Annotated in this window: 55 protein-coding genes and 2 riboswitches (1 of these 57 running past the window's edge); of the genes, 36 read left to right on the forward strand and 19 right to left on the reverse strand. The window is 73.9% G+C overall.

Translation table 11 applies throughout. From position 1 onward, the window contains the following. Window positions 1-14: 14 nt before the first annotated feature. Together ONA70_RS36840 and ONA70_RS03720 are read left to right on the forward strand one after the other, a co-directional pair. Window positions 15-137, forward strand: a complete 123-nt coding sequence (locus ONA70_RS36840) for a VOC family protein (RefSeq protein WP_406601140.1) — start codon at window positions 15-17, stop codon at window positions 135-137. Window positions 138-224: 87 nt separating this feature from the next. Continuing rightward, the gene (locus ONA70_RS03720; RefSeq protein ID WP_265004899.1) at window positions 225-836 is read left to right on the forward strand and encodes a histidine phosphatase family protein; all 612 of its coding nucleotides are present in this window, start codon (window positions 225-227) and stop codon (window positions 834-836) included. Between the two features lie 92 nt (window positions 837-928). On the opposite strand, the gene ONA70_RS03725 is transcribed toward ONA70_RS03720, so the two are convergent. Beyond that, window positions 929-1,405, reverse strand: coding sequence for a protealysin inhibitor emfourin (locus ONA70_RS03725; protein WP_265004900.1), 477 nt, complete (start codon window positions 1,403-1,405; stop codon window positions 929-931). Window positions 1,406-1,575: 170 nt separating this feature from the next. Between ONA70_RS03725 and ONA70_RS03730 the strand changes: the two genes are divergently transcribed. Both ONA70_RS03730 and ONA70_RS03735 read left to right on the forward strand, forming a co-directional pair. Beyond that, window positions 1,576-3,972 (forward strand): M4 family metallopeptidase, encoded by a 2,397-nt coding sequence (locus ONA70_RS03730; RefSeq protein ID WP_265004901.1) that lies wholly within the window; start codon window positions 1,576-1,578, stop codon window positions 3,970-3,972. Between the two features lie 98 nt (window positions 3,973-4,070). Further along, window positions 4,071-4,838 carry an enoyl-CoA hydratase/isomerase family protein gene (locus ONA70_RS03735; RefSeq protein ID WP_265004902.1) on the forward strand — a complete coding sequence of 256 codons (768 nt, stop codon included), beginning with the start codon at window positions 4,071-4,073 and terminating at the stop codon, window positions 4,836-4,838. Between the two features lie 92 nt (window positions 4,839-4,930). Here ONA70_RS03735 and ONA70_RS03740 read toward each other — a convergent pair whose 3' ends face one another. Both ONA70_RS03740 and ONA70_RS03745 read right to left on the reverse strand, forming a co-directional pair. Beyond that, window positions 4,931-5,374 carry an HNH endonuclease gene (locus tag ONA70_RS03740; RefSeq protein ID WP_265004903.1) on the reverse strand — a complete coding sequence of 148 codons (444 nt, stop codon included), beginning with the start codon at window positions 5,372-5,374 and terminating at the stop codon, window positions 4,931-4,933. A 272-nt stretch (window positions 5,375-5,646) separates the two neighbouring features. Continuing rightward, on the reverse strand, window positions 5,647-6,135 hold the full coding sequence (locus tag ONA70_RS03745; protein ID WP_265004904.1) for an MSMEG_6728 family protein: 489 nt from the start codon (window positions 6,133-6,135) through the stop codon (window positions 5,647-5,649). A gap of 86 nt (window positions 6,136-6,221) precedes the next feature. On the opposite strand from ONA70_RS03745, the gene ONA70_RS03750 reads away from it, so the two are divergent. Beyond that, window positions 6,222-8,003 (forward strand): NAD-binding protein, encoded by a 1,782-nt coding sequence (locus tag ONA70_RS03750; protein ID WP_265004905.1) that lies wholly within the window; start codon window positions 6,222-6,224, stop codon window positions 8,001-8,003. Window positions 8,004-8,009: 6 nt separating this feature from the next. Here the strand turns inward: ONA70_RS03750 and ONA70_RS03755 are convergent, their stop codons facing one another. Beyond that, on the reverse strand, window positions 8,010-9,257 hold the full coding sequence (locus ONA70_RS03755; protein ID WP_265004906.1) for an APC family permease: 1,248 nt from the start codon (window positions 9,255-9,257) through the stop codon (window positions 8,010-8,012). A gap of 9 nt (window positions 9,258-9,266) precedes the next feature. Beyond that, window positions 9,267-10,028, reverse strand: a complete 762-nt coding sequence (locus ONA70_RS03760; RefSeq protein WP_265004907.1) for a phosphatase PAP2 family protein — start codon at window positions 10,026-10,028, stop codon at window positions 9,267-9,269. Window positions 10,029-10,139: 111 nt separating this feature from the next. Here ONA70_RS03760 and ONA70_RS03765 point away from each other — a divergent pair, with 111 nt between their 5' ends. Further along, window positions 10,140-11,351 carry a DUF4032 domain-containing protein gene (locus ONA70_RS03765; protein ID WP_265004908.1) on the forward strand — a complete coding sequence of 404 codons (1,212 nt, stop codon included), beginning with the start codon at window positions 10,140-10,142 and terminating at the stop codon, window positions 11,349-11,351. 24 nt (window positions 11,352-11,375) lie between these two features. On the opposite strand, the gene nagA is transcribed toward ONA70_RS03765, so the two are convergent. The 3 genes from nagA to ONA70_RS03780 are packed head-to-tail and all read right to left on the reverse strand — an operon-like array spanning window position 11,376 to window position 14,340. Further along, on the reverse strand, window positions 11,376-12,485 hold the full coding sequence (gene nagA, locus ONA70_RS03770; RefSeq protein ID WP_265004909.1) for an N-acetylglucosamine-6-phosphate deacetylase: 1,110 nt from the start codon (window positions 12,483-12,485) through the stop codon (window positions 11,376-11,378). After that, complete coding sequence (locus tag ONA70_RS03775; RefSeq protein WP_265004910.1) at window positions 12,482-13,414, reverse strand: ROK family protein; 933 nt, start codon at window positions 13,412-13,414, stop codon at window positions 12,482-12,484. The genes nagA and ONA70_RS03775 overlap by 4 nt, the downstream gene beginning before the upstream one ends. Continuing rightward, a complete protein-coding gene (locus tag ONA70_RS03780; protein ID WP_265004911.1) occupies window positions 13,411-14,340 on the reverse strand; it encodes an SIS domain-containing protein in 930 nt (309 codons plus the stop codon). Before ONA70_RS03780 ends, ONA70_RS03775 begins: the two co-directional genes overlap by 4 nt. 201 nt (window positions 14,341-14,541) lie before the next feature. On the opposite strand from ONA70_RS03780, the gene ONA70_RS03785 reads away from it, so the two are divergent. The 16 genes from ONA70_RS03785 (at window position 14,542) to ONA70_RS03860 (ending at window position 25,236) form a co-directional block, all read left to right on the forward strand. Continuing rightward, window positions 14,542-15,327, forward strand: coding sequence for a DeoR/GlpR family DNA-binding transcription regulator (locus tag ONA70_RS03785; RefSeq protein WP_265004912.1), 786 nt, complete (start codon window positions 14,542-14,544; stop codon window positions 15,325-15,327). 101 nt (window positions 15,328-15,428) lie between these two features. After that, complete coding sequence (locus ONA70_RS03790; protein ID WP_265004913.1) at window positions 15,429-16,436, forward strand: ABC transporter ATP-binding protein; 1,008 nt, start codon at window positions 15,429-15,431, stop codon at window positions 16,434-16,436. Beyond that, window positions 16,433-17,446 carry an ABC transporter permease subunit gene (locus ONA70_RS03795; protein WP_265004914.1) on the forward strand — a complete coding sequence of 338 codons (1,014 nt, stop codon included), beginning with the start codon at window positions 16,433-16,435 and terminating at the stop codon, window positions 17,444-17,446. Before ONA70_RS03790 ends, ONA70_RS03795 begins: the two co-directional genes overlap by 4 nt. Window positions 17,447-17,568: 122 nt before the next feature. Next, the gene (locus tag ONA70_RS03800) at window positions 17,569-18,057 is read left to right on the forward strand and encodes a DUF3263 domain-containing protein (protein WP_265004915.1); all 489 of its coding nucleotides are present in this window, start codon (window positions 17,569-17,571) and stop codon (window positions 18,055-18,057) included. Window positions 18,058-18,153: 96 nt separating this feature from the next. Continuing rightward, complete coding sequence (locus ONA70_RS03805; RefSeq protein WP_265004916.1) at window positions 18,154-19,056, forward strand: hypothetical protein; 903 nt, start codon at window positions 18,154-18,156, stop codon at window positions 19,054-19,056. Between the two features lie 149 nt (window positions 19,057-19,205). Continuing rightward, window positions 19,206-19,715 carry a GNAT family N-acetyltransferase gene (locus ONA70_RS03810; protein WP_265004917.1) on the forward strand — a complete coding sequence of 170 codons (510 nt, stop codon included), beginning with the start codon at window positions 19,206-19,208 and terminating at the stop codon, window positions 19,713-19,715. Window positions 19,716-20,006: 291 nt separating this feature from the next. Then, entirely contained in the window at window positions 20,007-20,468 is a 462-nt protein-coding gene (locus ONA70_RS03815) for a hypothetical protein (RefSeq protein WP_265004918.1), read from the forward strand. 2 nt (window positions 20,469-20,470) lie between these two features. Continuing rightward, window positions 20,471-21,643, forward strand: a complete 1,173-nt coding sequence (locus ONA70_RS03820; protein WP_265004919.1) for an SRPBCC family protein — start codon at window positions 20,471-20,473, stop codon at window positions 21,641-21,643. After that, complete coding sequence (gene gvpJ / locus ONA70_RS37125) at window positions 21,640-22,062, forward strand: gas vesicle protein GvpJ (RefSeq protein ID WP_265004920.1); 423 nt, start codon at window positions 21,640-21,642, stop codon at window positions 22,060-22,062. The genes ONA70_RS03820 and gvpJ (ONA70_RS37125) overlap by 4 nt, the downstream gene beginning before the upstream one ends. Further along, window positions 22,062-22,817, forward strand: coding sequence for a GvpL/GvpF family gas vesicle protein (locus ONA70_RS03830; RefSeq protein ID WP_265004921.1), 756 nt, complete (start codon window positions 22,062-22,064; stop codon window positions 22,815-22,817). The genes gvpJ (ONA70_RS37125) and ONA70_RS03830 overlap by 1 nt, the downstream gene beginning before the upstream one ends. A 3-nt stretch (window positions 22,818-22,820) precedes the next feature. Then, on the forward strand, window positions 22,821-23,156 hold the full coding sequence (locus tag ONA70_RS03835; protein ID WP_265004922.1) for a gas vesicle protein GvpG: 336 nt from the start codon (window positions 22,821-22,823) through the stop codon (window positions 23,154-23,156). 1 nt (window position 23,157) lies between these two features. Further along, a complete protein-coding gene (locus ONA70_RS03840) occupies window positions 23,158-23,496 on the forward strand; it encodes a gas vesicle protein GvpO (RefSeq protein ID WP_265004923.1) in 339 nt (112 codons plus the stop codon). A 1-nt stretch (window position 23,497) separates the two neighbouring features. Further along, complete coding sequence (gene gvpJ, locus ONA70_RS37130; protein ID WP_265004924.1) at window positions 23,498-23,866, forward strand: gas vesicle protein GvpJ; 369 nt, start codon at window positions 23,498-23,500, stop codon at window positions 23,864-23,866. Then, complete coding sequence (locus ONA70_RS03850) at window positions 23,850-24,668, forward strand: GvpL/GvpF family gas vesicle protein (RefSeq protein WP_265004925.1); 819 nt, start codon at window positions 23,850-23,852, stop codon at window positions 24,666-24,668. The genes gvpJ (ONA70_RS37130) and ONA70_RS03850 overlap by 17 nt, the downstream gene beginning before the upstream one ends. After that, window positions 24,659-24,886: a gas vesicle protein gene (locus tag ONA70_RS03855; RefSeq protein ID WP_265004926.1), complete on the forward strand. Its 228-nt coding sequence runs from the start codon at window positions 24,659-24,661 to the stop codon at window positions 24,884-24,886. Before ONA70_RS03850 ends, ONA70_RS03855 begins: the two co-directional genes overlap by 10 nt. After that, entirely contained in the window at window positions 24,883-25,236 is a 354-nt protein-coding gene (locus ONA70_RS03860) for a gas vesicle protein K (protein ID WP_265004927.1), read from the forward strand. Before ONA70_RS03855 ends, ONA70_RS03860 begins: the two co-directional genes overlap by 4 nt. Window positions 25,237-25,249: 13 nt before the next feature. Here the strand turns inward: ONA70_RS03860 and ONA70_RS03865 are convergent, their stop codons facing one another. From ONA70_RS03865 to ONA70_RS03875, 3 genes are read right to left on the reverse strand one after another with little or no spacing between them, the layout of a single operon-like run. Continuing rightward, window positions 25,250-27,541 (reverse strand): AAA family ATPase, encoded by a 2,292-nt coding sequence (locus tag ONA70_RS03865; RefSeq protein ID WP_265004928.1) that lies wholly within the window; start codon window positions 27,539-27,541, stop codon window positions 25,250-25,252. Window positions 27,542-27,595: 54 nt separating this feature from the next. After that, window positions 27,596-27,925: a hypothetical protein gene (locus tag ONA70_RS03870; RefSeq protein WP_265004929.1), complete on the reverse strand. Its 330-nt coding sequence runs from the start codon at window positions 27,923-27,925 to the stop codon at window positions 27,596-27,598. After that, window positions 27,922-28,383, reverse strand: a complete 462-nt coding sequence (locus tag ONA70_RS03875; RefSeq protein ID WP_265004930.1) for a roadblock/LC7 domain-containing protein — start codon at window positions 28,381-28,383, stop codon at window positions 27,922-27,924. The genes ONA70_RS03870 and ONA70_RS03875 overlap by 4 nt, the downstream gene beginning before the upstream one ends. A 434-nt stretch (window positions 28,384-28,817) precedes the next feature. Here ONA70_RS03875 and ONA70_RS03880 point away from each other — a divergent pair, with 434 nt between their 5' ends. Then, the gene (locus ONA70_RS03880; RefSeq protein ID WP_265004931.1) at window positions 28,818-31,682 is read left to right on the forward strand and encodes an alpha/beta fold hydrolase; all 2,865 of its coding nucleotides are present in this window, start codon (window positions 28,818-28,820) and stop codon (window positions 31,680-31,682) included. Further along, window positions 31,682-32,569 (forward strand): ABC transporter permease, encoded by an 888-nt coding sequence (locus tag ONA70_RS03885; protein WP_265004932.1) that lies wholly within the window; start codon window positions 31,682-31,684, stop codon window positions 32,567-32,569. Before ONA70_RS03880 ends, ONA70_RS03885 begins: the two co-directional genes overlap by 1 nt. A 15-nt stretch (window positions 32,570-32,584) precedes the next feature. Here ONA70_RS03885 and ONA70_RS03890 read toward each other — a convergent pair whose 3' ends face one another. Then, window positions 32,585-32,890 (reverse strand): ArsR/SmtB family transcription factor, encoded by a 306-nt coding sequence (locus tag ONA70_RS03890; RefSeq protein ID WP_265004933.1) that lies wholly within the window; start codon window positions 32,888-32,890, stop codon window positions 32,585-32,587. 90 nt (window positions 32,891-32,980) lie between these two features. Here ONA70_RS03890 and ONA70_RS03895 point away from each other — a divergent pair, with 90 nt between their 5' ends. From ONA70_RS03895 to paaN, 4 genes are all read left to right on the forward strand, one after another. After that, on the forward strand, window positions 32,981-33,946 hold the full coding sequence (locus ONA70_RS03895) for a DMT family transporter (RefSeq protein ID WP_265004934.1): 966 nt from the start codon (window positions 32,981-32,983) through the stop codon (window positions 33,944-33,946). 93 nt (window positions 33,947-34,039) lie between these two features. Then, window positions 34,040-34,172, forward strand: a riboswitch (SAM riboswitch). 12 nt (window positions 34,173-34,184) lie between these two features. Then, window positions 34,185-35,474 (forward strand): threonine synthase, encoded by a 1,290-nt coding sequence (thrC, locus tag ONA70_RS03900; protein WP_265004935.1) that lies wholly within the window; start codon window positions 34,185-34,187, stop codon window positions 35,472-35,474. Window positions 35,475-35,770: 296 nt separating this feature from the next. Continuing rightward, entirely contained in the window at window positions 35,771-36,790 is a 1,020-nt protein-coding gene (locus ONA70_RS03905; protein ID WP_406601139.1) for a GNAT family N-acetyltransferase, read from the forward strand. 53 nt (window positions 36,791-36,843) lie between these two features. Continuing rightward, window positions 36,844-38,517 carry a phenylacetic acid degradation protein PaaN gene (gene paaN / locus ONA70_RS03910; protein WP_265004936.1) on the forward strand — a complete coding sequence of 558 codons (1,674 nt, stop codon included), beginning with the start codon at window positions 36,844-36,846 and terminating at the stop codon, window positions 38,515-38,517. A gap of 188 nt (window positions 38,518-38,705) precedes the next feature. Here the strand turns inward: paaN and ONA70_RS03915 are convergent, their stop codons facing one another. Next, complete coding sequence (locus tag ONA70_RS03915; RefSeq protein WP_265004937.1) at window positions 38,706-39,236, reverse strand: GNAT family N-acetyltransferase; 531 nt, start codon at window positions 39,234-39,236, stop codon at window positions 38,706-38,708. 222 nt (window positions 39,237-39,458) lie between these two features. On the opposite strand from ONA70_RS03915, the gene ONA70_RS03920 reads away from it, so the two are divergent. The 3 genes from ONA70_RS03920 (at window position 39,459) to groL (ending at window position 42,928) form a co-directional block, all read left to right on the forward strand. Next, window positions 39,459-39,662 carry a cold-shock protein gene (locus ONA70_RS03920; protein WP_013288855.1) on the forward strand — a complete coding sequence of 68 codons (204 nt, stop codon included), beginning with the start codon at window positions 39,459-39,461 and terminating at the stop codon, window positions 39,660-39,662. Between the two features lie 109 nt (window positions 39,663-39,771). Beyond that, window positions 39,772-41,031, forward strand: coding sequence for a hypothetical protein (locus ONA70_RS03925; protein ID WP_265004938.1), 1,260 nt, complete (start codon window positions 39,772-39,774; stop codon window positions 41,029-41,031). 274 nt (window positions 41,032-41,305) lie between these two features. Further along, window positions 41,306-42,928, forward strand: coding sequence for a chaperonin GroEL (groL, locus tag ONA70_RS03930; protein ID WP_265004939.1), 1,623 nt, complete (start codon window positions 41,306-41,308; stop codon window positions 42,926-42,928). Window positions 42,929-42,996: 68 nt separating this feature from the next. Here the strand turns inward: groL and ONA70_RS03935 are convergent, their stop codons facing one another. The 3 genes from ONA70_RS03935 to ONA70_RS03945 all read right to left on the reverse strand — a co-directional run bounded on the left by ONA70_RS03935 (window position 42,997) and on the right by ONA70_RS03945 (window position 46,734). Continuing rightward, window positions 42,997-43,239 carry a hypothetical protein gene (locus tag ONA70_RS03935; RefSeq protein ID WP_265004940.1) on the reverse strand — a complete coding sequence of 81 codons (243 nt, stop codon included), beginning with the start codon at window positions 43,237-43,239 and terminating at the stop codon, window positions 42,997-42,999. A gap of 65 nt (window positions 43,240-43,304) precedes the next feature. After that, window positions 43,305-44,234, reverse strand: a complete 930-nt coding sequence (locus tag ONA70_RS03940) for a GNAT family N-acetyltransferase (RefSeq protein WP_265004941.1) — start codon at window positions 44,232-44,234, stop codon at window positions 43,305-43,307. Window positions 44,235-44,280: 46 nt separating this feature from the next. Then, entirely contained in the window at window positions 44,281-46,734 is a 2,454-nt protein-coding gene (locus ONA70_RS03945) for a S8 family serine peptidase (RefSeq protein ID WP_265004942.1), read from the reverse strand. A gap of 80 nt (window positions 46,735-46,814) precedes the next feature. Between ONA70_RS03945 and ONA70_RS03950 the strand changes: the two genes are divergently transcribed. Both ONA70_RS03950 and ONA70_RS03955 read left to right on the forward strand, forming a co-directional pair. After that, window positions 46,815-48,629 carry a glycerol-3-phosphate dehydrogenase/oxidase gene (locus ONA70_RS03950; RefSeq protein ID WP_265004963.1) on the forward strand — a complete coding sequence of 605 codons (1,815 nt, stop codon included), beginning with the start codon at window positions 46,815-46,817 and terminating at the stop codon, window positions 48,627-48,629. Window positions 48,630-48,692: 63 nt separating this feature from the next. Beyond that, window positions 48,693-49,202 carry a hypothetical protein gene (locus ONA70_RS03955; RefSeq protein ID WP_265004943.1) on the forward strand — a complete coding sequence of 170 codons (510 nt, stop codon included), beginning with the start codon at window positions 48,693-48,695 and terminating at the stop codon, window positions 49,200-49,202. A 3-nt stretch (window positions 49,203-49,205) separates the two neighbouring features. On the opposite strand, the gene ONA70_RS03960 is transcribed toward ONA70_RS03955, so the two are convergent. Continuing rightward, on the reverse strand, window positions 49,206-50,606 hold the full coding sequence (locus ONA70_RS03960) for an FAD-binding oxidoreductase (RefSeq protein WP_265004944.1): 1,401 nt from the start codon (window positions 50,604-50,606) through the stop codon (window positions 49,206-49,208). A 57-nt stretch (window positions 50,607-50,663) separates the two neighbouring features. Here ONA70_RS03960 and ONA70_RS03965 point away from each other — a divergent pair, with 57 nt between their 5' ends. After that, window positions 50,664-50,981: a DUF4031 domain-containing protein gene (locus ONA70_RS03965; protein ID WP_265004945.1), complete on the forward strand. Its 318-nt coding sequence runs from the start codon at window positions 50,664-50,666 to the stop codon at window positions 50,979-50,981. Between the two features lie 51 nt (window positions 50,982-51,032). Here the strand turns inward: ONA70_RS03965 and ONA70_RS03970 are convergent, their stop codons facing one another. Beyond that, window positions 51,033-51,671: an HD domain-containing protein gene (locus tag ONA70_RS03970; RefSeq protein ID WP_265004946.1), complete on the reverse strand. Its 639-nt coding sequence runs from the start codon at window positions 51,669-51,671 to the stop codon at window positions 51,033-51,035. Window positions 51,672-51,801: 130 nt separating this feature from the next. Between ONA70_RS03970 and ONA70_RS03975 the strand changes: the two genes are divergently transcribed. Next, window positions 51,802-53,004, forward strand: coding sequence for an FUSC family protein (locus ONA70_RS03975; RefSeq protein WP_265004964.1), 1,203 nt, complete (start codon window positions 51,802-51,804; stop codon window positions 53,002-53,004). 28 nt (window positions 53,005-53,032) lie between these two features. Here ONA70_RS03975 and ONA70_RS03980 read toward each other — a convergent pair whose 3' ends face one another. Continuing rightward, window positions 53,033-54,295, reverse strand: coding sequence for an aminotransferase class V-fold PLP-dependent enzyme (locus tag ONA70_RS03980; RefSeq protein WP_265004947.1), 1,263 nt, complete (start codon window positions 54,293-54,295; stop codon window positions 53,033-53,035). Between the two features lie 49 nt (window positions 54,296-54,344). Continuing rightward, window positions 54,345-54,465: riboswitch (SAM riboswitch) on the reverse strand. A gap of 23 nt (window positions 54,466-54,488) precedes the next feature. On the opposite strand from ONA70_RS03980, the gene ONA70_RS03985 reads away from it, so the two are divergent. Continuing rightward, window positions 54,489-55,196, forward strand: partial view of a PrsW family intramembrane metalloprotease gene (locus tag ONA70_RS03985; protein ID WP_265004948.1) — the beginning only. Its footprint extends 780 nt past the window's final position; the window shows 708 of its 1,488 coding nt (coding positions 1-708); its start codon is at window positions 54,489-54,491; its stop codon lies off the right edge, out of view.

Consider the following 55,196-nt stretch of genomic DNA (forward strand, 5'->3'; position numbering starts at 1 on the left):
AGACGTACGAGGACCTGGTCGCCAAGGGCGTGGACATCACCGACGAGCCGACCGAGCGGCCGTACGGGATCGACTTCGGCATCCGCGACCCGTTCGGCAACCGGATCCGCATCGGCCAGATGCACCCGAAGGCCTGAGGGGGACGCGGCCGGCTGACCGACGGGCACCCACGGCCGGGAAGGCATGGCCTAGGCTCGCGGCTCAATGATCATGTGAGGTGACGGATGGCGAGTCGACTGCTCTACCTGGTCCGGCACGGCGAGCAGGACGGGGCGGAGGAGGGCGGGGACACCGGCCTGTCGGCGCGCGGCCGGCGGCAGGCGGAACTGCTCGCGGAACGGCTGCGGGGAACGCCCTTCGTGGCCGTCCACCACGGGCCGGCTCGCCGGGCCGGGGAGACCGCCACGCTGGTCGCCGCCGCCCTGCCCGGCGTCCCCGTACACGAGACGGAGAGCGTCGGGGACCACCTGCCACACGACACCGACCCGGCCGGCCTGCCCGAACGCTACGCGGCGTTCCTCGCCGGCTTCACCGAGCGGGAGCGGATCGACGGGCCGCGCCGGACGGCGGAGGCGGTGGCCCGCTTGGCGACGGCGCCGCCGGAGGGCGACGTCCGCGAGCTGGTGATCACCCACAACTTCCTGATCGGCTGGCTGGTACGCCATGCGCTGGACGCCCCGGAGCGCCGCTGGCTCGGCCTCAACCAGCACAACTGCGGCCTCACCGTCATCCGCTACAGCTCCGGCGGGCCGCCGAGTCTCATCGCCCACAACGACGTCGCCCATCTCCCGCCCGACCTCCGGGCGACCGGTCTGCCGCCGGACTATCACGTCTAGAGAACTCGGGCACGGAAAGAGTGGCCATCGGCGCGCCGATGGCCACTCTTTCCGCGTATCAGGGGCGTCGAGCCCCGACCTGCTGACAGCTGTCACTCGGTGGCGCGGGTGAGCAGCTCGACCACCGCGGCGGTGGCGGGCGGCGGCGTCGCCTCCGGCGGGCAGTCCACGTAGCCGGTGGTCGTCGGCCCCACGGTGAGCCGGTAGGTGAAGGCGTCGGCGCACGTCGTTGCCGGGCCGGTGGCGGTGGCCTCGGCGGTCAGCCGTGGGTCGGCGGTGAGCTGCCGCAGCCGGTCGAGGTCCGCGGCGGTGAGCTGGCCGGTACGGCGGTTGTCGGACCGGTCGACCTTCGTCCAGCGGCCGTCGGGCCGGACCGTCAGGGTGTCCATCAGCCCGACGAAGCCGCCGGACTTCGTCAGCACCACCTCGCGGCCCGTCGAGCCACTGGGCGCGGTCGCCGAGTCGCTGCCGGCGGCCGGCGCGGAGTTGTCGCCGCCGGCCTGTGCGCACCCGGCGACGGGGGTGAGAAGCGCGGCGACCAGAGCTGTCGCGACGGGGATCGTTCGCATGCCGATCGGACGCACGGCGGTGCCACGTGGTTCCGGCCACCTGCGCCGCCTCATCCGAACGGCCAATGTCTGCGGCAGGAAAGCGCTCCCCCTCTTCCACGTTCTTCGATGTATCGCTATATGTACATCAGTGACTATCGTCGTCACAACTTACCCCGTCAGGAGGGCACGTGAAACGACCTCTCGCCGCCGTCAGCGCGGCGCTGCTCACCAGCGGCGTGCTGACCTGCGTCGCCACCTCGGCGTACGCGGCCACCCCCAGCTCCCCCGCCTCGGAATCCGCCGCCGCAGCTCGGGCGGACAGCCTGCTCCAGGCCAACCCCGGTGCCGTCCAGGGCACCAGCGGGGAGGCGTACCAGGCCGTCCGCACCAAGGTGGACTCATCCGGGGCCACGCACACCCGGTACGAGCGGACCTACCACGGCCTGCGCGTCTACGGCGGTGACTTCGTCATACACGCTGCCCCGAACGGCACCCTGGCCGGCACCTCGTCCGGCCTGGCCGCCCCGCTCACCCTGAGCACCACCGCCAAGGTCGGCGCGGCCGCCGCCAAGGCGAGCGCGCAGCGGGCGTTCTCCGGCACGCTCACCTCGGTGGGCAGCCCCGAGCTCTTCGTCGACGCCAGCTCCGGCAAGGGCCGGCTGGCCTGGGAGACCGTCGCCTCCGGCTGGAAGGCGGACGGGCAGACGCCGTCGAAGCTGCACGTCGTCACCGACGCCACCACCGGCAAGGTGATCGGCGCGTACGACGAGATCGAATCGGTGGTCGGCAGCGGCCAGGGCATCTACACCGGCACGGTCAGCATCGACACGACGCTCTCCGGCAGCACCTACTCGATGGTGGACCCGTCGCACGGCAACGGCCGTACCTGCGACATGAACAACACCACCAGCGGCACCTGCACCACCTTCACCGACGCCGACAACGCCTGGGGCAACGGCACCAACTCGAACCGGCAGTCCGCCGGTGTCGACGCCCACTTCGGCGCGGCGAAGACCTTCGACTACTTCAAGAACGTGCACGGCCGCAACGGCATCTTCGGCAACGGCACCGGCGTGCCGAGCCGGGTGCACTACGGCAGCAACTACGTCAACGCCTTCTGGGACGGCTCCCAGATGACCTACGGCGACGGCTCCAGCAACGCCCGCCCGCTGGTCTCGCTCGACGTGGCGGGCCACGAGATGAGCCACGGCGTCACCGAGGCGCTCGCCGGCCTGGTCTACTCCGGTGAGTCGGGTGGTCTCAACGAGGCCACCAGCGACATCTTCGGCAACATGGTGGAGTTTTACGCCGCCGCGCCGGCCGACCCGGGCGACTACCAGGTCGGCGAGAAGATCAACATCAACGGCAACGGCACCCCGCTGCGTTACATGTACAACCCGTCGCTGGACGGCTCGTCCGACTCCTGCTGGACGACCAGCACCAAGAACAAGGACGTGCACTACTCGTCCGGCCCGGCGAACCACTTCTTCTTCAACCTCGCCGAGGGCACCGGCGCCACCTCGTACGGCACCTCGCCGGTCTGCGGTTCGGCCCCGGCCGTGGTCGGCATCGGCCGCGCCAAGGCGGAGAAGATCTGGTACCGGGCGCTCGACGTGTACTTCACCTCGAACACCTCGTACGTGAACACCACCACCCCGTCGAACACCGCCCGGGCCTACACCCTGAAGGCGGCCACCGACCTGTACGGCAACTGCTCCACCGAGTACAAGACCGTCCAGGCGGCGTGGACCGCGGTGGCCGTGTCGGGCAATGACGCGCCCTGCGGCTCGACCGGTAACGACTTCTCCGTCACGCTCTCGCCGACCTCCGGCTCGGTGACCGCGGGCAGTGCCGTCTCCACCACCGTCTCCACCGCGACCACCAGCGGGACCGCGCAGACCGTGACGTTCTCCGCGTCCGGCCTGCCGAGCGGCGCGACCGCGTCGTTCAACCCCGCCTCGGTGACCTCGGGCGGCTCGTCCACCCTCACCATCAGCACCACGGCGAGCACCCCGTCCGGCACGTACTCGGTCACCGTCACCGGCACCGGTACGTCGGTGAACCACTCGGCGACGTACAGCCTGACGGTCAACGGCACCGGCGGTGGCTGCACCGGAGCCGGGCAGAAGCTGGGTAACCCGGGCTTCGAGTCCGGCACCTCCCCCTGGACCGGGAACACCGGCAGCATCGGTTCGTACGCTGGCCAGGCCGCCCACTCGGGCACCCGGTTCTCGTGGCTGAACGGCTACGGCTACAGCAGCACCGAGTACATCGCCCAGTCCGTCGCCCTGCCGACCGGCTGCACCTCGTACAACTTCAGCTTCTGGCTGCACATCGACAGCTCCGAGACGACCACCAGCGTCGCGTATGACACGCTCAAGGTGCAGGTGCTCAACTCCGCCGGCACCGTGCTGGCGACCCTGGCGACCTACTCGAACCTGAACAAGGCCGCCGGCTACACCCAGCGCTCCTTCTCCCTGGCCGCCTACGCCGGGCAGACCGTCACCCTGAAGTTCCTCGGCACCGAGGACGTCTACCTGCAGACGTCCTTCGTCATCGACGACACCGCGGTGAACGTCTCCTGACGTAACCGCCCGACCCAGGGGCCCGGCGGCCACCCCACGCGGGTGGTCACCGGGCCCCGTCGTTATGGTCGGCCCGACCGGCGACGTGAGGGGGAGACATGGCGGACGCGGAGCTCACCGTCACGGTGGCGGGTCCGGTGGCGACCCTGCTGATCCACAACCCGGCCCGGCGCAACGCGCTGACTCCGGCCATGTGGCGTCAGCTCCCGATGCTGCTCGACGGCCTGGCGGCCGACCCCGCCGTACGCGCCGTGGTGCTCACCGGCGCCGACGGGACGTTCTGCGCTGGCGCCGACCTCGGCGACCTGGACGAGCTGCTGGAGGCCGGGGACGGCAGCATCGCGGTCATGGCCGAGGAGCGGTTGGCCGCGTTCGCCAAGCCCACCGTGGCCGCGATCCGGGGCGCCTGTGTCGGCGGGGGCTGCCAGCTCGCCGTCGCCTGCGACCTGCGGCTGGCGGCCGAGGACGCGCGGTTCGGCGTACCTCCGGCGAAGCTGGGGCTGGTCTACCCCGCGCCGACCACTCGCCGGCTGGCCCGGCTGGTCGGGCCGTCCGCCGCCAAGCACCTGCTGTTCACCAGCGAGCTGGTCGACGCCGGGCGGGCGCTGCGGATCGGTCTGGTCGACGAGGTGCTCCCCGCCGACGCGCTGGCCGCGCGGGTGGCGGCGGTCACCGCCGCCGTCGCCGAGCGCTCCCGGCTCACCGTCGCGGCAGCCAAGGAGATCATCGACGGCCGCGCCGACGACGAGCGGATCGCCTGGTGGCACGGGCAGGTCCGGGCCAGCGGCGAGGCCCGCGAGGGAGTGGCGGCAGTCAACGAGCGCCGCCCGCCGCGCTTCAGCTGGACCCCGCCCGCCGCCGGCTGACGGCCGTCGATCCGGGTACGCCCGCAGGGGCCGGCGGGCGCCGCGCCGGAGGCGTACCCCCGACACGGCCCCCTGTGCCCGCCGGCCGTCCGTCACCGCCCGGCCATCGCGGACCAGCTCGGCGTCACCGGCTCGCGGCGCAGCGGCATGGCCGCCTCGGCCGGCGTCCGGTCGCCCTTGCGCTGGTTGCAGTCGTAGCAGGCGGCGGTCGTGTTCTTCCAGGTGTTCCGGCCGCCACGGGAGCGGGGCAGGATGTGGTCGACGGTGCTGGCCGGGGCGTCGCAGTACGCGCAGCGCCGGCCGTCGCGGCGCAGCACCCCGCCCCGGGACCAGGCCGGTCCGGCGCTGAACCGCCAACGGGTGACCACGTACCGGACGAGACGGACCACGCGCGGCATCGGGAACACGCCGATGACCTGGTCCGGCTCGGCCTCGTGGATCTCGGCGACCCGCCGGCAGAGCATCCTGATCGCGTGCTGGACGGTGACCCGGTGCAGCGGGCCGTGGTCGGCGTTGATGACGAGGACGGCGTCCACCGGGCTCTCCCTTCACGGTCGGTGGTACGGCGACGAAAAACCGCCCGGTCCAGCGGGACCGGGCGGCGGCGGGACGGACGCGGGTACGCGTCAGCCCGGCCACCCGGTGCGGGGACCTTCGGCTCGGCAACCATCGACGGGCAGCATCGACGACACGCACGTGACGTGCGGCAACGACATGGCATGCTCCCGACGGGCCGGTTGACCTTGCGCGGATCACGGTAGGCGGGGTGCGGTGGGCGGGCAACGGATTTCGATGCCTGCCGGTCGGCTCAGCCTTCCGGCGGCAGACAGCGTCGCTCGCGATCGGAGGCGGGCCAGATGTACTCCAGGTCGGGCGGGACCGCGCCGAACCGGGGGCCGTAGTGCCCCGGGTTCTTGCGCAGCAGCGACGACTGGTGGCTGCGGTGCAGGTCCTCCCGGCCCAGCCAGGGCGGCAGCTCGCCGGCCTCGGCCAGCTCGGCCTGGGTGCGGACGGTCGTGACCCCGCAGGCGGTGGCGAGGTCGACGGTCATGGTCGCCGCACAGGTGTCGGCCCGGCCCGGCTCGGACCACACCGCGCACATGTCCAGCCCGTACCGGGTCAGCGCCTCCTCGTACCCGGCCCACATCCTCACCGCCGGGTGGTTGCGCCAGCCGTAGTCGGGCCGGGTCAGGCCGCGCAGCACCTGGATGGTCTCCACCCGCTGCTTGCCGAGCCGCTGCTGGTCCAGCACCCGGGCGCTGGCCAGAAAGTCCGGGTACGGGAGGAACGTCTGCATGCCGGTCCTCTACCCGTACCCGGGGACACCATGCGTTCATGATCACGGGGCTGCGCGTACCGCGATCACCTGACTACCATCCGGGCATGGCCGAGCCCCTGCGTGACCGCGCGCGCCGCGCGACCGGATGGCGGCTCCGGATGAACGGGGACTCCCGTCCGCACTACGTGGTCTGCGGCAACGACCCGCTCGCGTACTGGGTGGCCCGGTCCCTGCTGGCCACCGAGTCACCGGCCGGGCGGGTCCGGGTCACCCTGGTCGTGCCCGAGCGCCGCCGCTCCGAGGGACCGGACGGCCGGGACCTCGCCGGCGTCCAGGTGATCCTCGCCGACCGGCTCGACGAGGCCACCTTCCACCGCGCCGGGCTGGCCGGGGCGGACGGGCTGGCGTTGCTGCACCAGGACGACGTGGGCAACATGCACGCGGCGCTCTGCGCCCAGGAGGTCGAGCCCCGGCTGCGCCTGGTGGTACGCATGTTCAACACCAGCCTCGCCAACGGCCTCCGGGAGTTCTTCCCCGACTCGGCGGTGCTCTCCGACGCCTCGATGGCCGCCCCGGCCTTCGTCGCTGCGGCGCTGGGCGAGCTGGCCCCCACCCACTTCCGGCACGCCGGCCGCACCCTCCACGCGGCCCGCCGCACCGACGTACGCCCGCAGGACGTGCTCTGCGGCCTGGCGGTCACCACCGACCCGGAGCTGATCCGGGTGCTGCCCGCCGACGAGGGGTCGGCCGACGTGGTGCTGGCCGAGGCGACCGGGCAGCCGGCCGGCACCGAGCTGGCCGCCCGGCGGCTGGTCCGGGCCCGGCGCCGCCGGCAGCCGGTGGTGGTGCTGCTCCGGGCGGTCCGCAGCTTCGCCACCCGCAAGATCGGCATGGCGGTGCTGGCGCTGCTCGGGGTGATCGCTGTCCTCGGCTGGCTGAACTCCGGCGCGGCCCACGTGAGCTGGTCGGACGCGCTCTACCTCACTCTGGTCACCTCGTTGAGCGGGCAGGATCCCGACCTCGGCAAGCCGGTCGCCGCCCAGGTCATGCAGGTGGTGCTCACCCTCGCCGGGCTGGCGCTGATCCCGTTGATCACCGCCGCCGTGGTCGACGGCATCGTCAACGCCCAGCTCGCCCTGCACACCGGCCGGATCCAACCCGACCGCGCCGGGCACGTGGTGGTGGTCGGGCTGGGCAACATCGGCACCCGGGTGATGGCCCAGCTCTACGACTTCGGGGTCGAGGTGGTCGCCATCGACAAGAACCCCGACGCGCGGGGCGCCGCGCTCGCGCACCGGCTCGGCGTACCGCTGATCGTCGGGGACGCCGGGCTGGAGGAGACCCTGCGAGCCGCTTCGGTGGCCACCTGCCAGGCGCTGGTGGTGGTCTCCACCGACGACGGCGCCAATCTGCGCGCCGCGCTGAACGCCCGCAGCCTCGATCCCGACCTGCGGGTGGTGCTGCGCCTGTTCGACGGCGACTTCGCCGAACGGATCCAGCGTGCGTTCGGCATCGGCACCTCGCGTAGCGTGTCGTACCTGGCCGCGCCCGCCTTCGCGGCGGCGCTGCTGGATCGCGCGGTGATCGCCACCATCCCGGTCGGCCGGCACGCGCTGCTGGTCACCGAGGTGCCGGTGATGGCCGGCTCTCCGCTGGACGGCCGCCCGCTCGCCGCAGTGGCCCGTCCCGGCGAGGTACGCCTGCTCGCGTACACCCGGTCCGGGCAGAAGACCGACTGGTCGGCCGACCCGCGGATGGTGATCCAGGCGGGGGACCGGCTCACCGTGGTGGCCCGTCGGGCCGGGCTCAGCGCCCTGCTCCGGGAGACCACCCCGGTCTCGGCCGAGCCGGCCGGCACACCGGCACCCCGGCAGCCGGAGGAGTGACCCCGGTCAGCCGCGGGTCATGGCGTGGCGGAGGGCGTACCAGAGCGCGCCGAGGGCCAGGACGCCGAAGCCGGCGATCACGCTGGCCACCGGCAGGCTCACCGCCAGCACCAGGCAACCGACCAGCCCCAGCGCGGCGATGAGCTGTACCGGGACCTTCCGGGCCGGCTCCCGGCCCAGGGTGAGCGCGGAGGCGTTGGTGATCGCGTAGTAGACCAGCACCGTGCAGCTGGAGAACCCGATCGCGCCGCGGACGTCGCCAAGTGCCACCACCACGATCACCACGGCGGCCACGGCCAACTCGGCGCGGTGCGGCACCTGGTAACGGGGATGCACGGCGGCCAGCGCGCCCGGCAGGTCCCGGCGGCGCGCCATCGCCAGGGTGGTCCGGCCGACCCCGGCGAGCAGGGAGAGCAGCACCCCGGCCACCGCCACGGTCGCGCCGGCCCGGACCAGCCAGGCCAGGTCGGGCAGCCCGGCGGCGGTCACCACGTCCGCCAGCGGCGCGTCGGCGGCGGCGAGCCGGCCAGGCCCGAGCACGCCGAGTGCCACCACGGCCAGCACCAGGTAGATCGCCAGCACGAGGCCGAGGGCCAGCGGCATGGCGCGCGGGATGGTCCGCTCCGGGTCACGGACCTCCTCGCCGAGGGTGGCGATCCGGGCGTACCCGGCGAAGGCGAAGAAGAGCAGGCCGGCGGCGGTCAGCACGCCCCGGACGCCGGTGCCGCCCAGGTCGCCGATTCGGGCCGGAGTCAGGTGGCCGCCGGCGACGCCGGTGACCGCCACCAGGGTCAGCACGGCCAGCACGAGGCCGACCAGGATCCGGGTCGCGGTGGCGGTCTTGCCGATGCCGCGCAGGTTCACTGCGGTCACCGCCACCACCGCGAGGACCGCGAGGAGCCGCGCCCGCCCCGGCCAGAGGTAGGCCCCGATGGTCAGCGCCATGGCCGCGCAGCTGGCCGTCTTGCCGACCACGAACCCCCAGCCGGCGAGGAAGCCGGCGAACGGGTGCAGGCGTTCCCGGCCGTAGACGTACGTGCCGCCGGACTCGGGGTAGCGGGCCGCGAGCCGGGCCGAGCTGGTTGCGTTGCAGTAGGCGATGAAGCCGGCCAGAGCCAGCGCGGCCAGCAGCCCGACGCCGCCGGCCGCGGCCGCGGCGGGGGCGAAGACCACGAAGACGCCCGCGCCGAGCATCGACCCCAGGCCGATGACCACCGCATCGGGTACGGCCAGCCGTCGGGCCAGTTCCGCCATGCGCGCAGGTTACGGGGCCGAGATGAACGGACGGTCCCACCGCCGGAGCGCGGCGGGCAACGGCACGTCGTCCCAGGGCACCCGGTGCAGCAGTCGGTCCAGCAGCAGGCCGAGCAGCAGCCCGGCGAGACCGTCAGTGATCCAGTGGAAGTTCAGGTAGGTCGTGGTGACCAGCAGGATCGCCGGGGGTGCAACGCGGATCAGCCGGTACCAGCCGGCGGACAGGCGACCGTTCGTCAGCGCGACGAGCAGCAGCGCGATCAGCCCGTACCAGACGATGGCGTTGGCGACGTGCCCCGATGGATAGGACATCGAGTACGCGCCGGCCGGCAGGTGGTTGAAGATCCGCACCGCCTCCTCGGGCGGCAGGAACGGCTCCTTCACCGAGGCACTGGGGGCGGCTCGGTCCGTCCAGGCCTTCAGCGGGCCGATGGTGAAGTAGGCGACCACGAAGGTGCCCGCGAACAGCACCAGCGGCCGGACCGAGTGCCGGCGCCAGGCGACCGCCAGGGCGAGTGCCACGGAGACCGGCGTCAGCAGCATGCCGCCCTGGCCGAGCAGGTTGAACACCCGGGCCGTCCAGTAGAGCGGGGCGGGATCGTGGGCGAACGCCCACGCGCTCACCTCGAGGTCGAGGCCGAGCAGCCGTCCCTCGGCGAGCGCCACGGTCAGCCCGACCAGGGCGGCGAGCAGCAGCCCGTCCCACCACCAGCCGGCCGGCCGGACGGGCCGGAGCCGCGGCTTCTCGCGTGCCTCCCTGGTCTCCCGCACGCGACCACGCTACCGGCCGCCGCTGACGCCGGACCGGCGCGGGCGTCGGCGGCTGTGTGCCGGCCCACGAAGGGCAGCGCTGTGCCGGGGGAAGAGGTCACACTTGTGGCCGTGCGGATCACTTCGGCCCTCGTCGACCCAGCGCTGCTCGACCTTCCCTGGTCGACCCCGTTGGAGGAGTGGCCTGCCCAGCACCTGGTCGCGCTGCCGCAGGGCATCTCGCGGCACATCGTGCGCTTCGTCCGGCTCGGCGACTACGTGTACGCGGTCAAGGAGACCGGCGAGCGGGTCGCCGAGCGGGAGTACGATCTGCTCCGGGCCCTGGAGCGGATCGACTTCCCCTCGGTCGAGGCGGTCGCGATCGTGGCCGACCGGCAGACCGACGACGGCGAGCCGCTGGACCCGGTGCTGATCACCCGGCACCTCCAGTTCTCGCTGCCCTACCGGGCGCTCTTCTCCCGGACGCTGCGCCCGGAGACGATGAACCGGCTGCTCGACGCGCTGGCCGTGCTGCTGGTCCGGATGCACCTGACCGGCTTCTTCTGGGGCGACTGCTCGCTGTCCAACACGCTGTTCCGCCGCGACGCGGGCGCGTTCGCCGCCTACCTGGTGGACGCCGAGACCGGGGCGCTGCGCAACTCGCTCTCCAATGGCCAGCGCGGCGAGGACCTGGAGATCGCCCGGGTCAACATCTTCGGCGAGGCGCTGGACCTCCAGGCCGCCGGGCTGCTGCACGAGTCGATCGACCCGGAGGTGGTCTGCGAGGAGGTCGTGCAGCGGTACGAGCGGCTCTGGCACGAGATCACCTACGAGCAGCAGATCGAGCGGGAGGCCCGGCACCACATCGAGGGCCGCATCCGCCGCCTCAACGAGCTGGGCTTCGACGTCGCCGAGGTGGCCATGTCGACCGCGGACAACGGGCGGTACCTGGTGCGCCCGAAGGTGGTCGACGCCGGCTACCACACCCGCCGGCTGCTCCGGCTCACCGGCCTGGACGCCGAGGAGAACCAGGCCCGCAAGCTGCTCAACGATCTGGACGCGTACCGGGTGGAGAGCGACCTCACCGACGAGCAGCAGGCCGCGCACCGCTGGCTGACCGAGGTGTTCGAGCCGGTGGTCCGCGCGGTGCCGGCGCACTTGCGCCGGAAGCTGGAGCCGCAGGAGCTGTTCGCGCAGATCATCGAGCACAAGTGGCTGCTCTCCGAGCGAGCCGGCCGGGACGTCGGGATGCGCCACGCGGTGCAGTCGTACCTCTCGGACGTGCTCGTGCACCGCCCGGACGAGCAGGCCGTCCTCGGCATCGAGGTTCCCACCGCCGGCTGACTCCGCCCGCAGCCCGCAGCCGCGTCACTCCACCCAGGCGCCGCCCCGCATCACCCGGACCACATTCAGGTCGTCGTCGAGCACGAGCAGGTCGGCCCGGAGCCCGGCCTGGAGCGCCCCGACCTGATTGCCCAGGCCGATCGCCCGGGCCGGGGTGGTGGCGGCCATCCGGCAGGCGTCCGGCAGGGCGATGCCGGCCGCGACGGCGTGCCGCAGGGCGGCGTCCATGGTGAGGGTGCTACCGGCGATGGCGCCGTCCCGGCTGAGCCGGGCCACCCCGTCGGCCACGGTGACGGCCTGGCCGCCCAGCTCGTACTCGCCGTCGGGCATGCCGGCGGCGGCCATCGCGTCGGTGATCAGGGCGGCCCGCTCCGGGCCGGCCACCCAGGTGGCGAAGCCGAGCATCCCGTCGTGCAGGTGCACTCCGTCGGCGACCAGCTCGCACACCACGCTCGGGGCGTCCAACAGGGCCGCCACCGGGCCCGGCTCCCGGTGGTGCACCGGGCGCATCCCGTTGAACAGGTGGGTGCCGACGCTCGCCCCGGCCGCCACGGCGGCCCGGGTCTGCTCCCAGGTGGCGTCGGTGTGCCCCACGGCCGCGACCACGCCGCGCGAGACGAGCAGCTCGATCGCCTCCACCGCGCCGTCCCGCTCCGGGGCCAGGGTGACCATCCGGACCGCGCCGCCGCCCAGCTCGATCAGCTCGGCGAGTTCCTCGTTGGACGGGTCGCGGAGGAACTCCGGGTTCTGCGCGCCGCAGCGGTCCGCCGACAGGTACGGCCCCTCGAAGTGGATCCCGGCCAGCACCCCCGCCTCGACCAGCGGCCGGTACGCGGCGGTGGCGTCCCGCATCAGCGCGTACGGCGAGCTGACCAGACTGGCCAGCAGGGTGGTGGTGCCGTGCCGCAGGTGGAACGCGGCGGCGGCGCGGGCCGAGTCGGCGTCTCCGGTGGTGAAGGTGTGCCCACCGCCGCCATGGGTGTGCATGTCCACGAAGCCCGGCACGATCCAGTGCCCGTCGTGCACCGACGGGTACTCGGCGACGGCCCGGATCCGGTCGCCGGCGATCTCGACGCAGCCCTGCCGGATCACGCCGGTCGGGGTCACCACCTTGCCGGTCACGCGTACGGTCATCGGCTCTTCGCCTCCAGGGTGTCCAGGGCCAGCAGGGCGGCACCGAGGCAGCCGGCCTCGTCGCCGAGGGCCGCCGCGACCAGGCGCGGCTCCCGGTGGAAGGTCAGTCGTTCGCGGAGCGCCGCGCGCAGCGGGTCGAGCAGCCCGGAACCGGCCTGGGCGAGCCCGCCGCCGATCACCATGGCAGCCACGTCGAAGAGCGCCTGGCCGGTGGCGAGTCCGTCGGCGAGCGCCTCGACCGCCTCCCGCCAGACCCGGCCGGCCAGGTCCTCGCCGGCCGCCGCCCGCTCCGCCACCTCGGCAGCGGTGGCCGGGAAGCCGGCCAGCCCGGTGTAGCGGCGCCCGATCGCCGAGGCCGACGCCACGGCCTCCAGACAGCCCGGGCGGCCGCAGCCGCAGCGTGGGCCGTCGGGGCGTACCAGGATGTGGCCGATCTCCCCGGCGGCGCCGTGCGCCCCGGTGGCGGTCGACCCGTCGACCACATGGGCGGCGGCGATTCCGGTGCCGATCGCGACGAAGAGCACGTGGCCGGCGTCCCGCCCGGCGCCGAGCCGGGCCTCGGCCAGGCCGCCCACCCGCACGTCGTGGCCGAGCGCCGCCGGCAGGCCGAGCCGCGTCTGCGCCAGCTCCCGCAGCGGTACGTCCCGGAAGCCCACGTTCGCCGACCAGACCGCGACCCCGCGCGCCTCGTTGACCACCCCCGGTACGGCGATGCCGCAGGCCACCGGCGTCAGCCCGTCGGCGCGGGCCTTGCCGGCCAGCCCGTCGGCGACGTCGAGGATCGTCCCGACCACCGCCGCCGGGCCGCGCGCCGCCTCGGTGGCGTGCCGTTCGGCGTGCACCACGGTGCCGTCCGGGCGGACCAGGGCGCACTTCATCCCGGTGCCGCCGACGTCCAGCGCGACGACGACCGCGTCGTCTGAGGTCACGCGAGCACCACGGAGCGGGTCAGGTGCCGGGGCGCGTCCGGGTCGAGGCCGCGGCTGGTGGCCAGCGCGACGGCGAAGCGTTGGGCGAGGATCAGGTCGGCCATCGGGTCGACCGGGTTACGCCCGGCCGCCCAGCTGGTCAGCACGGTCCGGCAGCCGTGGGTGCGGCTGTGCGCGAAGGCGGCGCCGGTGGCGGCCACGTCCTCGGGCAGCCCCGCGGGGATGTCGCCGAACGCCCAGACCAGCCGGCCCGGGGCGGCGACCGAGATCGGGCCGTGCCGGTAGTCCATCGCCGGGTACGCCTCGGCCCAGAAGGTGGCCGCCTCCCGGCACTTCAGCGCGGCCTCCTGGGCCAGCCCGACCGTCCAACCGCGGCCGAGGAAGGTGACCTGTTCGATCCGGGCCGGGTCGATCGGCAGCGGGGCCCGGACGGCGACCTCCGCGTCGGCGGCCAGCCGGCCCAGGTCCTCGCCGAGGTGGGCGCGGAGCAGGGCGAGGGCGGTGGTGGCGAACCGGGTCTGCACGACCGAGCGCTCGTCGGCGAAGGGCAGGGTCACCGTGGCGTCGGCCAGCTCGACCGCCGGCGAACCGGGGTCGCCGACCAGCACCGTGGTGGCGACCCGGCCGCGCAGCGCGGCGAGCAGCTCGAGCACCTCGGTGGTGGTGCCGGAGCGGGTGATCGCGATGAGCCGGTCGTAGCGGCGGTCGGTGGGGAACTCGCTGGCCTGGAAGGCGTCGGTCTCGCCCTGGCCGGCGTGCTCGCGCAGTCCGGCGTACGCCGCCGCCATGAACCACGACGTGCCGCAGCCGACGACGGCGACCCGCTCGCCCGGACGCGGCAGCCGGTCGGCGACGGTCGGGGCGAGCTGCGCCGCCTCCCGCCAGCAGTCGGGCTGGCTCGCGATCTCCGCGTGCACGTACGCCATCACCACTCCTCGCCCCGAGGGGAGACCCTGCGCAATACGGCGCGATATGGCCGTCTTTCGCGCGTCATTCTGCGCGAACCCGGGTGGCTGTGGCAACCGCCTCTCAGATCGCGCAGCTCAGGGTTTTGCGCCTCGGTAGTTTCGCGCACTACTGTGCACGCAATCAATCACCGTTCGTGCAGAGTCAGTGGAGGCCCCGCGGTGGACCGCTACGCCCGATGGAACGCGCTGCTGGAGATGCTGACCGAGAACGGACGGGTCAGCGTCGAGGAGGCGGCCGAGCGCCTGGACGTCTCCCAGGCCACCATCCGGCGTGACTTCGACCAGCTCGCCCAGCAGCAGATGATCACGCGTACCCGGGGTGGGGCGGTCGCCAACGGCGTCTCGTACGACCTGCCGCTGCGCTACAAGACCGCGAAGCACTCGGCCGAGAAGCAGCGGATCGGCGCGGCCGCGGCCGCGCTGGTCTCCCCGGGCACCGTGGTCGGCCTCAACGGGGGCACCACCAGCACCGAGGTGGCCCGGGCCCTCGCGGTCCGGCCGGACCTCAACACCAACGCCGAGGGTGCCCAGCTCACCGTCGTCACCAACGCCCTGAACATCGCCAACGAGCTGCTGGTGCGCTCCCGGATGAAGGTCGTGGTCGCCGGCGGCGTGGTCCGGCCGAAGTCGTTCGAGCTGGTCGGCCCGCTGGGCGGGGCGCTGCTGCGCGAGGTGACCCTCGACGTCGCCCTGCTCGGCGTGGACGCGATCGACCCGCAGCTCGGCGCCGCCGCCCACCACGAGGGGGAGGCGGCGATGAACAGCCTGATGGTGGCGCGGGCCAAGCGGGTGGTGGTGATCGCCGACTCGTCCAAGCTGGGCGGGCACGCCTTCGCCCGGATCTGCCCGGTGGACCGGGTGGAGACGCTGGTGACCGACTCCGGCGCGTCCCCCCTCGTGGTGCAGGCGTTCCGCGACGCCGGTGTGCACGTCGTCTGCGCCTGAGCCCGCCCCCTTGACAGCGCGACACTTGCATACCCGGTATTGCGCCCCGCTGCATACCGCGTATGGTGTCCGCTGTCACCTACTCATCGGGGGAGGTCAGCTTGACGGCTGTCCTGGAGATCGAGGGTCTCCGCAAGACGTACCGGAGCCGGAAACGCGGGGTGCGCCACGCGCTGGACGGCTTCGACATGCGGGTCGAGGCCGGGCAGGTGCACGGCTTCCTCGGCCCGAACGGCTCGGGCAAGACCACCACGCTGCGCACCCTGCTCGGCCTGATCCGGCCGAACGGCGGCCGGATGGCCATCCTCGGCCACGAACTGCCGCAGGCGCTGCCGGCCGTCGCCGGCCAGGTCGGGGCCATCGTGGAGAGTCCGCAGTTCTTCCCGCACTTCTCCGCCCGGGACACGCTCGGCCTGCTGGCACAGGCCGGCGAGCTGCCCGGGCAGCGGGTCGACGAGGTGCTGGAGCTGGTCGGGCTGCGCGACCGGGCCGGCGAGCGGGTGAAGACCTATTCGCTCGGTATGAAGCAGCGGCTGGCGGTCGCCTCCGCGCTGCTGAAGAACCCGAAGCTGCTGATCCTGGACGAGCCCGCCAACGGCCTCGACCCGGGCGGCATCCGGGAGATGCGCAGCCTGATGCGGGACCTCGCCGCCGCCGGGATGACCGTGGTGCTGTCGAGCCACATCCTCGGCGAGATCCAGCTCATCTGTGACTCGGTCACGATCATCTCGCTGGGCCGGCGGGTTGCGTACGGCCCGGTCGACGAGGTGCTGGCCGCGCACTCCCAGGGCAGCGTGCGGGTATGCCTGGAGGCGGTCGCCGACCTGCCCCAGGCGGCCGACACGCTCAGCGGGGCCGGCATCCGGGTCACCACCGAGCCGGATCACCTGATGCTCGCCGGCGTCGACAAGCCGGCCACGGTCAGCCGCCTCCTCGCCGAGCGCGGCCTCTACGTCAGCGAGCTGACCCCGGTCGCGGTCGACCTGGAGAGCGTCTTCCTCGAACTGACCGCCACCGCGCCGGTCCCCGGCCAGCACCGGCAGGTCGACCAGTCCACGAAGGTCGGTGAGCCGGGCGTCGGCGGCACCACGGGAGGTTGGGGCGCATGAGCCTATACGTCACCGAGCTGCGCCGGCTGGCCAAGCGGCGGGTCACCCGACTGCTGCTGGTCCTGCTGGTGCTCGGCCTGGCCGGCGTGGCCACCGCCTTCAGCTTCTCCAGCCACAAACTCTCCAAGGAGGTGGTGGCGGAGGCGCAGGCGAAGGCCGACGCCGACTACCGCAAGGAGCTGGCGAACTGGCAGCGGGCGGTCGCCGACTGCGACACCGCCAAGGCCCGCGGCGAGAACACCGAGGAGCGGTTCGGGCCGAACTGCGGCCGGGACTGGCAGCCGCAGCCGGAGATGTTCGACCCGAAGTGGAACCTGCCCTACCAGTTCGACTTCCGGGCCGAGTTCCCCATGTTCATCGCGGTGTTCGCCGGGGCGGTGGCGCTCTTCGCGTTCATCGTCGGCGCCTCGTCCGTCGGGGCCGAATGGAGCACCGGCGGGATGATGAACCTGCTGCTCTGGCGGCCGAAACGGCTCGCCGTGCTGGGCACCAAGATGGCCGCGCTGCTGACCACCGTGCTCGGGGTCGGCGTGGTGCTCGGCGCGTTCTGGACGCTGGCCTTCTGGCTGATCGGCACATACCGGGGGACCACCGTCAAGATGACCGCCGGCGTGTGGCAGTCCATCGGGCTCGACGGGCTGCGGGCGGTCGGCCTGATCCTGGCCGTCGGGGCGGTGGCCTTCGCGCTCGCCTCGCTCGGCCGGCACACCGCGATGGCGCTCGGCGCGGCCGTGGCGCTGTTCGCGATCAGCGAGGTCGGCCTCCGGATCGCGGTCGGCGTGCTCTCGGTCCCGTTCGGCGAGCGGTACCTGCTGTCCACCTACGCCCAGGCGTGGTTCATGAAGCAGGTGAAGCTCTTCAACTACGACGCGTGCCGGTTCGCCAAGGGCCAGTGCGAGCCGGCCGAGCTGCTGGTCTCCTGGCAGGACTCGGCCCTGGTGTTCGGACTCGGTGCCGCGGTGGCGCTGGTCGCCGCGTTCTGGGCGATGCGCCGGCGAGACATCAGCTGACCGTCCGCGCCGCTGACCGGCTCGGACACCACGTCCGCTGCGGCCGGGGCGGGCCCTGGTTACGCTGGGGTCCCCCCGGCCGGCGGTCGCCGCGCCGGCCGTCCGCCCTCCCGAGGAGCGCCATGCCCGCCGACGCCTCCGCGGCCGCCACCGACCGGCCCGAGCCGTCCGGTCCGGCCCACGCCGCGCGCCGGGAGGCCGGCGTAACCGTCCCCCCGCCCCGCTCCGCGCCCGCCGTCGAGGCCCATCCTGGCACGCCGGCCGAGCGCCGCCCCGTGCCGACCCCCGAACCGGCCGACGAGCGTCCGGCGGTCGCCGCGGACGACGGACCGGGCGCGGACGACGAGACCCCGGCCGCCGACGCCCCGGCCGGCGGGTCGGGCGAGCTGACCGAGCGGGAGCGGGCGATCCTCGCCTTCGAGCAGCGGTGGTGGCGGCACGCCGGGGCCAAGGAACAGGCGATCCGGGACACCTTCGGGCTTTCCGCGACCCGCTACTACCAGTTGCTCAACGCGCTGCTCGACCACCCGGCGGCGCTGGCCGCCGAACCGGTGCTGATCGGCCGGCTGCGTCGGTTGCGCTCCTCCCGGGCCCGCAACCGGCGGCGCTGACCGGTCGTCTCTCGCGTTGACGCCACCACGGGCGAACCGGCCGGCATGGCCGCCGCCGGTCCGGGTAGGCGGAGCGGCGACGGAGGGAGGGCGTCGATGGGGGCACCAGATCGCCGGTACGTGACCGGCAGCCGGCCGGCACGGCCGGTCGGGACGGCGCCGCTGATGCGGATGAGGTCCGCCTCCGACCCCGCACCCGGCAGGCTGGAGAACGAGGACGTGGTCTTCCGGTTCGGCCCGCTGGTCGGGGTCCTCGACGGCGCCACCGTGCCGGAGGGCTTCGACACCGGCTGCGTGCACGGGCCCGCCTGGTACGTCCGGCACCTGGCGGCCCGGATCGGCCTGGCCGTCGCGGCCCGGCCGGCGGCGACCCTGATGAGCAGCCTGGCCTCGGCGATCCTGGCGGTCCGTGCCGACCACGGCGACGAGTGCGACCTCGACCATCCGGGCACCCCGTCGTCCACGGTCTGCCTGCTCCGGGAGGGCGGCGACCAGGTGGACTACCTGGTGCTCTGCGACAGCCCGCTGGTGCTCGACACCGGCGACGAGATCAGCGTGGTCTCCGACGACCGGCTGGCCAGCGCGATGGCGGACCTGCGCCGGGCGGCCGACGCCCTGGCGGGGACCGACGTCGACCCGGTGACCCGATTCCGCCGTTCGGTGACCGTGCAGCGGGCGCGGATGAACCGGACCCATGGCTACTGGGTGGCCGCCAGCGATCCGGACGCCGCGTACCACGCGGTGACCGGGACGCTGCCGTTGCGCGGTCCGGGGGCGCTGCGGCGCGCGGTGCTGCTCAGCGACGGCGCGTCCTGCGCGGTGGACCAGTTCGGCCTGTTCGACTGGGCCGGGCTGCTGGACGTGACGGTCGCGGAGGGGCCGGAGGGGCTGATCGGCCGGGTCCGGGCCGCCGAGCGGGACACTCCGGAGCGGCTGCGCCGGCACAAGCGGACCGACGACGCGTCGGCGATCCTCTGCGAGTTCGATCCGGCCGGGTGAGCACGCTCACCCAGAACGATCCGGTCGGCTGACAACGCAGCGTGAGGCGGAACACCCCGGGGGTACGACCGGCCCATACCCTCGTCCGGACCGGCAGAACGGGCCCAAAGCGGTGGACTCAGGCCGGTACGGCGGGCAGACTGCGGCTCGTGACGGGAGCGGTACGACTGGAGCCGGTCGACGAGGGCAACCTGGAGCCGTTGCTCTCCGTAGCGGCTGCCGAGGCGGAGCCGGAGGACGTCATGCCTCCGGTGGAGGCCCCGGCCGGCTGGTCGCTGGCCCGTCGCGACGCGTTCCGCGAGTTCCACCGGGCCAGCTTCGGCGGCCTGGACGGCCCGACCCGCACCCGGATGTACGCCATCGTCGCAAGCGGTGAGGTGGTCGGCATGGTGCGGATGACCCGCTGCGCGGAGCCAGGGACGGTGGAGACCGGGATGTGGCTCGGTCGCTCCGCGCGGGGCCAGGGGCTCGGCGCGGCCGCCCTGCGCGAGTTGCTGAACGCCGCCGCGGCGGCCGGCATGCACACCGTCGTGGCCGAGACCACTCCGGAAAATCGCGGCGCGGTGGCGGTCCTGAAGAAATGCGGCGCGAAATTGCGCGAGAATGACGGAAAGGTGCGCGCGGAAATGTGTCTTGATTCTGCGCTTCCGACTCGCTGAAATTACTTCCTTGCCTTAAGGCAATTACCTCCTTTGCCCTGCTCGGCGCGGCGTGTCTGACCGCTTTGTGAGGTATATGCCTCGCCGTGGCCAGCTATCCGGTTCCATTGTGACGAGCCAGTCGGTACCACTCAGGAAATGTTTCGCGGGTGGCGGTACGGGTACTGCCCGCCGGGTCCGCTGATTCGGGACGCCGGTCGCAGGCCCATTTCCGCTGATCCCCGGTAGCTGTTTTCCGGGCCTGCTCCACGCAACAGGTGTCCGCTTCCGCCGGGGAGCGAAGGAGAACTGATGAAGAGTGGAGCTCGGATCGCCCTGGCGGTCGGCTTCGGATACGTCCTCGGCCGACGGAGGAAGCTGCGTACCGCCCTTATCCTGGCGGCCGCGGTGGCCGCCGGGCGGGCCAGCCAGCAGCCCGGCGGGCTGAAGAAGGTCGCCTCCGACCTGTTGAACGTGAACCCCCAACTGGGCAACCTCACCAAGCTGGGCGCCCCGCTCGCCACCGCTGGCAAGGCCGCGGCCACCGCCGCCGCCGGCAGCGGCATCGACGCGCTCAGCGGCAAGCTGCGCGGCAGCGCCGACGCGCTGCGCCGCACGCCCGGCATGGGCCGGCCGGAGGAGGAGCCGGAGACCGAGGAGCACTCGGCCCCGGACGAGGAGCAGGAACTCGACGAGCAGCCCGAGGCGTTCGACGACGAGGACCCGGACGTGCAGCCGGTCCCCGCGCGCCGGCGGCGGGGACGGGGACGGTGAGCATGGCCAGCAACAGTCTCACCGACAAGGCACGCGATCAGCTCGGCGGCGAGGTGCGCAACCTCGCCTCGGCGATCGGGGAGCGGGCCGTGCGGGTGGTGACCGAGCGGGTCACCGGCGCGGCCGGCCGGCTCAGCGAGTACGCCAAGCAGGGCGGCGGGCCCGGTCTGATCGCCGCCGCCACCGGTGCTCAGAAGCTCGCCGAGGGCGACTCCCCGATCAAGGCCATGTTCCATGCCGGCCTGGCCGGCGGTAAGGAGAAGTTGATGTCGGCGTTCGGCGGCGGTGGCAAGGGCGGCCAGGGCGGCGGCAAGAAGCTCAAGGTCACCAACATCGTCGAGGCGATCGAGGTCGGCGTGCCGGTACGGCTCGCCTACAACCAGTGGACGACGTTCGGCGACTTCCCGAGCTTCATGAAGAAGGTGGAGCAGGCCGACTTCGAGTCGGACGAGAAGGTGACCTGGAAGGCGCAGGTCTTCTGGTCGCACCGGAGCTGGGAGTCAACCGTCGTCCGGCAGATCCCGGACCGGCTCATCCACTGGCGGTCGAAGGGCGAGAAGGGCTGGGTCGACGGCACGGTCAGCTTCCACGAGATCGGCCCCGAGCTGACGAAGATCCTCGTGGTGCTGGAGTACCACCCGCAGGGCCTGTTCGAGCGCACCGGCAACCTGTGGCGGGCTCAGGGCCGGCGGGTGCGGCTGGAGCTGAAGCACTTCGTCCGGCACGTCATGACGCACACGGTGCTCGACCCGGACTCCGTCGAGGGCTGGCGCGGCGAGATCGAGGACGCCCAGGTGGTCAAGGACCACGAGACCGCGCTCCGGGAGGAACAGGAAGCCCGCGAGCAGCCGGGCCCCACCGAGGAGCGTGAGGAGGAACCGGAGGAGGAGCGCCGGCCCGCCGAGCGCGGCCGCCGCCGTCCGCCGCAACGCCGTCGTCCCCCGGAGGAGCAGGAGTACGACGCGTACGACGAGGGCGACGACTTCGACGACGAGGAGTACGCCGAGGAGCCAGCGGAAGAGGAGCAGCCGCCGCGCCGCCGGCAGCCCGAGCGGGCCCGCCGCCCCCGGGAGGACCGTGAGCCCCGTGAGGAGCGGGCCCGCCCGGCCCGCCGTATCCCCGAGACCCCGCGACGGCCGGTGGTCCGCCGCCGGCGAGAGGAGCGTGACCAGTGAGTATCGCCACGACGACAGGGCAGCCCGGCGGCGCGCTGGAACGTACTGGTGGTGGCGGCGGGGGCACCCTCGCCGACGTCATCGAGACGGTGCTGGACAAGGGCGTCGTGATCGACGCGCAGGTGTCGGTCGCCGTGGTCGGCATCCAGCTCCTGGAGATCAACGCCCGGATCGTGATCGCCAGCGTCGAGACGTACCTCCGGTTCGCCGAGATCGTCGACCGGCTGAGCATCACCCCGAAGGGCACGAAGGGCCTGCCGGACATCGTGGGCGACGCCGCCGGCGGCGCCACCAAGGGCAAGGCGATTTCCGGCCTCGGCAGGGCGGCCAAGGAGATCACCGGCGTGGTGGTGGATTCGCTGAGCGACCACGACGTCGACCGCCCGCGGCAGCGGCGTAGCTGGGAGGAGGAGCGCTGATGGCCGCGGAACGAGGTTTGTTCATCTACGGCATCGTGCCGTCCGACGTGGAGCCGACCCCCGACGCGGAGGGGGTCGGCAACCCGCCCGGCGAGGTCACCGCGATCCGGCACGGCGAGGTCGCCGCGCTGGTCAGCGAGGTCGGGTTGGCGGAGCCGATGGGCCGGCCGGCCGACCTGACCGCGTACGAGCGGCTGCTGGACGGCACGGCGGAGGTCGCGCCGGTGCTGCCGGTCCGGTTCGGCACGGTGGTGACCGGCGAGGACGCGGTGGGCGAACTGCTGGCGGCGCACCAGGAGCGGTTCGCCGCCGACCTGGCGGAGCTGGAGAACCGCCGGCAGTACACCGTGCACGGGCGCTTCGACGAGCAGGAGTTCATCGGCGAATTCCTGACCGAGAACCGCGCCGCCGCCGAGCTCGCCGATCAGGTGCGCGGCCGGCCGGAGGTGGAGAGCCGGGAGCAGCGGATCCGGCTCGGCGAGATGATCAGCCAAGCGGTCGAGCTGCGCCGGGAGGCGCAGAACGCCGCCCTGATCGACGCCGTGGGCCGGCACACGGTGGCGAACGCGCCGCGCCAGCCCAGCCACGAGCTGGACGCGGTGAACGTCGCCTTCCTGGTCGGCGCGGATGACGAGGAGGAGTTCATCCGGGCGGTGGAGGAGTTCGCCGAGCAGCGCCGGGAGCTGATCCGGATGCGGCTGCTCGGCCCGCTCGCCCCGTACGACTTCGTCGGCGCGCACCAGCTGGTGGAGTGACCCGTGGACATCCTCTGGGGACTGTTGACCCTGCCGTACGTCCCGGTGCGAGGGGTGACCGCGGTGGTCAAGGTGATCGCCCGGGAGGCGGAGTCGCAGCAGTACAGCCCGGTGAACATCCGGCGGGAGCTGGAGGAACTGGACCGGGCGGCGGCGGCCGGCGAGATCACGCCGGAGGAGCGCGACCGGGGCCAGGAGCGGATCCTGGCCCGGCTCACCCCGCCGGCCGGTGCCGCCGGCCGTACCTCCTCCCGGGGTACGGCCGGCACCCGCCGGCGGCCCGCTCGGCGGCGGCGCGCCGACCGTCCAGGTGAGCAGCGCCGCGGGCGAGGGAGATGAGATGACAGCAGAACGCATCCGCGGCGACGGAGGCCGCGACCGGGACGATCAGGTCGCCGGCCGGTACGTCGACGAGGACGAGTACGAGGAGATCACCGCAGCCGAGGCGGCCCGCGAGGGGCTGCGCCAGATCGCCGGGCTGACCGGCAAGGACCCACTGGGGGTCACCTCGATCGAGGCCACGGACGACGGCTGGCTGATCGGGGTGGAGGTGGTCGAGGACCACCGGATCCCCGCGTCGACCGACCTGCTCGGCCTCTACGAGGTGGAGCTGGACCTGGCCGGCAGCCTGCTCGGTTACCGGCGGACGCGCCGCTATCAGCGGGGCAAGGGGGACTGAGATGACGGTTGGGCGGACGCCTTCGGTGGTGCAGAACTCCGGTCAGGTGCTGCCGGCCGGGCACGAGCCGGCGAACCTGGGCGACATCCTCGAACGGGTCCTCGACCGGGGCATCGTCATCGCCGGTGACATCCGGGTCAGCCTGCTCGACATCGAGCTGCTGACGCTGAAGCTGCGGCTGGTCATCGCCTCCGTGGACACCGCGCGGCAGATCGGCATCGACTGGTGGGAGCACGACCCGTGGCTGAGCTCGCGGGCCCGCCCACCGGTCGAGCCGGGTCCGCGCGACCCCGAGGAGGTCGAGGCTTCCCGGCGGCCACGGGCGGCCGCCCGGGCCGAGAGGGAGGAGCGGGATGAGTACGACGGCTGAGCCGACCCCGACGACGCCGGGCGCCGGGACCGGGGTCTGGCTGCACGGCGTGGTCGCCGGGGACACCCCGCCGGCGCCGGCCGGGATCACCGGCATCGCCGGCACGCCGGTCCGGACGGTGGCCGCCGCCGGCCTGGCCGCCGTGGTCAGCGACGCCCCGCTGACCGAGTACGGCGAGGAGGCGCTGCGCCGCAACCTGGAGGACCTGGCCTGGCTGGAGCGGGCCGCCCGGGCGCATCACGCCGTGGTGGACGTGCTGTCCCGGGCCGGCGCGGTGGTGCCGGCCCGGCTCGCCACCGTGCACCGGGACGACGGCCGGGTGGCCCGGGTGCTGGTCGAGCGGCACGACGAACTCGCCGGCACGCTGGCCCGGCTCACCGGCCGTGAGGAGTGGGGCGTCAAGGGGTACGCGGTCCCCGGTGCGACGCCGCGCGCCGACGAACCGGCCGGTGCGGGCGGCGGGGCCGGTGCGGCGTACCTGCGGCGGCGCAAGGCCCAGCTCACCGCCCGGGAGGAGGGGCAGCGGATCGCCGCCGACGCGGCGGCCGCCGTGCACACCGCCCTCGCCGGGTACGCGGTGACCGCCCGCCGGCACGCCCCGCAGGACCGGCGGCTCTCCGGCGCGCCCACCCCGATGGTGCTCAACGGCGCCTACCTGGTCGACCGGGACCGGCTGGACGGCTTCGCCGCGCTGGTACGCGAACTGGGCGACCGGCACCCGGAGATCCGGCTGGAGCCGACCGGCCCCTGGCCGCCGTACTCCTTCGTGGCGGAACCCTCGGCGGAGCCGGCATGGGCGTGACCACGCTGGCGCCGAACAGCGCCGACGATCCGCTGACCTACCGGCCGGTGGCCCTGGTCGACCTGCTCGACCGGGTGCTCGCCACCGGGGTGGTGATCACCGGGGACATCACCCTGGCCATCGCCGACGTCGACCTGGTCCGCATCTCGCTGCGCGCCCTGATCGCCTCGGTGGGCGCGCTCGCCCCCGAGCCCGCCGCCCGGGACGGTGCGCCGTGACCGGCCGGGACGAGGCGGCCGAGCTGGCCGCGGCGCTGGGCGAGTCGCAGTGGCAGGCACCCCGGGTCCGGCCGCTGGACCGCCGGCTCGCCGTCGACCAGGACTCCGTCGAGCGCGGACTGGCCAGCCTGGTGCTCACCGTCGTCGAGCTGCTCCGGCAGCTGATGGAACGGCAGGCGGTGCGCCGGGTCGACCTCGGCGACCTCAGCGAGGAGCAGGTGGAGCGGATCGGCAGCACGCTGATGGCGCTGGAGGAGCAGATGACCCAGCTTCGCGAGTACTTCGGCCTGGCCCCCGAGGACCTCAACCTCGACCTCGGCCCCCTGGGCCCGCTTCTCCCCACGGACTGACCCCGGTCACCTGTCAGCGGTGGGTGGCGGCGTAGGCCTCGAGGTGGGCCAGTTGGGCGGGGTCGAGGGAGGGGCGGACGCGGGTGCGGGCCGCCGCCACGTGGACGGCGGTGACCGTGGTGGCGGTCAGCGATTCGCGCATCGCGGCGAGCGCCGCCTCGCGGACCAGCGCCGCGCAGTCGGCGGCCGAGAAGCCGGCCAGCTCCTCGCCGAGCGCGGCCAGGTCCACGTCGGAGGCGAGCGGGACGTCGCGGGACGCGGCGCGGAGGATCTCCGCCCGGGCCGGACCGTCCGGCGGCGGCACGTACACCAGGCGTTCCAGCCGCCCGGGGCGGAGCAGCGCCGGGTCGACCAGGTCGGGTCGGTTCGTCGCCCCGACCACCACCACGTTCCGTAGCGCCTCCACCCCGTCCAGCTCGGTCAGCAGCGCGGCGACCACCCGGTCGGTCGTACCCCCGTCGGTGGCCTGGCCGCGCACCGGGGCGAGGGCGTCCACCTCGTCCAGGAAGACGAGGGTGGGCGCGGCCTCACGGGCCCGGCGGAACAGTTCGCGGACCGCGCGCTCGCTCTCGCCCACCCACTTGGAGAGCAACTCCGCGCCCTTCACCGACAGCACGTTCGCCCGGCCGGAGCCGGCCAGGGCGGTGACCAGGTAGGTCTTGCCGCAGCCGGGCGGTCCGTAGAGCAGCACCCCGCGCGGCGGGGTCACGCCCAGCCGGGCGAAGGTGTCCGGGTAGGTCAGTGGCCAGAGCACCGACTCGGTCAACGTCTCCTTGACCTCGTGCAGCCCGCCGACGTCGTCGAGGGTGACCGAGGCCAGCTCCAGCGTGGACGCCGCCATCGTGGTGGGCCGGACCACCTCCAGTGCCGCGGTGAAGTCGGCCATCGCCACCGTCGGCGTCTCGGCCGCCTTCTGCCGCAGCGCCGCCCGCACCCCGGCCTCGCGGACCAGCGCGGCCAGGTCGGCGGCGACGAACCCCGGCGTACGCCCCGCGACCTCGTCCAGCCGGACGTCCTCGGCCAGCGGCACCTGCCGGGTGAGCACGGTCAACTGCTCCCGACGTAGCGCGTGGTCGGGCAGCGGCACGGTGATCCGTAGCGAGAGCAGGTCCGGGGCGCGCAGCGCGGGGTCCACCGCCTCGGGCCGGCCGGTGGTGCAGACCACGGCCGTACCGGCTCGGACCGTCTCGGCGACGACCTGCCGGAACACGGTGGCCAGCGGGCCGGGCTCGTCGGCCGGGGCCAGCGCCTCCACGTCGGTCACCAGCAGCACGGCGGGGCGGTTGGCGCGGACCACCTGGGCGGCCTCCCGCAGCCGGCGGGCCGCCGCGTCGTTGCTCAGCGCGGCCAGCTCGGGCGCCCAGACCGGCAACACCCGGGCGCGTACCCGGGCGGCGACCGCGCGGACCAGCGCCGACTTGCCCGAGCCGGCCGGCCCGCTGAGCAGCACGCCGAGCGAGACCTCGGTAGCGAGCCGGCTCAGCACCTCCCGGTGGTGGAAGCCCAGGTCGAGCAGTTCGGTCAGCTGCTCGGCCTGGGACCGCAGCCCGGGCAGCTCGTCCACGTCCGGCGCGTCCTCGGGGCCGACCAGACCGACGGCCGCGGCGACCGGCCGGGCACCGTCCGGGCCGGCCGGCGCACCCGATCCGGTCGCCGGTGTCGGGCCCGCCCAGCCGGTGGGGGAGGCGGTGCCCGGGGTCGGGCCGGTCGACCGGGCCGCCCCGGTGGTGGCCGGCCCGTGCTCCCAGCCGACCACGGTGTCCATGGTGACCAGCGCACCCGTTTCCGGCTCGGCCGCGACCACGGTGAGCAGGGTGCTCGTCCAGGCGTACCCGACGGAGTTGGCGAGGCTGCGGCGCGCGGCCTCGACCAGCCCGCGGACCGAGGCGTCGGGGAGCACGTCCTGGGGCAGCAGCGACACGTCGTCCCCGGCGGTGACCACCTTGCCGAGCAGGGCGAGACGGAGCATCTCCGGGGAGACCGCGGCGACCACCCCGACCGGCCCGGCCAGGGTCACCCGGCGGGCCGGAGTGACCGGCAGGGGGCTCACCGTCACCTGGCCGCCGTCCCTGATGCCGAGGTTGCCGAGCAGCAGGTCGTCGGCGTAGAGCAGGGCGGTGCTCGCCGTCGGCTCGGCCGCCGCCACGACACCGGCGGTCACCCGGCGGGCGGCCAGCCGGACCGGGTCGCCGGGGCGCAGCGCCAGCGCGGTCAGCACCTCGGGGTGCAGGCGGACGACGCCCCGCCGGGCGTCCAGCGCCGCCGGCCGCAGGCTCGCGGTGAGGGTCAGGTCGGGTTCCGCCACCCGCCCGACAGTAGCCGCCGGCACCACCTGGTGGCCGCAGCGTGTCCCGCCGGCTCAGCGCCCGACCCGTACCTCCGCGCCTGACCAGGCGACCCGCAGCGGGTACGCCTGCCCGCCCTGCTCCACCCGCAGGGTCACCGCCAGCCCGGGGTGCTCGGCGACCACCTGGCGGACCGCCTCGGCGATCTCCCGGACCGGATCCCGCTGCTCGGGGCGGGTCCCCCCGCGCAGCCGGTACGCGCCGTACCCGTCCCGCCCGGTCGGTGCCGCCACGGCACCGTCCTCGCCGCGGCCGGGCTCGTCCCCGGGCGCCGCCCCTCGGCGGCGCAGCGCGTCCTCGCGGCGCGCCAGCCGGGCCAGTGTGTCGTCCAGGTCTCCCCTCATCGGTGGACGGCGTCCCTCAGCTCGGCGATCAGCTTGGGGCTCAGCGCCCCGCCCGCCCGGCCGGCGAAGAGCGTCATCTCGTACGCCACGGTGCCGAGGTTCGCCGAGCGGTCGGCGACCACCCCGAGCACCGAACCGCTGCTGATCGCGCTGATCAGCAGGTAGCCGTCGGTCATGTCCACGATCACCCGGTTGAGGCCGCCCAGCGAGTACCAGTTGGCGGCGCCGCCGGCGAGGCTGGTCATGCCGGAGACCACCGCGGCGAGCCGCTCCGCGTTGGACCGGTCCTTGCTGGCGGACATCGCCATCAGCAGCCCGTCCGCGGAGACCGCGATCGCCTCGATGACCCCGGCCGTGCTGGAGGTGAACGAGTCGAGCAGCCAGTTGAAGGTGCGCGCCTCCGGGCTGAGTTCGGTGCTGTTCCGGGCGACGTTGTCGTGCAGGAAGGGGCTGGTCACCGTGGGCGGTCCTCTTCGTAACGGCGGTCTGGACTGACGTCGCGCGGGGCGACGGTCATGGTCTGTCTCCTGCGGCGACGGCGGGTGACGCTCCGGTGGCCGGCAGTCGCCGTACGCGGTCCCGTTCACCGGACCGGAAATTAGCCGACCGCGTCCGGGTATGACCGCCGGCGTCGAGTCGGCTTCGCGTCAGTTCGGGCCGGGTCACCTGGCGCTGATCGTTCCGACACACAGCGTCCCGGGTGGTCGTCGGGATGCCCGGATCGGCGGTGATTCGCGAGCGTAGATGTGAATTCGCGGAATTCGAATTCATGCCACTGAGATACCTCTTTACCGTCGGCGGTCGACGGACGTCGCGCACCGAACGGTGCAACCGGACGGACGTACGGCGGATCTCAGGCGACGCTCAGGTTCCGGGCCGTACCGTGTGCCGCATGAGATCACCGCTGGACGCTGCCCGGCGTGCCCTGGGCACCCGCCGTCGCCGGGTCGTCGCCGCGACGGTGGTGGTGGTCCTGGCGGCCGCCGCCGTGGCCTGGGCGGCCCGGCCGCAGCGACCCGGCTTCCGGGCCGAGTCGGCCGTGGTGACCGTCCGGTCCGGACCGGACGGGAACCAGCCGGTCGACCTGGACACCACGCTCTACCTGCCCGAGGACGCCTCGTCCGGGCACCGGGTGCCGGCCGTCCTGCTGGCGCACGGCTTCGGCGGCACCAAGGAGTCGGTGCGCACCGACGCCGAGGACCTGGTCGCCCAGGGGTACGCGGTGCTCACCTGGACTGCCCGCGGGTTCGGCCGCAGCGGCGGCGAGATCCACCTGGACAGCCCGGACTACGAGGTACGGGACGCATCCCGGCTGCTCGACCGGCTCGCCGCCCGCCCGGACATCCGCCTCGACGCCGCCGGCGACCCCCGGGTGGGGGTGGTCGGCGGCTCGTACGGCGGCGGCCTGGCGCTGCTGCTGGCCGCCCAGGACCCCCGGGTCGACGCGATCGTCCCCATGATCACCTGGAACGACCTGTCCCGGGCGTTCCTGCCGGAGAGCACCGGCCGGGCGCCCACCGACGGTGTGTTCAAGAAGGGCTGGGCCGGCATCTTCTTCGGCGGCGGCGGGAACGCGGGCTCCGGTCCGTCCGGCGTCTCCGGCAGCACCGCCGGCCAGCCCGAGGGCGCACCCGCCTCGGCCGGCGCGCCCAGCCCACAGCCCGGCGCCGGGCCCGGCACCGGCCCCGGCCGGGCCCCCGGCGGCGCGGCCGACCCGGCCTGCGGCCGGTTCGCCGCCGAGGTCTGCGCCGCGTACCTGCGGATCGCCACCACCGGCCGGGCCGACCAGGCGGCGGTGGACCTGCTCCGGCGGTCCTCCCCGGCCGGCGTGCTGGACCGGATCAAGGCCCCCACCCTGCTGGTGCAGGGGGAGGCGGACACCCTCTTCCCGCTCACCGAGGCGGACGCCAACGCGCGCGGCATCGCCGCCGCCGGCACCCCGGTCCGGGTCGCCTGGTTCACCGGCGGCCACGACGGCGGCGCGGGACCCACGTCCGATTCGGACCGGGTGAAGTTCCTGACCGCGCAGTGGCTCGACCACTACGTCAAGGGCGAGGGCGCGGCACCCGGCCAGGGCTTCACCTTCTCCCGGATCGCCGGGTTCGACGCGCTCGACCGAGGCCTGGTGGCCACCGGCTACAAGATCACCGACTATCCGGGGGTGACCGGGCAGTCCCGCCGGGACGTCGCGCTGAGCGGCCCGGCCCAGATGGTCGCCAACCCGCCCAACGGGAACCCGGGGGCGATCTCCTCGGTGCCGTTCGCCGGGGCGCTCGGCTCCCTGGTGAGCGGGGTTGCCGGCGACATCCCCGGCCAGCACGCCCGGTTCGAGTCCGCCCCGCTGGACGAGCCGGTCGACGTGGTCGGCGCGCCGACCGTGCGGATCCGGGCGGCCTCACCCACCGGCGAGGCGGTGCTGTTCGTCAAGCTCTACGACGTCGACCCGAAGGGCGCGGCCACCCTGCCCGACGGCCTGGTCGCCCCGGTCCGGCTCACCGGCCTGCCGCGTACCGTCGAGGCCGCCCAGCCGGTCGCCGTGACCCTGCCGGCCATCGTCCGGCGGATCGAGGCCGGGCACCGGCTGCGGCTCGTGGTCGCCACCTCCGACCAGGCGTACGCCACCCCGGCCGAGCCGGCCGTCTACCAGGTGGCCCTGGGCGACGGGCCGTTGGCGGTGCCCACCGTCGACGCCCAGCCGATCCCCACCTCGGCCGCGATCTGGCGCTGGGTGCTGGCCGGGTTGCTCGCCGCCATCGCGGTCGGGCTCCTGGTGGTCGTCCTGGTCGTCCGCCGCCGGCACCGCCGCCAGGACAGCTCCGTCCACCCGGAGTACGCGGACGTCCCGCTCGCCGTCCGGGAACTGCGCAAGGAGTACGCGGACGGCTTCGTCGCCGTCTCCCACGTCGACTTCGAGGTGCACCCCGGTCAGGTCGTCGGCCTGCTCGGCCCGAACGGTGCCGGCAAGACCACCACCCTGCGGGTGCTGATGGGGCTGACCCAGCCCACCGCCGGTGAGATCTACGTGTTCGGGCACCGGCTGGTGCCCGGCTCGCCGGTGCTCTCCCGGATCGGCGCGCTGGTGGAGGGGCCCGGCTTCCTGCCGCACCTGTCCGGCCTGGACAACCTGAAGGCGTACTGGCGGGCGACCGGGCGGCCGTGGGCGGACGCGCACTTCGACGAGGCGCTGGAGATCGCCGGGCTGGGCTCGTCGGTCAACCGGAGGACGAAGAACTACAGCCACGGCATGCGCCAGCGGCTGGCCATCGCGCAGGCCATGCTCGGCCTGCCCGAGCTGCTGGTGCTCGACGAGCCGACGGACGGCCTGGACCCGCCGCAGATCGCCGAGATGCGCCGGGTGCTCCGGCGGTACGCCACCGATGGCCGGGCGGTGCTCGTCTCCAGCCACCTGCTGGCCGAGGTGGAGCAGACCTGCACCCACGCGGTGGTGGTGAACAAGGGCCGGATCGTCGCCTCGGGCCCGGTCGAGGAGATCGTCGGCGAGTCGCCGAGCGTGCTGTTCGACGTGAGCGACCCGGACGCCGCCCGGACCGTGCTCGACCGGCTGACCGGCGTACGGGTGCTGCCCGACGGCGACGGCGGGCTGGTGGTGGACACCAACGGCACCGCCCGCAGCGAGGTGGTGGCCGAGCTGGTCCGGGCCGGCATCGGAGTGGACCGGGTGGTGCCCCGGCGCCGCCTGGAGGACGCGTTCCTCGCCCTGGTCGGCGAGAACTCTCGGGGAAGCGGGGACCGGTGATGGGACAGTCGACCTCGGTGGGCGCGGTGGCCCGGGCCGGCGCGGCGGCGGGCTACCGGCCCGCCGCGACGCTGCCCTTCCTGGCCGAGTTCCGCCGGCAGGCGTCCCGGCGGCGGACCCAGCTCACGCTGGGGTTCATGGTGCTGCTGCCGTTGATCATCCTGGTCGCGTTCGAGTTCAACTCCGGCAACGCGGACCGGAACCGGAACAACGAGTTCGGCAGCCTGGTGGACCTGGCCACCGGGGGCGGGTTGAACTTCACCCTCTTCGCGCTCTTCGTCTCCTCGTCCTTCCTGCTGGTCGTGGTGGTGGCGCTGTTCTGCGGGGACACGGTGGCGAGCGAGGCGAGCTGGGGCAGCCTGCGCTACCTGCTGGCGATCCCGGTGCCCCGGGCCCGGCTGCTGGCGGTGAAGCTGCTGGTGGCGCTCGCGTACTCGGCGCTGGCCCTGCTGCTGCTCTTCGGCACCGCGCTGCTCGCCGGCACCCTCCGGTACGGCTGGTCCCCGCTGCGCAGCCAGGTCGCCGCCGAACTGTCCCCGGCCGACGGGCTGGTCCGCCTGTTCGCCGTGCTCGGCTATCTGGCCGTCGTCCTGCTGGTGGTGGCCGGCCTGGCGTTCCTGCTCTCGGTGACCACGGACGCGGCGCTCGGCGCGGTCGGCGGGGCGGTGCTGCTCTGGATCCTCTCCAGCATCCTGGACCAGATCACCGCGCTGGGCGGGCTGCGCGCGCTGCTGCCCACCCACTACAGCAGCGCCTGGCTGGGGCTGCTGTCCACCCCGGTGCAGACCGACGACGTGGTACGCGGCGCCGTCTCGGCGATCGTCTACGCCACCCTGTTCTGGAGCCTCGCCTTCTGGCGCTTCACCCGCAAGGACGTCACCAGCTGAACCCGGAGCGGTTGTTCAGGCGCCTGCGGGCGCGGTGAGGACCGCGTCGAGCAGCCCCGGGTAGAGGCGGTCCAGCTCGTCGCGGCGCAGCCGGACGTACCGGCTGGTGCCGGCGACCCGGGTGCGGGTCAGGCCGGCCTCGCGCAGCACCTTGAGGTGGTGGCTGCGGGTCGCCTTGGAGACCCCGAACTCGAAGGTGCCACAGGCGTACTCGCCGCCCTCGGCGAGCGCCCGGACGATCTGCAGCCGGACGTCATCGGCCAGGGCCGCCAGCACGGTCGTGACCGGTACGTCCCGCAGCTCGGGCTCGTGCAGCTCCATGTGACCAGGGTAACCCATGTTCGACATCCGTCGAACAACCTCCTATGGTCGGTGTCGTTGGTTCGACGACACTCGAACATTGGAGCTGTGATGCGTCCTCGTCACGCCGCCTTCCCGCTCTTCGCCGTGTTGAGCTGGGGCGTCATGTTCCCCGTCCTGGCCAGCGCGCTCGCCCGGGTGGACGCGCTCAACCTGACCACCGCCCGGTACGTGCTCGCCACCGCGGTGCTGCTCGCCCTGCTGCTGGCCCGGGAGGGGCTGGCCGCCCTCCGCGCCCTCGGGCGCGGGGTCGAGGTGGTGCTGCTCGGGGTGATCGGGTTCGCCGGTTTCAACGTGCTGACCAACCTCGCCCTCGGCCACGCCGCGCCGCAGCAGATCGCCCTCTTCGCCGCCACCACCCCGCTGGCCACCCAGCTCGTCCGCTGGGCGCGCGACGGCGTCCGCCCCCGGCCGGTGCTGCTCGGCCTGTCGCTGGCCGCCCTGGTCGGGGTCGGCCTGGTGATCACCCGCGGCCGGCTCGACGGGCTGGGCCAGTTCGGCGTCGGCGGGCTGCTCATGATCGGCGCGGTGCTCGGCTGGGCTATCTACACCCACGGCGCGAGCCGCTTCCCCGAGTACTCCCCGCTGCGCTACACCACGCTGACCGCCATCGCCGGCACGCTCGCCATGGTCGCCGCCAGCGCCGTCGCCGACCTCACCGGGCTCCAGCACGCGCCGGCCGCCGCCGACCTCGTCGCGATCGCCCCGCAGCTGGCGTACGCGGTGGTCGTCGCCGCGGTGCTCGCGGTCCTGGCCTGGAACACCGGGGTACGCCGGCTCGGCGCGGCCGACGCCGCGCTGTTCATGAACCTGGTCCCGGTGACCACGTTCCTGGTGCAGATCCTGCGCGGCTACCGGCCCGGCGCGGTGGAGTTGATCGGCGCGGCGCTGACCATCGCCGCCCTGGTCGCCGCCAACCTCGCCACCCGTACCCGCAAGGCCCCCGCCACCCCCGCCCCGGCCGCGGTGGTCGACCGCCCGGCGGTCGTCGATCCCGTCGCCGCCATCGCCCGCTGAGCCAGGCGGGCGGGTGGGCTCGCCGGCTCACACCGTGGGAACCCCGGGTGGCGGGCGCGGTGACTGGGCATAGACTCGGCGGCACAACTGCATACCTCATCCAGAGGGGCTGAGGGATACGGCCCGACGACGCCCCGGCAACCACCCGCGCGCTCGACGACGAGCGACGCCGGGCAGGTGCCAATTCCGTCCCCGCCGCACGAGGCGATGCGGGGAAAGATGAGAGGAACTCCTCGACATGACGTCGATCCTTCCCGCCCCGTCCGGCATCGACACCACCCTCAGCCCGGCCCGCGCCCTGGTCTGTCGCGCCTGTTCCGCGCGCTACCCGCTCGCCGCGCAGCACGCCTGCTACGAGTGCTTCGGCCCGCTGGAGGTCGACTACGACGCCGCGGCCCTGGCCGCCGTCACCCGGGAACAGATCGAGGCCGGCCCGAAGAACCTCTGGCGGTACGCCGCCCTGCTCCCCGCCGGCCAGGACCCGGCCACCCGGGTGGCCCTCGACCCGGGGCTGACCCCGCTGGTCGCGGCCCCGCACCTCGGCGCCGAGCTGGGCTTCACCGCGCCGCTCTGGGTCAAGGACGACAGCGGCAACCCGACCCACTCGTTCAAGGACCGGGTGGTGTCGGTGGCGCTGACCGCCGCCCGCGCGCTCGGCTTCACCCGGTACGCCTGCGCCTCCACCGGCAACCTGGCCAACTCGGTGGCCGCCCACGCGGCCCGGGCCGGGGTGCCGTCGGTGGTCTTCATCCCCAGCGACCTGGAGCAGGGCAAGGTGGTGACCACCGCCGTCTACGGCGGCGACCTGGTCGCCATCGACGGCTCGTACGACGACGTGAACCGGCTCTGCGGCGAGCTGGTGGAGACCGACGAGTTCGAGGACACCGCCTTCGTCAACGTCAACGTCCGGCCCTACTACGCCGAGGGCTCCAAGACCCTCGGGTACGAGGTGGCCGAGCAGCTCGGCTGGCGGATCCCGGCTCAGGTGGTCATCCCGATGGCCAGCGGCGAGCTGCTCACGAAGATCGACAAGGCGTTCTCCGAGCTGGTCGAGATCGGCCTGGTCGAGGCGCCGGCCGGCGGCTGGAAAGTGTTCGGCGCCCAGTCCGCCGGCTGCAACCCGATCGCCACCGCGCTGCACGCGGACAGCGACACCATCACCCCGGTCAAGCCGACCGGCATCGCCAAGTCGCTGAACATCGGCGACCCGGCCGCCGGCCTCTACGCCCTTGAGGCGGTACGCCGCACCGGTGGCTGGATGGAGTACGCCGACGACGACGAGATCCGGGCCGGCATCCGGCTGCTGGCCCGGACCACCGGCGTCTTCGCCGAGACCGCCGGCGGGGTCACCGTGGCCGTGCTCCGCAAGCTGGTGGCGTCCGGAAAGCTCGACCCGGCCGCGGAGACCGTCGTCTTCAACACCGGTGAGGGCCTGAAGACCCTCGACGCGGTGGCCGCCCAGGTCGGCCCCACCCACCGCATCAAGCCGTCGCTGCGCGCCGCCCGCGACGCCGGCCTCCTCGGCTGAGCTCCTGGTCAACTCATCCGCGCGGGGGAGGCGCGGATCGCCCGGGCGGGGGATCGGGGAGATCCGGTGGGTAACTGGCGATTTGCTGTGAGTGTGGAAAACCCGCCGACAAGGACTTGACGGCAGGAACCGGACGGCGCAAGATGCTCGGTGCGGGAGGGCATCCGCCGAAGACTTTTTAAGTTCTTGCGACCCAACGCCGGAGGCGTTGTGCGGACGTCCCTCCCGACCAACGTCCGAAGGGGCCGGCGGAAAACCGCTGGCCCCTTCGCCGTGCGTGCCGCAGGCTCACCCGTATGGCCATCTCCGTCACGCCGCTCGACCCGAACGATCAGCCGACTCTCGACGCGGTGTACCGGATCGCGGTGGCGGCCCAGAGCGCGGACGAACCCGACCTTCCTCCGCCGTGCCGGCGCCGCTTCGAGGCGCCGCTGTGGCACCCGATGCCCGGCATCGACACCCGCTGGTCGGTGGCCCGCCTCGACGGGGTGCCCGTCGGCTGGCTCCGGCTGTACCTGCACACCCTCGACAACACCGAGAACGCCAGCGTCGAGCTGGTGGTGGACCCGGCGTACCGGCGGCGCGGGGTGGGGCGCGCGCTGCACGAGCACGGCCGGACGGTGCTGCGGGAGCACGGCGGCAAGCGAATGGTCGGCTCGACCGTCACCCCGCTGCCCGGTGCGGAGAACCGGGAGTTGCCCGGTGCGGCCTTCGCCGCCGCCGTCGGCGCGCGGCCGGCACTCGCCGACGTCCGCCGCCGGCTCGACGTCACCACGCTCGACCGGCCCCGGCTGGCGTCCCTGCTGGCGGATGCCCGCGCGGCCGCGGCCGGCTACCGCACGGTCCGCTGGGGCGATCATGTCCCCGAGGAGCACGTCGCCGACGTCGCCCACCTGGAGGGCCGGCTGCTGCTCGACGCCCCGCTCGGGGAGTTGGCGTGGGAGCAGGAGAAGATGGACGCGGAGCGCATCCGGGGCGTGGAGCGGGCGCTGGACGCCCGGGGCGTCCGCCGGTACAACGCCGGCGCGGTGCACGAGGCGTCCGGCCGGCTGGTCGCCTGGAGCCAGCTCAGCCTCGAGGCGAGCAGCGTCCAGCACGCCTGGCAGCAGATCACCATCGTCGACCCGGCGCATCGCGGCCACCGGCTCGGCCTGCTCTGCAAGGCCGAGAACCTGGAGCACACGCTGTCCCACGAGCCGGGGCTGCGCGTGATCGACACCTACAACGCGGCGGAGAACACGCACATGATCGCGATCAACGAGCAACTCGGCTTCCGGCCGGCGGCCGGCTCGACGGACTGGCAGTTGACGATCTGAGTTTGTGACAGGCCCCTACTGATCTGGTGGCTTCCTGTTGCATGATGGCGGGCATGACGGAGACCCCGCACCCCCTGTACGACAGGCACGCCGACACCCTCAACCGGGCGCTGACCGCGATCACGGAGCGCGGGTACTGGTCCGCCTATCCCGAGTCGCCGAGCCCCCGGGTCTACGGCGAGACCGCCGCCGCCGACGGCAAGGCCGCCTTCGAGGCGTACCTGAACGCCGACTTCCCGCTCGACCAGACGGGTGACGGCGGGACCGTCGCCACCGAGGTCAGCCCGTTCGGCGTGGACCTGAACGCGCGCTACCCGCACGCCGGCGCCGACCAGTTGGTGGGCGCCGCCACCGCCGCCCTGCCCGGCTGGCGCGACGCCGGTCCGCAGGCCCGGGTGGGCGTCTGCCTGGAGATCCTCGACCGGCTGCACAAGAACGTGTTCGAGCTGGCCAACGCGGTGCAGTTCACCAGCGGCCAGGCGTTCGTGATGGCCTTCCAGGCCGGCGGCGCGCACGCGCTGGACCGGGCGCTGGAGGCGATCGCCTACGCGTACGCCGAGATGACCCGCCACCCGGGGACGGCCGGCTGGGAGAAGGCCGCCGGCAAGGGCGACCCGCTGCGGATGAGCAAGACGTTCCACGTGGTGCCGCGCGGCGTGGCGCTGGTGATCGGCTGCAACACCTTCCCGACCTGGAACTCGTACCCGGGGCTCTTCGCCTCGCTGGTCACCGGCAACCCGGTGGTCGTCAAGCCGCACCCGCGCGCCGTGCTGCCCCTGGCCATCACCGTGAAGTACGCCCGCCAGGTGCTCGCCGAGGCCGGCTTCGACCCGAACCTGGTGCAGCTCGCGCCCGAGGCGGCGGACGAGAAGCTCGCCTCCTCCCTGGCCCTGCACCCGGCCGTGAAGATCGTCGACTTCACCGGCTCCACCGAGTACGGCGACTGGCTGGAGGCCAACGCCCGGCAGGCCGCCGTCTACACCGAGAAGGCCGGCCTGAACACGGTGGTGATCGACTCCACCGACGACTTCGTCGGCCTCTGCCGCAACCTGGGCTTCACGCTCACCCTGTACAGCGGGCAGATGTGCACCACCTCGCAGAACCTGCTCATCCCCCGGGGCGGCATCGAGACCGACCAGGGGCACAAGAGCTTCGACGAGGTGGCCGCCGGCATCGCGGCGGCGGTCGGCAAGCTCACCGCCGACCCGGCCCGAGGCGTCGAGCTGACCGGCGCGATCGTCAACGACGGCGTGCTGGAGCGGCTGGAGGAGGTGACCAAGGTCGGCGAACCGGTGCTGGAGTCGCGGACCGTGGAGCACCCGTCCTTCCCGGGCGCGGTGGTGCGTACCCCGACCATCGTGAAGCTGGACGCGGCGGACACCGCGACCTACTCGCGGGAGTGGTTCGGGCCGATCTCGTTCGCCATCGCCACCGACTCCACGGCGCACAGCCTGGACATCCTGCGCTCGACGGTGGGGGAGAAGGGTGCGCTCACCGCAGGTGTCTACTCCACGGACGAGGCGGTGCTCGACGCGGCCGAGGCGGCGGCGATCGACGCCGGGGTGCACCTGTCCTGCAACCTGACCGGCGGGGTGTTCGTGAACCAGTCGGCGGCATTCTCGGACTTCCATGGTTCGGGGGCGAACCCGGCGGCGAATTCGGCGTTGACCGATGGGGCTTACGTGGCCAATCGTTTCCGGATCGTGCAGTCGCGGCGGCACGTCTGAGGTTGCTGTTGGGGTTTCCGGGGGGAGCCCACCCGCTCCAGGCGGTCAGGCTTGATCCTTCCGCGGGCGGGCTCCCCCCGGAAACCTTCCCGTGTCGCTCTGGTCGGGTGGCTTCGGCCGGCGGTCGGGGGTGGGTGATCTCAGGGGTGACCGCCCTGGGAAGGGTCCACGTTCAGCGGGGTGGGGTTTTACGCGGGGCGGCGCATCTGGAGTTCTCTGAGGGTGGGGATCTTGGGGTGGGGGACGCGGTTGCCGGTGTCCTCGAAGCCGAGCCTCTGGTAGGCCCGGTAGGCGCGCTCGTTGCCGACCACCACCTCCATCATCAGCTCCGGCCGGCCGCAGGCCCGGGACCAGGCCGCCACCTCGTCGACGAGCGCGTCGAGCAGCCCGTTGCCCCGCCAGGCCGGGTTGAGGTAGACGGCGTAGACGATGGTCAGCCCCGGTTCGTCCGGGGCGGCGATGCCGCCGGCGTGCCCGACGAAGCGGCCGCCCGGATCGGCGACGAACTGGGCGGAGGCGCCGCCCTGGGAGACCGCGGCGATCCGGGCCGCGTACTCGGCGTGCGGGCGGGCGGCCGCCTCCGCCACGGTCTCCAGGAACGCCAGCGGCGAGTCGGCGAGCATCTCCAGCCGCAGCGCCCGCATCCGGGCAGCGTCCTGCGGGCGGACCCGGCGAACGGCCGCGGTACCCGCCGCGGTCATGGTGGGCGCGCTGGTCATGCCGCAATGCATACCTGAGGGCCGCCGGGGGGCGCCCACCCGGGGCGGATGCCGGCCGGAATATGCCCGATTTGTGGTCGTGCGCCGTCGTCACGCCTCGTGTAGCGTGCGATTTCGGTCACCGATTCAGCGGCCATCGCCGATCGCCGAACCGGTGGTCCACCGGTGCCGGTCTGCCGGCCTCCGGATTGTGGAACGCCGCGCAGAGTGAGGAAGTGCACCGTGGCACAGGGCACCGTCAAGTGGTTCAACGCCGAAAAGGGCTACGGCTTCATCGCCGTCGACGGCGGGCAGGACGTCTTCGTCCACTTCTCCGCGATCGAGATGGACGGCTACAAGGCGCTGGACGACGGCCAGCGGGTCGAGTTCGAGATCGCCCAGGGCCAGAAGGGCCCGCAGGCAGAGCGGGTCCGCGTCATCGCCTGACCGGTCCGCCGCCCTCCGGCGGATTTTCACCCCGATCAGGGGGCTGCGGTGCGGGCGCGCACCAGGGAAGATCGTGAGCCGTTCCAGCCATCGTCGCTGAGGAGGGTTCATGTCCGACCAGCCCTCGTCGGGCTCCACCGAGCCGGTGCTCCCGGCGTCGTCCGGTACGCCGGCCGACCCGAGCCCGTCGACACCGCCGGTCTCCGGGCCGGTGTCGACGCCGGGGCGCACGGACCACCCCGCCACGTCCGGACAACCCACCCCGACGGATCCGACGTTGCCAGGTCAGCCCGCGCCGGGGTTCACCGCGCCCGGCCAGCCGGGGTATCCGGCCGCGCCGGACGAGCAGCCCTGGGGAGCGTACCCGGGCGGTCCGCTGAGCCAGCCACCTGGCTGGGCCTGGCCGACGGCGGCCGGCCCGGTGCCGGGCGGGGCCTACCCCGATCCGGCGAACCAGCCGCACAACTGGGGCTGGCCGGCTCCCGTGCCGGGCGGCGTGTACCCCGGCCAGCCCTACGGCTGGTACCCGGGGGTCGACCCGGAAGACCCGCTGGTCCCGCCCCCGTACGCGGGGTTCGGCGGCTGGTTCGCCCGGTGCACCGGCGCGCTGCGCCGGGGCTGGCGACAGTTGCTGCCGATCATGCTGCTCACCCAGGCGGTGCCGGCGGCGGTGATCGGGATCCTCTCCATCGGCGCCGCCCCGTCCGCGGAGGTCACGTCCGGGCCGGACAGCGCCCCGGTGCTGCCCGATCTCGGGAGCGTGTTCGCCTTCTACGGCCTGGTGCTGCTCGCCGCCCTGCTCTTCGGCCCGCTCCAGGCGGCGGGCTGGGCCGCCGGCACCTGGCTGGTCACCCGGCAGGCGGCCGGCGAGCGGGTCACCGTCGGGTCCGCCTTCCGGTACGGCTGGCGCCGGGCGATCGGGCTGTGGGGCTGGACGGTCCTCGCCTCGCTGCTGATCATGGTGGGCGTCTGCGCCTGTCTTCTCCCGGGGATCTACGTGATCTTCGCGATCGCCCTGTTCGGTCCGGTCTACCTCTTCGAGCGGCAGGACCCGATCGGCCGCTCGTTCGGGATGCTGCACCGGCGGCTCGGCATGGTGCTGGGCCGGGTCGCCCTGGTCGTGGCCGTGCTCATCGTCGCGGCCCTGGTCAACGGCGTGCTGGAGGCGGTCAGCCAGCTGGCTTTCGGGGTGGACCCGATGGACGCTCCGGGCACCGCGGTGGGCGCCGTCCTGGTGGCCGTGCTGAGCGCCGTGGTGGTCACCCCGGCCTATCTGGCCCAGCTCGTCGGGCTGGTCGTCACGTACGCCGAGCAGCGGGCCCAGGAAGGACCGGTGAACGTCGCCCGACTCGCCGCGGAACTCGGCTGAGCGGGGCCATCGTGCTTGCACTCGGCTAGGGAGAGTGCTAAACAGGTCATTGGCACTCGCGTATGGTGAGTGCCAATGGTCGGGGCGGTAGGGCCACGGCCGCGCCGGCGTCTCGATGGCGTCGGAGCGGCACGAGGCCGGTCGTCGCGGGCTGTCCGGCCCGACCGAGGAGACGTCGTCGTCGCCAGGTGGCGACGTCCCCAAGGTGCGTACACCAGGCGGCCCATCCGGGGATCTCCGGGTGGCCCGTGAGTGTCCAGGAGGACAACGCCGTATGGCCAAGATGATCGCGTTCGACGAAGAGGCGCGCCGCGGCCTCGAGCGGGGCATGAACCAGCTCGCTGACGCCGTCAAGGTGACCCTCGGCCCCAAGGGCCGCAACGTCGTGCTCGAGAAGAAGTGGGGTGCCCCCACCATCACCAACGATGGTGTGAGCATCGCCAAGGAGATCGAGCTCGAGGACCCGTACGAGAAGATCGGCGCCGAGCTGGTCAAGGAGGTCGCCAAGAAGACCGACGACGTGGCCGGTGACGGCACGACGACGGCGACCGTCCTGGCCCAGGCCCTGGTTCGCGAGGGCCTGCGCAACGTCGCCGCCGGCGCCAACCCGATGGCCCTGAAGCGGGGCATCGAGGCCGCCGTGGCCAGCGTCTCGGAGGAGCTGCTCAAGCTCGCCAAGGACGTGGAGACCAAGGAGCAGATCGCCTCCACCGCGTCCATCTCCGCCGGTGACAACACCGTCGGTGAGATCATCGCCGAGGCGATGGACAAGGTCGGCAAGGAAGGCGTCATCACCGTCGAGGAGAGCAACACCTTCGGCCTGGAGCTCGAGCTCACCGAGGGTATGCGCTTCGACAAGGGCTACATCTCCGCCTACTTCATGACCGACCCGGAGCGTATGGAGGCCGTCTTCGACGACCCGTACCTCCTGATCGTCAACAGCAAGATCTCCTCGGTGAAGGACCTGCTCCCGATCCTGGAGAAGGTCATGCAGTCGGGCAAGCCGCTGCTGATCATCGCCGAGGACATCGAGGGCGAGGCCCTGGCGACCCTGGTGGTCAACAAGGTCCGCGGCACCTTCAAGTCGGTCGCCGTCAAGGCGCCGGGCTTCGGTGACCGCCGCAAGGCCATGCTGGCCGACATCGCCATCCTCACCGGTGGCCAGGTCATCAGCGAGGAGGTCGGCCTCAAGCTGGACGCCGTCGGCCTCGACATGCTGGGCCGCGCCCGCAAGGTCGTGGTGACCAAGGACGAGACCACCATCGTCGACGGTGCCGGCGACGCCGAGCAGATCCAGGGCCGGGTCAACCAGATCCGGGCCGAGATCGAGAAGAGCGACTCCGACTACGACCGCGAGAAGCTGCAGGAGCGCCTGGCCAAGCTGGCCGGCGGTGTTGCGGTGATCAAGGTCGGCGCGGCCACCGAGGTCGAGCTCAAGGAGCGCAAGCACCGCATCGAGGACGCCGTCCGCAACGCGAAGGCCGCCGTCGAGGAGGGCATCGTCCCGGGTGGTGGCGTCGCGCTGGTGCAGGCCGGCAAGACCGCCTTCGACAAGCTGGACCTGACCGGCGACGAGGCGACCGGCGCCCAGATCGTCAAGATCGCGCTGGACGCCCCGCTGCGGCAGATCGCCGTCAACGCCGGCCTCGAGGGTGGCGTCGTCGTCGAGCACGTCCGCAACATCGAGCCGGGTCACGGCCTCAACGCCGCGACCGGCGAGTACGTCGACCTGCTCGCGTCGGGCATCATCGACCCGGCCAAGGTGACCCGTTCCGCGCTGCAGAACGCGTCGTCGATCGCCGCGCTGTTCCTCACCACCGAGGCCGTCGTGGCGGACAAGCCGGAGAAGACCCCGGCCGCCCCGGCTGGCCCGGGTGGCGGGGACATGGACTTCTGAGTCCAGCTTCACCAGCACGCCGAAAGGGGGGCGGGCCGCGTCAGCGGTCCGCCCCCCTTCCGTCGTGCTCAGGTCGGCAGCCGCCGCTGGTTGCGGCGCTTGTGCCCCCGGTCGTACGGTGGCGCGATGCGGATCGGCTCGTCCACCGGTTGCCGCGCTTCCTCGGGGTACGGCTCCCCGCCACCGGTCATCTCCGCGAGCTGTTCGGCGTCCCCGTAGTCGAGCCGGTCGAACGGCAGTTGCCCGGGGAGTTCGTCGACCGGACGCCAGCTCACCGGCTGGTCGTCGGTGCGTTCGTCTTCCGTGGTCATGGCTGCCTCCTCTACGCCCGACGGTAGGCGGCGGTCGATGACCTATGCGGCAGAATTGCGTTACGTTACTTATGTCCGTTAAGTGCCTTGCGGTACAGGAAGAACACCCGCTCGATCCGGGCGCCCGCCGCGCCCGAGTAGAACGGCACCGGGCCCACCCAGCCGATCTGCGCCGCACCGATCCCGGCCGCCGCCTGATCGCGCAGGCAGCGGCGCAGCAGCACGCCGCCGATGCCCGAGCCCTCGGCCGCCGGGGCCGTCCCCATCGGACCGAACCAACTGGGCCGCGACGAGCCGTACGCGGCGAAGCCGAGGATCGCACCGTCCCGTTCGGCCAGATGCGCGCCCGCGTCCGGCCGGCCCAGCGATCCGGCCAGTTCGCCGTCCCACGCCCCGCCGAAGGTGTCCCGGGCGAACGCGGCCAGCGCCGGCAGGTCCGCCGGCTCGGCCCGGCGTACCGTGACGCCGCCCTCGGCCAGCCGGCGCTCGGCGGCCTCCGTCGAGCGCAGCGCCGGGGACCCCGCCGCCAGGTCGGCGGTCATGTTCCAGGCGGTACGGTCCTGCCGATAGCCGAGGCGCAGCGCGGCGCAGACCGCCGGGGTGTACCGCACGTCGATGCCCGGCCAGGCGTAGTACGGCGGGTTCCCGGCCAGCAGCAACTCCTCCGCGCCGAGGCCGGCGAGCCGCCGTTCCGCCTCGGTCAGCAGCGCCCGCCCGACGCCGCGCCGCCGCTCCGCCGGGGCCACCGCCAGCAGGTCGACGTGCCCGAGCCGGGGATCGCGCGCCGACACCGAGCCGACCAGCACCCCGATCAGCTCCCCGGCGCGTACCGCACCGAGCCGCAGCACCGGCCGGTCGGCGGCCGCGCGGGCGGCCAGGGTGTCCACCACGGCCGGTGCCTCGGCGGCGTCCTCCGGCAGGTCGAGGGCCCGCCGGCAGAGGTCGACGACCGCGGGCAGGCGGTCGAGGTCCAGCTCGATGATCTCCGCGTCCATGGTCGCCGACCCTAGGCCATCGGGCAGGGTTCCTAACAGAGGGCGGTCAGCGTTCCGCCCGCGCGGCCCGCACCGCCGCATACGCGTCGACCAGCCCCGCGCCGACCAGATCCCGGTCGCCACCGCAGCGGTCCGTGCCCGCCGGTACGCCGGCCGGAGCGGCGGTGTCCAGCAGGATCCGGCGGGTCCGGGCCAGGTCGCCGACGAGCGCCGGGTTCGCCGACCACATCAGCGCCACCACCCCGGCCACCTGCGGCGTGGCCATCGAGGTGCCGTCCAGGGTGGCGTAACCGCCGCCGGGGAACGCGGACGTCACCCCCGCCCCGGGTGCCACCAGGTCCGGCTTGGCGAGGCCCCCGGCCGCCGGGCCCCGGCCGGAGAAGCGGGTGAGCTGCCGGGCCCGGTCCACCGCGCCCACCGTCAGCACATCGGAATACGGGGCCGGCGGGTCGGCCACCGAGGCGCAGGACGGGCCGGTGTTGCCGGCGGCGGCCACCACCAGGATCCCGGCCGCCGTGAGCGCGGCGGTCGCCGGCCGCAGCGCCCCCGGGTCGCAGCCCTCGATCGGCGGGCAGCCCCACGAGTTGGTCAGCACGTCCGGGGCGCGTTGCGGCCGGCCGTCGGTGAACGGGTCACCACCGGCCGAAAACGGGGCCAGCATGAACTGCAGGCAGTCCAGGTAGTGCGCCGGACTGCCGAGGTTGCGGTCCAGGTTGACGCAGCCGACCCACTGCGCCCCGGGTGCCACCCCGATGCCGTCCCGGCCCACCGCGCTGCCCACCGTGTGGGTGCCGTGCCCACCCCGGTCGTGGGGTGTGCGGGTGTGCTCGCGCGGGTCGTACCAGGAGTCGTCGCCACCCCGGAAGCCGGCGGCCAACGCCGGGTGCCGACCGTCCACCCCGGAGTCCGAACTGCCGACCACCACGCCCGTGCCGGTGACACCCAGCTGCGACCAGACCCGGTCCGCGCCGATCAGCGAGACGTTCCAGGCCGGACCGGTCGGCGCCGGCTGGTTGCCCCGGGCCGGGGGCGGCGCCGCCGGCAGCGGGCGCAGCCGCTGGCTGACCAGCACCCGGGCCACCTCCGGCCGGCCCGAGAGCCAGGCCCGCACCGCCGGCCCGCCGTCCGTCTCGATGGCGTTGACCAGGTAGTACGGGGTGGGGTGCAGGCGGAGCCGGGTCAGCTCGCGGCGCAGGTCGCCCTGGGTCCGGTCGGCGGTGGCCACCAGCCGGCGGTAGACCTCGGCCGCGCGGGCGTCCCGCCCGGCCCGGCCCGGCGCCCCGGCCGGGATCCCGGTCAGGTCGGCCTGCTCGCGCAGCACCACCAGCAGCCGTTCCCCGTACAGGCCGGGCTGGCCGGGGACCACGTACACCACGGCCACGGCGGCGAGCAGACCCGCCGCGACCAGCCCGGCCACCCCGCGCCGGGGGGCGCGGGCACGGGGCCGGGCCAACAGCACGCCGTACCCGACGGCGAGCAGGACCGCGACGGCGAACGCGACGCCGGTCCCGACCGCGGCCCAGAACGGCACGTCGCGGCTGGTCGCCAGCAGGAGGGTGATCTCCTCCGGGTCGGCGAAGGCCAGCGGCCCGAGCAGCGCGAGGCCGACCAGGCGGCGGACCGGGGCGCGCCCGGCCGGTCCGTCGGCGCGGCGGGCGGCGGCGTCCAGCACGAAGCCGAGCGGCGGCAGCAGGAACAAGCCGGGCAACTGTGCCCCGGACTGCCCGGCCCCGGCCGCGACCAGCACCAGGGCCACCCCGGCGACCAGACCGCCGACCAGCACCAGGCGGGCCGGCCGGGGTGGCACGCCGACCGCGAACCGGCCCCAGAACGCGGCGTCGAGCAGCGCCCCGGCGAGCGCCCCGAGCGCGGCGGCGGCGAGCACCGCCAGCAGCGTCTCCAGGAAGCCCCCGAGCGCGCCCACCCAGGCCCAGGGCAGGAGCATCGCCAGCCCGGCGGCGACCGCCAGCAGCCGGACGGGAGTGGACCACCGGCCGCGGGCCGCCCCGCCGCCGGCACCGCCCGCGCCCGTCGGGCCGGCGGCATCGGTCGGGACCGTGCCGGCCGCGCGCCGCGACCAGCTGGCCAACAGCAGGGCGAGCAGGGCGGCGACGGCGGCCAGCGCGGCGAGGTACGCCTCCCGGTGCACCGGCGGCAGCGCCCGGAGCAGGGTCATCGCGCCGAACGCGAGGGTGCCGAACAGCCAGACCCGGCCGGTGGCCCGGACCACCGGGGCGCGGGGAAGCAGGGCGAGCGCGAGCGTCGGCCCGCCCACCAGCAGCACGGTGACCAGCGCGATCACCGGCCAGAGCAGCACCGCCCGGGGCTGACCACTGGCCAGCACCGCCTGGTCGATCACCCAACCGATCACCTGGCCGACCACGGTGACCAGCACCGCCCAGCCGCCGGTGAACACCGCGGCGACCACCGGCCACGGCCCACCCGCCCGGGGCCCGGGAACCGGCGGTGGTGGCGGGGCTGCGGGCGGTCCGACCGTCATGACCTTCACGGTACGGCCTGGGCCGGCAGATGCCGCCGGAGCGCCCGGACGGTTACCGTGGACGGGTGCGCGACCCCAACGTGTCCCGATCCGTGGCCGGTCAGCTCTCCGCCGAACGCCGCGCCGACGACCTGCGCCGACTCCGCGCCGAGCGGTTCGACGTGCTGGTCATCGGCGGCGGGGTGACCGGTGCCGGCGCAGCGCTCGACGCCGCGTCCCGTGGGCTCAAGGTGGCCCTGGTGGAGGCGCGGGACCACGCCGCCGGCACCTCCAGTCGGTCCAGCAAGCTCATTCACGGCGGCCTGCGCTACCTGGAGCAGTTGGAGTTCCACCTGGTCCACGAGGCACTCACCGAGCGCGGGCTGCTCGCCACCCGGCTCGCCCCGCACCTGGTGCGCCCGGTGCCGTTCCTGGTGCCGCTGCCCGCCGAGGGCGGCCTGCGCGACCTGCCCCGGCGATTCTTCCGCCGGTCCTACTACGGCGCCGGGGTGGCCACCTACGACGCGTTCGCCGGGGTCTTCGGCGGTGGGCGCGGCATGCCGCTGCACCGGCACCTGACCCGGGAGCACACCCGCCGGATCTTCCCGAGCCTGCGGACCGACAAGCTGGCTGGCGCGATCCGCTACTACGACGGGCAGGTCGACGACGCCCGCCTGGTGGTGACCCTGGCCCGCACCGCGGCCAGCCTCGGCGCGACCGTGGTGACCAGTGCCCGGGCCGTCGGGCTGATCCGGCAGGCCCGCGAGGTGACCGGGGTCCGGGTCCGCGACCTGGAGGCGCCCGCCGGCTCGCCGGACGCCGAGTTCGAGGTCCGCGCCCGCACCGTGATCGCCGCGACCGGGGTGTGGAGCGACGACATGTCCCGGATGCTCAACGACGTCGGGCTGCGCCCGGGCGTACGGGTCCGGGCCTCGAAGGGCGTGCACCTGGTGGTGCCCCGCTCGGCGATCACCGGCGAGACCGGGCTGATCCTGCGGACGGCCACCAGCGTGCTCTTCGTGATCCCGTGGGGCGGCCACTGGATCATCGGCACCACCGACACCGACTGGCGGCTCGACCGGTCGCATCCGGCGGCCACCGCCAAGGACATCGACTACCTGCTGGAGCAGGTCAACACGGTGCTGGACCGGCCGCTGACCACCGCCGACATCGAGGGCGTATACGCCGGGCTGCGCCCGCTGCTGGCCGGCGAGGCGGACTCCACCTCCAAGCTCTCCCGTGAGCACGCGGTGGTCGAGCCGATGCTCGGGCTGCTGCTGGTGGCCGGCGGCAAGTACACGACGTACCGGGTGATGGCCTCGGACGTGGTCGACCGGGCGGCGCACCGGCTCGGCTGGACCCGGCCGTCGCGTACCGCCGACCTGCCGTTGCTCGGCGCCGACGGGTACGCGGCGATGTGGCGGGACCGGGCCGACCTGGCCCGCCGGCACGGCCTGCCGGTCGGCGTGGTCGAGCACCTGCTGGAGCGGTACGGCACCCTCACCCGCGACCTGCTCGCCCTGGTCGAGGCCGATCCACTGCTCGGTTCCCCGCTGGCCGGCGCCCCCGAATACCTGGCCGCCGAGGTGACGTATGCGGCCCGCGCCGAGGGGGCGCTGCACCTGGAGGACGTGCTGACCCGGCGTACCCGGATCTCCTTCGAGACCAGCCACCGCGGCCTGGAGTCGGCGGAGCACGCCGCGGAGTTGATGGGCGCGGTGCTCGGCTGGGACGAGGCGACCCGCGCCCGCGAGGTCGCCCACTACCGGGCCCGGGTCGAGGCCGAGCGGCTGTCCCAGGAGATGCCGGACGACGTGGCCGCCGACGCGGCCCGGCTGGGTGCGCCGGACGTCCGCGGCTTCGCGGCCGACCGGGGTGCCGACGGCGACAGCGCCGAGCTGCCGTCCGCCCGGTGACCGGCGGGTAACGTCGTCCCGGAGGGTACCGGGCGCTACCTACGGAAGTGTAGGTTCCCGTGCGTGTTGCGCCCATCGTGGTCGCGCGTCCGCGCGCTGTCCGCCGGCGTTCTGCTGGCGATCGCCCTGACCGGCTGTTCGGTGTTCGGCCGAGCCGAGGGTGCCACCACACCCCGGCAGCCGGGGGACGGCTCGACAGCGGCGGCCGGGCTTCGGGTCTCGCTGGTGCAGAAGCTCGGGATTGACGGTCCGGTCCGGACGCTCGACGTGGACCCGAGCGGGCGGTGGCAGTGCAAGGACTGCGCGGGCGACGGGGTCGACTCGAACGGCCAGCTCAACCCCGAGCAGGCCCAACGGTTGCAGCGGATGCTCGCCGATCCGGCCCTGGCGAAGGAGACCGACGAAGCCCGGCAGTACAAGCAGGGCTGCATCGACGCGTTGACCTCCAGCCTGCTGATCACGCCGGGGCTGACCATCACCATCCAGGACTGCCCCGGGGAGCCGAAGCCGCCGGCGGCCTACCAGATCCTGCTGCTGCTCACCCAGACCACGCCGGCCGAGGACAAGGGCTGACCGTCAGAACACCTTGCCGGGGTTGAACAGCCCCGCCGGGTCGAGCGCCGCCTTGATCGCCTGGTGCACCCGGACCCCCACCGGGCCGATCTCGCGGGCCAGCCAGTCCCGCTTGAGCAGCCCGACGCCGTGCTCGCCGGTGCAGGTGCCGCCCAGCTCCAGGCCGAGCCGCATGATCTCGTCGAAGGCCCGCCGGCCGCGCGCCAGGCTGGCCGGGTCGGACCGGTCCACCACGATGTTCGGGTGCATGTTGCCGTCGCCGGCGTGCCCGACCACGCCGATCGGCACGGCGCACTCCTCGGCGATCCGGGCCACCCCGTCCAGCAACGCGGCGAGAGCCGCGCGTGGCACCGCCACGTCGTCGATGACCAGCCCGCCGTTGCCGCCGGGGAAGGTGTCGGCGGCGAACTTCTCCATCGCCGGGTGGGCCAGCCGCCGGGCCTGGAGCAGGGCGGCGGCCTCGGCCGCGTCGGTGGCCGCGTACACCTCGTCGGCGCCGGCCGCCGCGCACACCTCGGCGAGCCGGGCCAGGTCGTCCGCCGCCCGGGCGCCGGTGTCCACGGCCGCCAGCAGCAGCGCCTGCGCGTCGGTGCGCAGCCCCATCGGCCGGTACGCCTCGATGGCGCGCAGGTGGGTCCGGTCCAGCAGTTCCAGCAGGCTCGGGGTGAGCCCGTGCTCGGCGATGCCGGCGACCGCCGTGCCGGCCTCGGCGGTGGTGGGGAAGACCGCGACCAGGGTCAGCGACTCCTCCGGCGCGGGCCGCAGCGAGACGGTCACCTCGGTGATCACGCCGAGGGTGCCCTCGGAACCGACGAAGAGCCGGGTCAGGTCGTAGCCGGCGACCCCCTTGGCGGTACGCCGTCCGGTGCGCAGCACCTCGCCGGAGGCGAGCACCACCTCCAGGCCGAGCACGTACTCGGTGGTCACGCCGTACTTGACGCAGCACATCCCGCCCGCGTTGGTGGACACGTTGCCGCCGATGGTGGACGACTCCCAGGAGCCCGGATCCGGCGGGTAGTAGAGGCCGTGCTCGCGGACCGCGCCGGCCAGCCTCGCGTTCACCACGCCGGGCTGCACCACGGCGATCCGGCTCACCGGGTCGATCTCCAGGATCTGGTCCAGCGCGACGGTGCTCAGCAGGATGGCGCCGTCGATCGCGTTCGCCGCGCCGGCCAGCCCGGTCCGCGCCCCCTGCGGCACCACCGGTACGCCGTGCCGGCCCGCCGCGCAAACCACCGCCACGACCTCCTCGGTGCTGCCCGGGCGCACCACCACCAGTGGCGTACCGGCGGCGCAGAGGTCGGCCTCGTCCCGCTGGTGGGTGCGCAGCAGGTCCGGGTCGGTCAGCACGGCGGCGTCCCCGAGGGCGGCGCGCAGCTCGTCGAGGAGGAGGTTGACGGCCATGCCGGAAGGCTAGGTCGCCTCGGCGGTGATCATCAACCGGGCGTACCGTTGGTCGCCATGCTGTACGTGGACCGGCCCGCGGTGCCCTCGCGGGGCCGGCTCTGGTCACACCTGGTCAGCGACGTCTCGTACGCCGAGCTGCACGCCTTCGCGGAGGCGCTGGGCGCGCCCCGCCGGGCCTTCGACCGCGACCACTACGACCTGCCAGCCGAGCGCTTCCCGATGGCCGTCTGGCTCGGCGCCCGGGTCGTCCCCAGCCGCGAGATCGTCCGCCTCCTCCAGACCGCCAACCTCCGCCGCCCCAAACACCTCCACCGCCCGATCCCCGCGTCCCCTGCCCGCGATCTTGCACTCTCGGTTGACCATTCCGGGTGATGCGCGCCCTTTGTCGGTGCCAAGCCTGCAAGATCGTCGAGGGCTGGGTGGTCAGGGGCGCAGGGTGGCGAGCTCGCGGGTGAGGTTGGCGCGGGCGGGGGACTCCCAGCGGGCGTGTGGTTCGGGGAGGCGGTAGAGGGTGGGGAGGGCCAGGAGGGACTCCAGGACCGCCGCCCGGCCGGCGCGGAAGGCCGGGTCGGGGACGTGGGCGTACTCGCGGCGGACGGCGGCGGCGTAGCGGTCGTAGGCGGCGGGCGGGGCGGCCAGGATCGCCAGGTCGGCGTCGCAGAGCAGGGCGCCGTCCGGGTCGCCGGGCGGCACCGCGTGCCCGGCGGTGAGCAGCACCAGCCGACGTACCTCGGTCACCACCTCCGCCGGCAGCCCGGCGTCGGCGAGCAGTTCGGCGGCCAGTTCGGCGCTGGCCCGCTCGTTGGCGTCCCCGCCGGCCCGGGGGTCGTAGACCGCGTCGTGGCACCAGGCCGCCAGCCGGACCAGTTCCGGGCGGCGGGCCGCCCCGGCGTACCGGTCGACCACGTCCAGCACCGCCCGCAGGTGCGGCACGCCGTGGTAGTGCCGGTGCGGCTCCTGCCAGGCCGCCAACAGCCGGTTCCCGGCCCGCTCGGCGCCGGGCGGGTCGGACGCCCCCGCCGCGTCGGCCGCGTCCCGCCACCGCTCGATCAGCTCTCCCACCCGGTGCAGTCTGCCGCACGCCCCAGAACGCGAGGATTCACCGGGTGCGGGACGGGTAGTCCCGGCCATGGCCGAGGCCCGGGAGCGACGCCCATCGTTCGTGCGCCGTGCCCCGCTGCGCGAAGGACTGGTGGACCTGGACGGGCCGCGGATCGCCGAGGCGATGGAGGAGTTGCGGAGCCGGGGCAAGGCCACCCTGCACGACCGGATGCACCGGGTGCGTACGGCCGCCGGGCTCGCGGTCCAGGCCGGCCTCGCCGCGGGGCTGGCCTACGTGGTCTCCCACCGGTTGCTCAAGAATCCGCAACCGGTGTTCGCCCCGATCTCGGCGGTCGGCACCCTGGCGGCCTCGGTGGGCCAGCGGTTCCGCCGGACCGTCGAGCTGATCATCGGCGTCGCGGTCGGGGTGGGCGTCGGCGACTTCCTGGTCTACCTGCTCGGCACCGGGGCCTGGCAGCTCGGCCTGGTGGTGACCGCGGCGATCCTGCTGACCATCTTCGCCGGCGCCAGCGTGGCCATCGTGATCCAGGCGGCGGCCACCGCGGTGCTGATCGTCACGCTCAGCCCCTCCACCGCGAACCTGGAGATTCCCCGCTTCGTGGACGCCGCCATCGGCGGTGGCATCGCGCTGCTGGTGACCGCGATCCTGCTGCCGCTCAACCCGCTTCGGGTGATCAACCGGGCCGCCCGGCCGGCGTTGGACCTGCTCGCCCAGCAGCTCGACGGGTGCGCCGAGGCGCTGCGAAAACGGGACCGGCAGGCGGCGCAGCAGGCGCTGTTCCGGCTGCGGGAGAACAAGGACGAGTTGGCCGCGCTCGCCGAGGCGATCGAGGGCGCCAAGGAGACCGCCACCATCTCGCCGGCCCGCTGGCACCGGCGCAGCGAGCTGACCCACTACGCCGAGGCGGCCGACCCCATCGACCGGGCGATGCGCAACAGCGGCACCCTGATCCGCCGCTCGGTCACGATGATCGAGGACGAGGAGCCGATCCCGGAGCCGATGCCGGACGCCATCTCGCACCTCGCCGAGTCGGTACGCCTGCTCCGGCACGAGTTCGCCGCCGGGCAGGAGCCGCAGAAGGCCCGGGAGCGGTCGCTGCGCGCGGTCAGCGAGGCCGGCCGGGCGTACGGCGAGGGGGTCGGCTTCTCCGGCAGCGTGGTGATCGCCCAGGTGCGCACCGCCGCCAGCGACCTGCTGGTGGCCTCCGGCGTCGATCAGGAGGAGGCGAACCGGCTGGTCCGGCAGGCGTTCGGCGAAAAGGAGCAGCGCACCGGCGAGACCACCGAGCAGAGCCCCGCCCCCAAACCCCCCACCGCACCCCCCGTCGGCTGACCTCTCTCCCTCCAGCTGGGCGGGGCGGTCAGGGAAGGGTGGCGAGGGCGGTGAGGAGGGCGTCGACGTCGGCCTCGGTGGTGCCAAGGCCGAGGCTGGCCCGCAGCGCGGTGGGCGGCAGGTCGTCCCGGCCGCTCCGGGCCGCCGCCTCGACCAGCAGCCGCCGGGCCAGGGGGTGGGCACAGAAGAGACCATCCCGTACCCCGATCCGGTGCACCCGCGCCAGGTGGGCCGCGACGTCGGCGGAATCCCGCCCGGCGACCACGAAGGAGGCGATGCCCACCCGGGGCGCGTCCGGGCCGAAGGTACGCAGCTCCACCACGTGCGGCAGGGCGGCGAGCCCGTCCCGCAGCCGGGACAGCAACGCCTGCTCCCGGGCGTGCAGCGCGCCCCGGTCGGCGTCGGCGAGGGCGGCACAGACCGCCGCCAGGGCCACCGCGCCGAGCAGGTTCGGCGTGCCCGCCTCGTGCCGGGCCGGCCCGGTCGCCCAACGCACCTCGTGGGTGGCCGCACCGACGTGGCTGGTGGCCCCGCCGCCGGACAGGTACGGCGGGGCCTCGTCCAGCCAGTCGCCCCGCCCGACGAGGACGCCCGCGCCGAACGGGGCGTACAGCTTGTGGCCCGAGAGCGCCAGGTAGTCCACGTCCAGCCGGGCCAGGTCCACCGGGGCGTGCGGGGCGAGCTGGGCGGCGTCCACCAGGATCCGGGCACCGTTGCGCCGGGCGACCCGGGCCAGCTCGGCCACCGGCCAACGTTCCCCGGTCACGTTGCTCGCCCCGGTCACCGCGACCAGCACCGGCAGACCGGGCCGGGCGTCGCGGGCCAGCTCGCCGAGGGCGGCGTCGAGCGCGCGTACCGCCCCGGCCGGGCTGGCCGGCACGGGCAGCCGGACCGAGCCGCGCGGCCAGGGCAGCAGGTTGGCGTGGTGCTCGCCGCCGAAGGTGACCACGGTGGTGCCGGCGGGCAACGCCCGGGCCAGCAGGTTGATCGCGTCGGTGGTGTTCCGGGTGAAGATCACATGATCCTCGGGGCGGGCGCCGACGAAGTCGCCGACCGTCTGCCGGGCCCGCTCGTAGGCCAGCGTGCAGCGCTGCGAGAGCGCGCCGGCGCCGCGGTGCACGCTCGCGTACCAGGGCAGCAGCTCGGCCACCGCGTCGGCCGCGGCCCGCGCGCACGGCGCGCTCGCGGCGTGGTCCAGGTTGATCTCCCCCGGTACGCCGAGGACGCCGAGCGGATCCGGCCGGGTGGACGCCGGCAGCGTGGGCAGCGAGGGTACGAGGGTGACGGTCATGCGGGAACCTCCCGGGTCCAGGGGACCCCGGGGTTGGGCACCGGGACGGGGTCCGCGCTTGCCCAGCACGCGGTTCGGGCTGGGCCCGGTCATCACCCGGGGCACCCCACCGCGAACTCGACGAGGGTTGCCGGCCAGCAAGCCGGGGCTTGACGCTGGCACTCGTGACCTGTCCCGGAGCATAGCGGGCGGAATGCACCCGGAGAAGAGGGGCCGGGGTGACTACGCTGACCGCATGGCCGACACCCCGCCCGGCGGAGCGCTGCCGCCGCCGACCGCGCCCGCCGTCCCGCCCCCGGGGTCGCCGACCCCCCGGATGCCGCTGCGCCGGCTCGGCTGGCGGCGGATCCTGGCGCTCGCCGGGGTGGTGCTGCTGATCGCCGCGGGCGCGGTGTTCATGGTCTACACCCTCGGCGAGAGCCTGGGCGCCCAGGCGCTGCTGGTCGGCGTGATCGCGGCGATCCTGCCGGTGCCGGTGCTGGTCTCCTGCTTCCTCTGGCTCGACCGGTACGAGCCGGAGCCCGTCCTGTACCTGATCTTCTGCTTCGTCTGGGGCGCGTTCGTCTCCACCGCCATCTCGCTGCTGGTCAACGAGACCGGCGCGAAGCTCTTCAAGGACTGGGGGCTGCCCACCGCGCTGACCGCCGTGCTGGTCGCCCCGTTCATCGAGGAGCTGACCAAGGCGGCCGGGCCGATCCTGCTGCTGATCTTCCGCCGCCGGGAGTTCTCCGGGATCACCGACGCGTTGGTCTACTGCGGGCTTTCCGCGATCGGCTTCGCCATGGTGGAGAACATCCTCTACCTGGGCGGCTACGGCTACCGCACCGGCGTCCAGGAGCACGGCCCGGCCACCGGCGCCCAGCAGGTGATCGCCATCTTCATCGTCCGGATCCTGCTCTTC

Origin of the sequence: Micromonospora yasonensis, assembly GCF_026013475.1 — a bacterium.
Lineage (GTDB): Bacteria > Actinomycetota > Actinomycetes > Mycobacteriales > Micromonosporaceae > Micromonospora > Micromonospora yasonensis.

Excerpts from the sequence above, each read along its gene's own strand:
- ONA70_RS03720 (WP_265004899.1), top strand. The coding sequence starts at position 225 with ATGGCGAGTCGACTGCTCTACCTGGTCCGGCACGGCGAGCAGGACGGG.
- ONA70_RS03725 (WP_265004900.1), bottom strand. The coding sequence starts at position 1,405 with ATGCGAACGATCCCCGTCGCGACAGCTCTGGTCGCCGCGCTTCTCACC.
- ONA70_RS03735 (WP_265004902.1), top strand. The coding sequence starts at position 4,071 with ATGGCGGACGCGGAGCTCACCGTCACGGTGGCGGGTCCGGTGGCGACC.
- ONA70_RS03745 (WP_265004904.1), bottom strand. The coding sequence starts at position 6,135 with ATGCAGACGTTCCTCCCGTACCCGGACTTTCTGGCCAGCGCCCGGGTG.
- ONA70_RS03750 (WP_265004905.1), top strand. The coding sequence starts at position 6,222 with ATGGCCGAGCCCCTGCGTGACCGCGCGCGCCGCGCGACCGGATGGCGG.
- ONA70_RS03755 (WP_265004906.1), bottom strand. The coding sequence starts at position 9,257 with ATGGCGGAACTGGCCCGACGGCTGGCCGTACCCGATGCGGTGGTCATC.
- nagA (WP_265004909.1), bottom strand. The coding sequence starts at position 12,485 with ATGACCGTACGCGTGACCGGCAAGGTGGTGACCCCGACCGGCGTGATC.
- ONA70_RS03780 (WP_265004911.1), bottom strand. The coding sequence starts at position 14,340 with ATGGCGTACGTGCACGCGGAGATCGCGAGCCAGCCCGACTGCTGGCGG.
- ONA70_RS03795 (WP_265004914.1), top strand. The coding sequence starts at position 16,433 with ATGAGCCTATACGTCACCGAGCTGCGCCGGCTGGCCAAGCGGCGGGTC.
- ONA70_RS03800 (WP_265004915.1), top strand. The coding sequence starts at position 17,569 with ATGCCCGCCGACGCCTCCGCGGCCGCCACCGACCGGCCCGAGCCGTCC.
- ONA70_RS03805 (WP_265004916.1), top strand. The coding sequence starts at position 18,154 with ATGGGGGCACCAGATCGCCGGTACGTGACCGGCAGCCGGCCGGCACGG.
- ONA70_RS03815 (WP_265004918.1), top strand. The coding sequence starts at position 20,007 with ATGAAGAGTGGAGCTCGGATCGCCCTGGCGGTCGGCTTCGGATACGTC.
- ONA70_RS03820 (WP_265004919.1), top strand. The coding sequence starts at position 20,471 with ATGGCCAGCAACAGTCTCACCGACAAGGCACGCGATCAGCTCGGCGGC.
- ONA70_RS03830 (WP_265004921.1), top strand. The coding sequence starts at position 22,062 with ATGGCCGCGGAACGAGGTTTGTTCATCTACGGCATCGTGCCGTCCGAC.
- ONA70_RS03840 (WP_265004923.1), top strand. The coding sequence starts at position 23,158 with ATGACAGCAGAACGCATCCGCGGCGACGGAGGCCGCGACCGGGACGAT.
- gvpJ (WP_265004924.1), top strand. The coding sequence starts at position 23,498 with ATGACGGTTGGGCGGACGCCTTCGGTGGTGCAGAACTCCGGTCAGGTG.
- ONA70_RS03850 (WP_265004925.1), top strand. The coding sequence starts at position 23,850 with ATGAGTACGACGGCTGAGCCGACCCCGACGACGCCGGGCGCCGGGACC.
- ONA70_RS03855 (WP_265004926.1), top strand. The coding sequence starts at position 24,659 with ATGGGCGTGACCACGCTGGCGCCGAACAGCGCCGACGATCCGCTGACC.
- ONA70_RS03870 (WP_265004929.1), bottom strand. The coding sequence starts at position 27,925 with ATGAGGGGAGACCTGGACGACACACTGGCCCGGCTGGCGCGCCGCGAG.
- ONA70_RS03880 (WP_265004931.1), top strand. The coding sequence starts at position 28,818 with ATGAGATCACCGCTGGACGCTGCCCGGCGTGCCCTGGGCACCCGCCGT.
- ONA70_RS03885 (WP_265004932.1), top strand. The coding sequence starts at position 31,682 with ATGGGACAGTCGACCTCGGTGGGCGCGGTGGCCCGGGCCGGCGCGGCG.
- ONA70_RS03890 (WP_265004933.1), bottom strand. The coding sequence starts at position 32,890 with ATGGAGCTGCACGAGCCCGAGCTGCGGGACGTACCGGTCACGACCGTG.
- ONA70_RS03895 (WP_265004934.1), top strand. The coding sequence starts at position 32,981 with ATGCGTCCTCGTCACGCCGCCTTCCCGCTCTTCGCCGTGTTGAGCTGG.
- thrC (WP_265004935.1), top strand. The coding sequence starts at position 34,185 with ATGACGTCGATCCTTCCCGCCCCGTCCGGCATCGACACCACCCTCAGC.
- ONA70_RS03905 (WP_406601139.1), top strand. The coding sequence starts at position 35,771 with ATGGCCATCTCCGTCACGCCGCTCGACCCGAACGATCAGCCGACTCTC.
- paaN (WP_265004936.1), top strand. The coding sequence starts at position 36,844 with ATGACGGAGACCCCGCACCCCCTGTACGACAGGCACGCCGACACCCTC.
- ONA70_RS03915 (WP_265004937.1), bottom strand. The coding sequence starts at position 39,236 with ATGACCAGCGCGCCCACCATGACCGCGGCGGGTACCGCGGCCGTTCGC.
- ONA70_RS03925 (WP_265004938.1), top strand. The coding sequence starts at position 39,772 with ATGTCCGACCAGCCCTCGTCGGGCTCCACCGAGCCGGTGCTCCCGGCG.
- groL (WP_265004939.1), top strand. The coding sequence starts at position 41,306 with ATGGCCAAGATGATCGCGTTCGACGAAGAGGCGCGCCGCGGCCTCGAG.
- ONA70_RS03935 (WP_265004940.1), bottom strand. The coding sequence starts at position 43,239 with ATGACCACGGAAGACGAACGCACCGACGACCAGCCGGTGAGCTGGCGT.
- ONA70_RS03940 (WP_265004941.1), bottom strand. The coding sequence starts at position 44,234 with ATGGACGCGGAGATCATCGAGCTGGACCTCGACCGCCTGCCCGCGGTC.
- ONA70_RS03945 (WP_265004942.1), bottom strand. The coding sequence starts at position 46,734 with ATGACGGTCGGACCGCCCGCAGCCCCGCCACCACCGCCGGTTCCCGGG.
- ONA70_RS03960 (WP_265004944.1), bottom strand. The coding sequence starts at position 50,606 with ATGGCCGTCAACCTCCTCCTCGACGAGCTGCGCGCCGCCCTCGGGGAC.
- ONA70_RS03965 (WP_265004945.1), top strand. The coding sequence starts at position 50,664 with ATGCTGTACGTGGACCGGCCCGCGGTGCCCTCGCGGGGCCGGCTCTGG.
- ONA70_RS03980 (WP_265004947.1), bottom strand. The coding sequence starts at position 54,295 with ATGACCGTCACCCTCGTACCCTCGCTGCCCACGCTGCCGGCGTCCACC.